Source organism: Oceanobacillus sp. GQ8, assembly GCF_059758495.1.
Genome location: NZ_JCAXEV010000005.1, coordinates 286,765 through 344,435 on the forward strand (window position 1 = coordinate 286,765; position 57,671 = coordinate 344,435).

The window sequence follows — 57,671 nt, forward strand, 5'->3', positions numbered from 1 at the left end:
ATTCATCGAGTACAATGACTGCGTTTTGAACATCCATTGTTTCTAATTCAATGTATTGCCGAGTTTTACTCGCTAACTCTTCTTTAGAAAGTTCACTAATCAGTTTTCCATCATGTAAAATACCGTAATGGGTGGCAACCTGTGAAAGTTCATCTAACAAATGACTAGATAGTAAGACTGTTATACCACGTTCTGTTACCAATCGTTGGATGATTTCGCGCATATTCACAATTCCTGATGGATCAAGCCCGTTTGTCGGCTCATCTAAAATTAGAAACTCAGGGTTTGTAATAAGTGTGGAGGCTATCGCTAAACGTTGTCGCATTCCTAATGAGAAGTACTTAGCCTTTTTCTTACCTGTATTTTCTAGGTTCATTAAACGAAGTAAATCACCAATTTCTCGTTCACTTACTCCCCCGTTAGCGGCTTGTACCTTTAAGTTCTCTTGAGCTGTTAATTCTGGATAAAGTGCCGGTGTTTCAATGGATTGGCCCATTTTTCTTCGTGCCAGTTGCAATCCTTTTTTGTCAGTTTTTCCAAACAGTTCAATGTCGCCTTCGTTGACTGTAATTAAACCCATGACTGTCCGCATGAATGTCGATTTTCCCGCGCCATTTTTTCCAATCAATCCATAAATCATACCTCGTTTAATTTCAATCGATACTTTATCGAGTGCTTTGTTTTCGCCGTATTTTTTCGTGATATTCGTAGCCTTAAAAATTGTTTCCGACATACCTATCATCCTTTCTTTGCTGAGTAACTTAATAATAAGCGGCAGGCATAAATAATTAGACAAGAAAAGTATAAAAAAAGTGTAAAGAGTGTGATGAATCAACCAAACTGGGGATTCAATTGATCACATGGCTTGTTTAATCAACCAAAAGTCGTGCTGAATCAACCATAATAGTGATTCAACTAACCAAAAGTAGTGGTGAATCAACCACGATAGCAATTTAATCAACCAAAAGCCGAGAAGAATCAACCACAATAGTGATTCAACCAACCAAAACTCATGGTGAATCAACCACGATAGCGATTAATCAACCAAATGACCGCGCCCCGATCAACCAAAGCCCCCTTTAGCGAACAGCACCAACCCACACCATACATAGTCTCCCAACAGATGGTGAATTAAAGCTATAATGCCGGTTAATTTCAGATGACCCCAAACATCTATTACTTCAATAAGCCAGTCTATGCTTCTCTTAATGGAAAAAAGCTTCTCAGTAAGATAAACTGGTTGATAGGGAAATTTATTCTGGTGTAACCGTCCGTAAGACACCTCCTTCAAAACATGAATTGAAACAGTGGTGTCTAAGTGGGAGTAAACGGACGGTAATACCCCGATTCGTTCGACTAACAATCAGTGAAGGGAGAACGACAACCTCACTGATTGAAGTTTCATTTTATAATTCGGAGGCGATTAACATAAAATTACTAGGAATACAGCTTGTCATGATAGCGGTTATATGGGTAGGTATGGCCTTCTTTTATTCCGAAATGACACCTGTGAGCAAAGGGATATTTTACTTGGTAACATCATGGTTATTACTTTTGTTGGTACTGGTTACAAAGGATTGGCTAAAAGCTAGAAAAAGATGAGGATGAGTTAACAATGCTAACATTAGAAAATTTACATAAATCCTTCGGGGACAAAATATTATTCGACTCCGTTACGAGCACCATTACAGAACGGGAAAGAATTGGGTTAATTGGAGTAAATGGAACGGGGAAATCCACCTTTTTGAAAACAATTGCTGGGTTGGAAGCTCCGGAAAAGGGCGCCATCAAACATCCAAAAGATTATCGGATTGAGTACTTAGCCCAAGATCCACCACTTAATCCTGAACTGAATGTAATGGAACAAATTTATTACGGAGATTCTGTGATTATGCAGGTAATGCGTAACTATGAGCAGGCATTGTTGAAACTGCAAGAGGAGCCGGAAAGCATTGAGGCACAAAGCAGATTAATAAAGATGCAACAAAAAATGGACGAAGCAGAGGCATGGGAAGCTAACACAGCTGCAAAGTCTGTTTTGACAAAGCTTGGAATTACCGATTTTGATAAGCAAGTAACAGAACTGTCGGGTGGCCAAAAGAAACGAGTAGCTATTGCCAAGGCGTTGATTCAGCCTGCGGACCTCTTGATTTTAGATGAACCGACAAACCACCTTGATAATGAAACAGTAGAGTGGTTGGAGAAATATTTGCAGACGTATAAAGGCTCCTTGCTACTCGTTACGCATGATAGGTATTTTTTAAATCGGGTCACCAATCGAATTTATGAGTTAGATAAAGGTAATTTGTATGTGTATGAAGGGAACTATGAAGTATTTCTTGAAAAAAAAGCGGAACGTGAAGCACTAGAGGCAAGCAATGAAGCGAAGCACCAGAACACTTTGAAACGTGAGCTTGCATGGTTAAGACGTGGAGCAAAAGCTAGATCCACAAAGCAAAAGGCTCGAATAGGGCGCGTTGAAGAAATGAAGGAAGAAACATTTGATACGAAGAAAGAACAAGTTGATTTTAAAGTAGGGTCAACCAGGCTAGGAAAGAAAGTGTTGGAGCTACATGACATCAGCAAATCATTTGGTGAAAAAAGATTAATCAATGAATTTAGCCGCTTGATTGTGCCAGGTGAGCGGTTAGGTATTATTGGCCCTAATGGTACGGGGAAATCAACGCTATTAAATATTATGGCAGGTCGTATCAAGCCAGATGGCGGTCAGGTAGAAGTTGGAGAAACGGTAAACATCGGGTACTATACACAAGGTGATGAAGAGCTTGATGGATCACAACGTATTATTGATTATATTAAGGAAGTTGCAGAGGTAATCCATACGAGCGATGGTGACGTTATTACAGCTGAACAAATGCTAGAGCGATTTCTATTTTCCCGTTCCGCACAGTGGACGTATATCCGCAAGCTATCGGGTGGGGAAAGACGCCGTCTATACCTTTTAAAGGTCTTAATGCAGGAACCAAATGTCCTCTTCCTTGATGAGCCGACAAATGACTTGGATACTCAGACGCTGGGAGTGTTGGAGGAATATTTGGATCAGTTCCCTGGTGTCGTAGTTACAGTATCGCATGATCGCTATTTTCTAGATCGTGTAGTAGATCGTTTAATTGTCTTTAAAGGCAACGGTGCGGTAGGTGAGTACTATGGTAATTATAGTGAATACCTTGAGCAGGCTCAGGCTGAACAAAGCGTCACAACACCACCAAAGACAGTAAAAGAAAAGCCAAAGCAGAAAAAGAAAAAGCTTTCCTACAATGAACAACGAGAATGGAATACCATTGAAGAGGAAATTATGGAGCTAGAGAGTCGGGTAGATGAACTAAAAGCAGGGATTGTAGATGCTGGTAGTGATTCTGAAAAAGTTCAAAAGCTCTTCCAGGAACAAGAAAAAGCAGAAGTAGCACTGGAACAGAAGATGGAGCGTTGGGAAGAGCTTTCACTCATGGTGGAAGAGTTTGAAAATAATAAGTAAGTTAGAGGCCTCCCAGGATTTTGGGAGGCTATTTTATTATAAAAATGTGGGTAGGGTACTGATCAGCCACTGAGTTAGGAAGCAAGCATCGGCTGTGAAGCAGTGAATATTGCTTGCGAGGCAGTGGGCATCGGCCGTGAAGCAGAAGATATCTCCTGCGAGGCAAGGAGCATCAGCTGAGAGGCAGGTAGTATCCCTGCGAGGTAAGAAGTATCGGCCGAGAAGCAAGGAGCATCGCCCGAGAAGCAGAAGATATCGCCTGCGAGGCAGTGGGCATCGGCCGAGAGGCAAGAAGTATCGCCCGAGAAGCAGAAGATATCGGCTGTGAGGCAGTAAGTATCGCCCGAGAAACAGAAGACAACCCCTTTGAAGCAGGGAGTTTCACCCAAAAGCCACGATTTACCGAGCGAGTGCTGCATAAATTGCTAAATACATGGTTTTAACTATATTGTCCACACTAAGCGTACTATATAAATATGGGTGGACTGATAATGAGCGAAGGCCAGCTTTATAATAAAATACTTGAGGTAAAAGAACAGCTATATAATCTACAACAGACCTACTGGGAAATGACTACCGGTTTCGATACATGGCGTTTTTGGTTTCTACTGGGAAGCATGATTATTTCACTAATCATTCTGTATTTTACTGTGGATAGAAAAAGACTCTTTGAACTTTCTTTTTTTGGCTTTACCATACATGTACTTTGGGCGAATACAGATCAGATTTTAACATCTCTCAATTATTTCAGCTATCCACATAGTTTTACTTATTTAATGACTACAGGATTTACCTCAACCACCGTTGTATTTCCAGTAGTATTTATGCTTGTATATCAATATTGTCTTAAGAAAGGGAAAAACTTTTTCCTCTATACTATCGTACTAAATCTGATATTTGCTTTTGGTATGGGGCCGTTGTATGTATACCTCGGTTTCCTAGAAATGAACAAAGGAATGAATTATGGGTTTCTTTATATAATTGACCTTGTTACCGTTTTTGTTGCATTTACTTTCATGAAATTATTTAAGATGATGAAACAGGATTGGAAGGCGAAGCAATGAGGAAAGGCGATTTTTATCGGCATAGTTTCTTATATTGGGTATAAACTAAACCTATTATTATAAATAGGTGGTTTTAGAAATGAGTGAAGAACAACTATATAAGAAGATTTATGATGTGAAGGAACATTTAGCAAAGTTACACAGAGACTTTTGGAATGATTTTTCAGATTTAGAAACATGGTATTTTTGGTTTAACCTTCTGTCGATTTTCTTGCCATTACTAATTCTTTATTTTTTGCTTGATCGTAAACGAATCTTTGAAATTTCATTTTACGGGTTTACAGCGCATGTCCTCTGGGCCAATTTAGATAATATCTTGTCTTCCCAAAATTATTTGTTGCACCCTCACAGTCTATCCTACTTGCTTCCAGTAGGCTTCTCCGTTACTACTGTTATATTTCCAGTGGCCTTCATGCTGGTTTACCAATATTGTACAAAACATAACAAAAATATCTTGATCTATTTCGTTGGAGCATCTGTCGTCTTTGCTTTTGGGTTCGGAGGTTTTTCCGTTTTGGTAGGACTGTTGGAAATGCATAAAGGAATGAATTTGTTCTATCTGTTTCTTATTGATATTGTAATTGCCTTCCTCGCGTATGGATTTACTAAGTTATTTATCATGGTTAAGCATGATAAGAGAGCAGATTAAAAAGCAAAAGCAGGCTATAATTTCTACAGCCTGCTCTTTTCATTATTCTGTTAGTCCTTCTATCTCAATGCTTTCTACAATACCTGTGCCATTATCACGGATATTTGCATCAAAGGAAACATTATCACCAGGTTGCATGAAAATGGCGAGTGGGGATTTCCCTGAACTAACATTATAAATAGTGTTATCATCTTTGATTAAAAATTGTACTACTTGCCCATTGTTTTGATTGCTCACAAGAACTCTTTCTACTTCCCCGCTCCGTTCTTCCAAAGCAGATTCTCCTGTAGAGGAAACATTGCTTGGATCTTGCGCGAGTGCAAGGCGATATGCTTCCAGTGTTTGTCGAGCCGTATCACCAAACACCACAAAGTCAGAATCAGAAGCCTTGATATAGGCATAGTGCTTGAATAAACCGTTTGGATCCAGAACATTTACAACCCATGTTGGATCCCCATCAATGTTGTATAGTACAGGCATTGATCCAGTCCAATTCTTCTCTGGGAATTCTTTGTTCACTATTTCTTTTGCCCCTTTACTGTCCATAATTCCATTGTTTTTATCACCATTGTAGTAGGTGAGCTCTCCTGTACGAGCATTAATTAAGGTGTAACCTAAAGCGGAATCAATATTCTCTTTTGGTGAGGACATGTCAGTAAAGTAATGCATTTCTCCATTCTCATCAAAAATCGGCGTGACATTACTTTCGGTTCCAGAGCCGTTTGGTATTTTTACATCTCGTTTACCAAAAATGGAGTTTAACCAGCCATGTACATACTTACCAAAGTACTCGTTTTCATCAGAAGCCATTTCAGAGCTGACAGAGCCATCTATAAAATCAGGCGCCTCATTTGTCTTGTATAAAGTGACATCACTTGTTACCGGGTCGACAATGGCAACATTTAGTTTCTCTACATTTGGTCTGTTTGTAAGACCGATTGGTTTATAAAGCGTTTGGACATACCATGGTTTTCCATCTTCGTCCACTTCTAACTGTGGTTCCCCACTTTGAATATAGTTAGGATATGCACCGTAAATAGTACGCTTAACATTATGATTAAAAAAGCTTGAATTCGTGTATTTCATTTTACTCTCTACAAACTGTGGTTGGGCGTTAACATCTGTCGCGGAAATGGTGAAATACCCTTCCGTTTCTTTGCCTCGGAAGTAACGCCAAAAGTCGGTAAACTCGACAGGAGCAACAAACACAATATCATCGTTGACTTTTTGCACTTGCAGTTTTCCTAAGTCGTAGAATTGTGTATTTGGAACAACACTCATTGCTTTTTGCACCTTGTTTCTAGCAAATTCAGGGGATACTACAATTGGCGTAGCGTCCTTATCCAATGGTTTTGCTTCTGGTATTTCCTCTTTAGGGATAGACTCATAAGAATCATCCAATCCAAAAATACCTAGTACAAAGAAAGTAGGTATAGCTAGGATTGCTAGTAGAACAATGACCCCAGAGACAGTGTCTAGCTGCTTGCTAGACTTTGTAAATGGCTGACTTGTCGTTAAAGCATAGAGTCCAACCATACCTGCAATTCCGATAACGATGTTAGATATAGTCATATTTGGAATGGTCATCGGCAGCATAATAACGTATATTGCAATCGCTCCAATAATAAATAGCACGATAAAGATTAGCAGAACTGCTTTCAATGTGGTCTTGCGATGTTTTTTATTGTTGATAACAAAAAACAGTGAAATAATTAGATACAATATAAATGAGAGTATCGTGGTGCTTAAAATACCTGTCATGATTTCAACTCCTATGTGTTTTCTCTATACGGAATGTAATACGTTGGGAATGTAAAAAAGTTTCATTCCGAGACAATTTCGTTTGAAAACATAAGGTTGTATATTAGACTGAGGTCAATACAGATAAAAAAAGAGGGAAATAAATGAAACAGATATATAGCGATATTATTCAGTTTCGCGGAAGTCATTATGATTTCGGCTATAAGCAGGGACTAGAATTAAAGGACTCGCACACATTGCAAAACAGAAAAAAACAGTGGAAAATTCGCCGGCCACGTTTCACCATTTCGGTGGAGGAAGTGAAACAGATCATAGTGCCGTTTGCACCTGCTATCTGGGAAGAACTTCGTGGATTACAGGATGCACTAGAATGGAAAATGGAGGATGTATTACAGGAGTTTGGGGGATATCGCTTGGAATATACGAAAAGTGGTTGCTCCATTTTTACTGGATCTGACTACATGGTGAGAAATTATGATTATCATCCTAAAACCTATGAAGGAAGATATACGATATTCCAACCGAGTGACCAAGGCTATGCAGTCATCGGTCCGTCTCAGCGGATTACAGGACGGATGGATGGAATGAACGAAAAAGGACTTGCGATGGGCTATAATTTTATGCATCGTAAAAAGCCAGGCGACGGTTTTATTTGTAATATGATAGGTAGAATTCTCTTGGAAACCTGTGCTGATGTGGATGAAGCTATATCCTTATTAAAAGAAATACCACACCGCCATTCCTTCAGTTATGTATTATTAGATAAAAGCGGAGAAACGTACGTGGTAGAGGCAACGCCAAGGGCAGTAGAAGTACGTCAATCAAATATATGTACAAATCATTTTGAAATCCAGAAGGACGAAAACCGCCATCATTTAGATGATTCGTATAAACGTTATGCCTCCATCGAAAGTCAAAGGGAAAATGTCCTTGATCCATATAAAGCTTTTCGCATGTTAAATGATACAGACAAAGGTGTATTTTCAACAAAGTATAAGCAATGGGCAGGAACCATTCATACATCCGTTTATTTCCCTCAGGCCGGGAAAGTATGGTTCGCTCTAGGCGGTGATCGGGAGCCTATGATATTTAATTTTCAGAAGTGGCTACAAGGGGAGAAGATCCAAGCAAAACGGATACTGGGAGAAGTGGACACAGAATTGCCGTTCGTTCATATGGAGAAAAACGTCCGTTAGCCTTATATGAAGGGAAAAAACGACGTAGGGTATACTAAAAGTGACGATCTACCATTTCTATTCAATAACTTACAAAAAAGATGTTTAATTTGTGCAACTTTAAGGAAACATAATTTAAGACTTTATTTTTGTAAAAATGCAGTTATAATAGACTCAGAATGGATTACTATGTAGGAGGTTGCGGAATGAAGTTATTTCAGGTTAGAAAGGGACAGTTCGTATTCTATAATAACGAGCTACATAAAGTATATACGGTAAAACCTATGTTTAAGAAGTCTGTCCATTTATATCGTCTAAAGGATATGAAACAAATCTTGACGAAAGCAAGTGAGATTACGCTATACAGACCACAGCATAATGATACCTTTATTTTTTATGGAAAACGTTATACTGTAGATAAAGACCGTAAGCCAGAGCCAGGTGATTATATTTTAATTACCAAGCCTGCACCAGACTTCCTTGATCACTATTCATTGAACGAAATTGAAAAAGTGGACAGTGTTGAAGATGGTAACGTTGTTACAACAAGAGATAATGGCGTAAAGCATAGTGAATATGTTGTGATGGTACCTGGAAGATCAGAAGCAAGCCAGGAAATTGCATACTACGATAAAAATCTTGTACCGGAAGCACAACAGCTGGAGGATGAATCAATCAGTTATCTGGCTGAAAGTGATAACTCGCTTAACCCGGTAGTGGGTGACATTTATATTGATGTTAGAAATAGCACAAAGGCAATGATTGTCGCAATGACAGAAGATGAAGTAGTGTTTGGCCATGGCGTACGTGTTCATGTTGCAGAGCTGCTTGATGAAAACAACTATACACTTATCTATCGCTTTGAAGAAGACTTATAAAATTTGTAATTAAAGAACCGCATGAAGCTAGGCATATTCGCCTTCACTTCATGCGGTTCTTTTTCTATTTATGTTATGAGCGATGCCGCCTTATATCCTAAAATATTTAACGGATCCTTAGAGTTAGAAAATGGTGGTGCGTAGCCTATTTCAAGCTCTTGTAAATCATAGACAGTCAGTTTTCCTTTAATAGCTGTTGCAAGGACCGCTAATCGCTTATCAGCTCCAGCGTAGCCTACTACCTGTCCGCTGTAGACTAACCCGGTCTTTGCATCAAATAGTATTTTAATCCATAACCTATCTGAACCAGGGTAATAGCCAACATTTGAATTGGTCTGCAATACAGCCTCTTTAAACGTATAACCTTCCTGCTTTAATGTCGTGCTCGTATGACCTGTCGATCCAACAGTAAGGTCGAACACCTTTAAAATCCCCGTGCCCATGGTTCCTTGATATGCAATTTTCTTGTTTGTTAAGTGGCTGGCAATAATAAATGCTTGCCGGTGTGCGGGCCACGCAAGTGCAACGTTTCGTTCTACTCCTGTGATGCTATCAGGCGTTTCGACGACATCTCCTAGTGCATAAATGTCTGGATCTGATGTTTGCATAAATTGGTTAACAGCGATTGCTCCCGTGTTACCGATTTTTAAACCCGATTGAACTGCAAGCTGTGTGTTTGGTCGCACACCAATGGATAAGATAGTCATGTCTGCATCCACTGTTTTACCGCTAGCTAGATGTAGTTTTTTACCCTCATTAGAAAAAGAGGAAAGCCCATCATGGAGTTTCAGAGAAACATTATTGTCAGTTATATGGTCAGCAACATGGTCTGCCATGTCTTTATCTACTAATTTTGCTACCTGTTCTCCTCGGTCTATGAGCGTACAGTGAAGCCCTCTAGATTGCAGGTTTTCCACCATTTCCAAACCGATAAATCCAGCACCGATAACTGCCGCTGTGGCCGGTCGGTGTTTTTCAATGAATTGATCAATAGCATCCATATCTGGGATGGTATGCAAAGTAAATGTCCGTGCTTCGGCCATGCCATCAATTTGAGGACATAAAGCGTAGGCACCAGGAGAGAGAATAAGCTTATCGTATGGCAAAGTTTCCTCTTGCGTGGCACTGTCTTGCTTTTGGAACGTAATCTGCTTTTGCTCACGGAGGACACGCGTTACTTCTGTTTCTGTATGCACGTGAAGGTTGAAGTTCTCTTCAAACTCCTCGGCTGGATAAAGAATGTCATCACGGCTTTCAAGTATCCCACCAAGGTAATAAGGCATTCCACAGTTAGAAAAGGATACATAGCTTCCTTTTTCGAAAAGATGGATTTCGGCTTCTTTGTCGGTCCTTCTTATTTGTGCAGCTACTGTCGCGCCACCACCTACTCCTCCGACAATTACTATTTTTTTCTTCAACGTCATTCCTCCTGATTAAATTATTCCAAAAGAATTTAAGACGACAATGATGATCGTCAAAGGAACGAGCCAACGAATTAGCTGGAACCATAATTGGTACATACCTGATGGTAAATTGTTTCCGTAGAAGAACTCATTCCTGACTAGATGCTTATCCATCTTAAAACTAATAAATAATGCTATGAAGAGACAGCCTCCCGGCAACATAATATTACTTACAAGAAAGTCTGATGCGTCAAAGATAGTTAAACCAAATAGTTTAAACTCTGACAGATTACTTGATGACAAAGCTGCAGGGATACCAGCAATAAAAATAAATATGCCAGCAATAGAAGCAACCTTTTTTCGTGAACGCTGTTTTTTCTCGGTGAAAGCAGAAGTTATTATTTCCAACATACTAAAGGATGATGTCAGTACCGCAAATAAAAACAGTAGCAAAAACAAACTCAAGAATACCTCACCAAAAGGCATTTGGGAAAATGCTTCCGGAAGCACGATAAATAATAATCCAGGTCCTTCAGATGGCTCAAGTCCAAAAGCGAACACCACTGGGAAGATCGCTAGTCCAGCCAACAGAGACACGAATATATTCATAATGGATACCATACCTGCTGACATTGGGAGACTTACATCCTTTTTTAAGTAAGAGCTGTATGTAACCATGACTGATATACCTACGGCAAGGGAGAAAAAGGATTGACCAAGTGCGTAAAGAATGCTACTTGCAGTTAGTTCGGAAAAGTCTGGTTGCAAAAAGAAGGTGATTCCTTCCATTGCACCTTCAAATGTTAGTGCACGAATTACTAAGATAATAAAGAAAACGAAAAGAAGTGGCATTAATACTTTACTTGATTTCTCTATTCCATTTTTAATACCAAATGATATGACAATCACATTGATCAGGAGGAAAAGTGCCAGTCCGAGTATTGTTAGAAATGGACTGCCAGTTATCGTTCCAAACAGTGCTGCATAGTCTGCATTTTCCTTTATAATCATTCCTGGTATGGACATCAAGCTATAAAGGAGCACCCAGCCACCGACCACACTGTAGAAGGATAAAAGCAGGAAAGCTCCAGCAACGCCCCATTTTCCTATGAATGACCATCTTGAGCGTGGTGCAAGTGTCTTGTAGGCCGAGACAGCTTCTTTTTGTGCCCCACGGCCAATTACAAACTCAGCAATTAGGATAGGGAGCCCGATTATAATGGTAAAAGCGATAAAGACGAGGAAAAAGGCTCCTCCTCCGTTCATTCCTGTCATGTAAGGGAATTTCCAGATGGCCCCAAGACCGACTGCTGCCCCTGTTGAAGATAAAATGAATCCAAGTTTTGTAGACCATTGTTCCGTTTTATTACCCATCGTACGCCTCTCTTTCAAACATCTAAGTTGTAAATTTTTTTAAGTTAGGGATATATAATATGTTGAACTAATGCTGTTCAATAACAGGAACAGCCACGTCTAGTTTCAACGCCCAGTGAATAGCAAGATTTGCCTCATCATAACGGGCGCTTGCACATTTGCTCAGTATATCAGTTGCTGTGCTTATTTAACAATTAAAGCTTTGTTCGGATGGACCATAGTTCTGGGAAGAAATAATGATCCAAGACTTTTTTCAAATACCCGACACCAGAAGAGCCACCTGTACCAGTCTTATGCCCAATAATCCGCTCTACTGTCTTCATATGTCTGAAGCGCCATTGCTGAAACCAATCTTCAATATCAACGAGTTTTTCTGCTAGCTGGTAAAGCTCCCAATTATTATCGACATCTTGATAGACAGCCAACCATGCTGCTTCCACGGAATCATCTTTTTCATATGTTTCGGAAAAATCCCGGTTAAGTATTTCAGGATTAATCTCAAAGCCAGCTCGAGATAGGGCTTGAATGGACACATCATAAAGGCCTGGTGCATGGTAGGCTTTTTCCATTATAGTATGCACTTTAGGATCTTTTTCATATATTTTTAAAATGAAAGGTGTTTTATAGCCGAGCACAAATTCTACAAGCCGATATTGGTAAGATTGGAAGCCGGATGCATTTCCCAATTGATCGCGAAACTCCATGTATTCAGCTGGGGTAAGGGTTGAAAGGACATCCCATGCTTGAATAATTTGTGCTTGCGTTCTAGATACACGTGATAGCATCTTAAAAGAAGCTTGTAATTCACCTTTCTGTATTGCTGCAATCGCAGCCTGTGTTTCATGGATAATTAATTTGAGCCAAAGCTCGCTCACTTGGTGAATTACAATAAAAAGCATTTCATCATGGTGATCGGACAACCGTTTTTGACTATCTAGCAGGGTATCGAGTTGTAAATAATCACCATATGTCATTTTTTCCTTGAAATCGGTATGAATACCTTTTTCTGATTTAAATGTATCGTGGGTCTGGTTGTCCTTCATTATCTGTTTCGCTCCTCTGTATCTAATGGTCTGATGACAGCTCTTACTGGACTGCCATCTGCACCGTGGATGGCTAGTGGCAGTGCGATCAGTTCATATACACCGGCTTCAACATGATCCAGCATGATATTTTCTAAAATGTTAATTCCATGGTTGTACAATGCATGGTGTGTAGCAAGCTCCTTACTGTCCGTCTGATCGACTGATGGGATATCGACACCCAGCAGGGTAACGCCTTTTTCTTGCAAATAGGCTGCTACACTTGGTGCAATAGTGGGCATGTTGTCAGGAAATTTTTTGGGATTGTTAGGAAGGGACGTTTTCAGTAAAACTCTTGTCTTGCCCTTAAAATCCGCCTTCTTCAACACATCCATATTGATTTCATCGTGATGACTCACGTCTACAACAACTGCTTCTCCGATGTAGCGCTCCAAATCAAGCATGTCGATGGTCTTTCCTTTTGAATCATAATGAAAAGGAGCGTCTACATGTGTACCGGTATGCAAACTAGCTGTCATTTGGCCGATATTGACAGAACCAGTCTCTTCCATGGAATAGGTTAGGCTATAACGAAAAGGTGTATCACCAGGCCAGTGTGCCATATCATTGGTAAGAGGTTGCGAAATATCAATCCAGTTTGCCATTATGCAATCACTCCTCGTTTGTTCTCATAGTCTTTATAGCTTTTTTTATCCATAATTTTTATGAGGCGGGAAACCATTTCCCATACTTCCTCAAATGTATTATAAAGCGCAACAGGTGCAAGGCGAATGCCATTTGGATTACGAAAATCTGGTACAACGCCGTCAGCTTTTAGTGCTTTACATATTCGGGCTGCTTCTGGGTGAATTAAAAACACATGACCGCCACGTGTCGTTTCATCCTCAGGGTTGGCAATTGTGAACCCGTAAGAAGATAGTTCAGATTTAATTAGGTCCATCAAATATCCGGTTAATCGGAGTGATTTATCCCTGATCCTGTCTATCCCTGCTTCTTGAAACATTTCCAGTGAACCGATCAGCGGAGCGATACTTAGCACATGTGGTGTTCCAATTTGATAGGCACCTGCAGTGTCGGCTGATGATAGCGTATGTTCCATATCAAACTGCTTATCCTTTGCAGAGCTGAACCATCCTGCGAGTCCCGGTTTTTTTCCGAAATGCCTTCTATTTACGTAGAGGCCACCAACACTTCCTGGGCCACCATTTAGATGCTTATATTTACACCAGAATGCAAAATCAACACCCCACTCAGATAAATGATGTGGAATGGAACCAATGGAATGACAGAGGTCAAAACCAATCATAATGCCACGCTGATGTGCCTCTTTAGTTAAGGTCTGAATATCAAGGAGCTGCCCGCTTCTATACAAAACACTTGGCAAAATAATTAAGGCAATGTCTTCTGTCATCGCTGCTACTATGTCTGTTGTTTCCAACGTGTTCCCATTTTTGCTTTTCACTTGAACGAGATGTTCCTCGGGATCCAACCCTTTCAACTCCAACTGGCTTTTAATGGCATAAATATCAGAAGGAAAATTCAATTCATCTGCCAGGATCTTCGTCCGCTTTCCCTCAGGGTTGAAAAAGGTAGCAGCCAATTGATGAAGGTTGGTGGTAGTCGATCCTGTCACGATCACCTCATCTGCCTCTGCACCAATTAGTGGTGCTGAAAGCTTTCCTAATTTCTCAGATAAGTAATACCAAGGATTTGCTCCTTCCGTCCATCCATCAATAGCATGTTCTTTCCAAGAAGCCATGAGTGCTAAAACGCTTTGCTCTGCTCGCTTTGATAAAAGACCAAGTGAATTCCCGTCAAAATAAATCGTGTCATTTCTTAAATAGAACTCTTTGCGAAAACTGTTTAATTCATCCTGCTGGTCTAACTCTTTAGCATACGAATTTTTTGTGTTCAATCAGACCGCCTCTTCCTGTAAAAGTATTGTGTCTACTATTCTAACAAAAGCCGTCACTATATTTCATGATTTTTTTAAACATTACGCACAAATCGTTTAGCCCTTTTAGAGATTTGTAGCCTCAAGGCATTACGGCCAAGGTTTTTGGCCATCTGAACGGTTAGCTCTTATTATGGATTACCAAATAATGGACTGTTAAAGGAAATACGTCATATGAAAGTTTTTTAGAAATAAAATATATAGTAGCAGACAAAAATGGTAGCGGCATCTGGAAAAATGGCTAGGGACGAGGTACACGCTTTAAGTGCTAAGTGCTTGATCGTGTCCCTTCAAGGACTATCATTGCTGTTCGAAATTGTTATAGGGAGTGTTGCTTAATGGTAAAGGTAAAGCTGGAGGCGGAGAAATTACGTAATTTTATTAACGGTGAATGGCAGGACGTTGCTCGCACAACGGCTGTTATAAATCCTGCTACGGGAGAAGAAATTGTCCAAGTGCCGTTATCATCTGGGGAGCAGGTAGATAAAGCCGTATTTGCAGCGAAGAATGCCCAAAAGGAGTGGGCCCTTGTTCCGGCACCGCAACGCGCGGAGGTATTGTACCGTGTTGGTTATTTAATGAAAGAGAGAAAAGAGCGACTTTCACAGCTTTTAACAAGCGAAAATGGAAAAGTAATTGAAGAAGCACGCGGGGAAGTGCAAGAAGGAATTGATATGGCGTTCTACATGGCTGGAGAGGGGAGAAGGCTGTTTGGCCAGACAACTCCTGCAGAGTTGAAGGATAAGTTTGCGATGAGCCAACGTGTGCCAGTCGGTGTAATTGGGATTATTACACCATGGAATTTCCCAATTGCTATTGCTGCATGGAAATCATTCCCAGCAATCGTTTCAGGAAATGCCGTGGTCTGGAAGCCAGCGACAGAAACGCCAATCATGGCCTATGAACTAGCCAAAATTTTCGAAGAGGCCGGGCTACCAAAAGGTGTACTTAATGTCGTATTTGGTTCAGGGAATGAGGTAGGCAATGCACTTGTTAATCATGAAAAAGTTCAGGTGATTTCCTTTACAGGATCTAACGATGTCGGAAGGGAGATTGCTGCCGCTTGTGGCCGGCAATTAAAAAAGGTATCGCTTGAAATGGGTGGGAAAAACGCAATTATCGTAATGGATGATGCAGATATTGACCTGGCAGTAGAGGGGATATTATGGAGTGCATATGGAACAAGTGGGCAACGGTGCACCGCGTGCAGCAGGGTAATCATTCATGAGCAAGTAAAAGCCACTTTAGAAACTCGCCTGCTTGCGAAGATGGAAGAGTTAACCATTGGGAATGGGCTAGATGAAACGATAAAAGTTGGGCCCATCATTAATGAGAGGGGACTTGCAAAAATAGAAGAATATATTCAAATCGGAAAAAAAGAAGGAGCCAAATTACTCGCAGGTGGGCATGTATTAACAGAAGGAGACAAACAAGGTGGGAACTATTTTGTACCTACTCTGTTTACTGATGTTTCTTCAACTATGCGGATTGCGCAAGAGGAGATCTTTGGACCAGTTGTTTCCCTCATTCCAGTAAAAAGCTTTGAGGAGGCAATTGAGGTCAATAATAGTGTTTCTTTTGGCCTTTCAAGTTCAATTTTTACAAATGATGTGAACCGGGTTTTCCGAGCACAACGCGATCTTGACACAGGAATCGTATATGTGAATGCTGGTACAACTGGGGCGGAAATTCACCTGCCTTTCGGTGGAACGAAGGGAACAGGGAATGGCCATCGCGATTCAGGAGTTCAGGCACTCGATGTTTTTACAGAATGGAAAGCGATCTACGTCGATTATAGTGGGAAACTCCAGCGGGCACAGATCGATATCGACGACTAAAGAACAATTCCAAAAGGAGTGATGGTATGAAGATAGGAGTTCTAGGAGCAGGGTTGATGGGAAAAGAAGCCGCTCGTGATCTTGCAACAAGTGACGGTGTAAGTAGGGTTGGCCTAGCAGACATTAATCTATCACTGGCCCAGGAAGCATGTAATCAGATTGGCTCAACCAAGCTAAACGCGTTTCGGGTGGACGCTAGTGACGAGGACGACCTAGCTGCATACATGCGCCAATATGATGTCGTGATCAATGCGCTATTTTACTCTTTTAATGAAAAGGTAGCCAAAACGGCCATCAAAGTAGGGGTAAATGCTGTTGATCTAGGTGGGCATATTGGAAACATGACAAATGCACTGTTGGCATTGAAGGAGGAGGCAGTGGGTGCAGGTGTGACGATTATTCCGGATCTTGGGGTTGCGCCAGGTATGATCAATATTCTGTCAGGCTATGGTGCTAGCAAACTTGATAAGCTAAATAACATAAAACTATACGTGGGTGGGATTCCAGTGAAACCTGATCCTCCCCTCGAATACAATCATGTCTTTTCCATGGAAGGTGTTTTCGATCACTATACAGACCCATCTCTCATCATTCGTAATGGATTAAAGCAGGAAATTCCTTCATTAACAGAAGTGGAAAACATTTATTTTGACCGATTTGGTCCATTGGAGGCTTTTCATACATCTGGTGGGACATCGACCCTATCCTTGACCTATCCACACCTAAACACATTGGAATACAAAACCATTCGCTATCCAGGACATGCGGAAAAATTTAAATTGCTGGTAGATTTAAATCTAACGAAAAAAGATTATAAGGTAGACGTTCGGGGAAACGAGATTAACCCAAGAGACGTTCTACTAAAAGTTTTGGAGCCTATCGTAGAACTAGGTAATAAAGAAGATGCCGTCCTGTTAAGAGTAATTGTTTCCGGAGAGAAGGCTGGGAAAAAGACGATCTTTCATTATGAAATGGCAACCTTTAAAAAAGAGAATGTTACTGCAATGGCCAGAGCTACTGCAAATACAATCTCCGTGGTGGCCCAAATGATTGGCAATAAAACAATTACCAAGCCTGGTGTATATCCACCCGAACAGATTGTGCCAGGAAAGAAATACATGCAAGAAATGAAAAAACGCGGCGTAGTCATTACAGAAAACGAAAACAACGGATAATCTAATAACCTAGCAAAGGCGCGGTGGGCCATGCGAGACGGGTGCGATCGTCTGTGAGTGTGCGTATATCGGCTGGGAATGTAGTTGCATTGGCTGAGAGCGTACAAGTATCGCCCGAGCACATGGCGGTATCGGCTGAGAAAGTGGAAGTATCACCCGATAGCAAGTCAGCATCGCCCGTGAAAGCATAAATATCGCCCGAGAGCACCACTGCACCGGACAATCACCGTTACGCGCACGCAACTCAATCCGGCTCAAACTCTGCCCACAATAATTTTCAGCTAATAAAAAAGCCTGTGCTATTTTGCACAGGCTTTAATTTGGTTATTTTGCTGCTTTTTGTAGTTTGTTAATCATTTTCAGGGCACGTCCTGTACCGATTGCCACAGATTCAAGTGGGTTTGGTGCAAGGTGTACGGGAACGATTAGTTCACTTGATAACCATTCCTGCATGCCTCTTAGCAATGCTCCTCCACCAGTAAGCACAATACCGTGATCAACAATATCCCCACTTAGTTCAGGAGGACAGTTTTCAAGCGTAGCGCGAATGGTTTCTAGTATTGAATCTAGTGATTCTTTTAAAGCATAATGAATTTCAGTAGACGTAATCATCACTGTTTTTGGAAGTCCTGATACCATGTCTCGGCCACGGATTTCCATTGTTTCTTCTGTGTGATTTGGATGAGCATAGCCGATTTCCATTTTAACATTTTCTGCTGTGCGCTCACCAATTAAGATATTATATTTCTTGCGGATATGGTGAATAATCTCTTCATCCATTTTATCTCCGCCAGTACGCACTGAGTTACATGATACAACCCCGCCGAATGAAATAATTCCTACTTCTGAAGTACCGCCCCCGATGTCAACGACAACATTGGCTACAGGTTCGTCTACAGGTAAGTCGGAACCGATTGCTGCAGCTACAGGTTCTTCTATTAAGTGTACCTGTTTTGCACCATAGCTTGTAACAGCATTATGGATCGCACGACGTTCAACTGTTGTACTACCTGATGGCGTACATACGACAACAATTGGCTTTCTCATGGACATGCCAATTTTCTTACTTACTTTTTTCAAAAATTCTTTTAGCATTTGAGCCGTTACATCATAATCCGCAATAACTCCATCCTTTAATGGGCGAATTGGAATGATATTTTGCGGTGTTTTACCAACCATTTGTTTTGCTTCGGTTCCTACCGCTACCACTTGCTTCGTATTAACATCAATTGCAACAACAGATGGCTCATTTAATACAATTCCTTTTGTCTTTGAATATATCAGTATATTTGCGGTACCTAGATCAATACCGATTTCTGCAGTAGATAACATATAATATCCTCCAATGATGACAATTTTCTCATACAGTCATTCTATTAAATAGTATACTTTCTGGGGGTAGTAATACAATGCACATATTTTGGCAATAGATTCTACCTAGGTTGTGGCAAAAATAACCCATACTCCCGGGTGAAATCAAGTAACATTTTCGTTACAAGTTATTGGTTTCTGTAACAAACAATTGCTGTTTTGAAGGTTGTCAATAGTGCTTTCGATGTAAAAATTTCCATTGCGCTGAACTTTTTCCTCTTTACCCGTTTTTAGGTCAAGTGACACCTCTTTTATTTACAAGGGTTTCTGGAATGAACCGCATAAAAAGTGAGTCTACGTATCTACTTTGGCAAAGAATTCCACTAATATTACAGAAAACCCATGCTATGATAATTTTGCAAAACAAAACAAGCCAAAAGGAGAGTGTAGCAAGATGTTTAAGAAAGTAAGCATGGTTACAGCACTATCAGCTGCTTTATTATTTGGAGGAGCTTTTCAAAATTCTGTTGATGCACAAGCCAAGGATGTAAATCAGAATCATATATATAAAATCTACTATTCTATTAATGGGAATGGTGGAAAACTTTCTGATGATAACATCAATGAACTTGTAAATAAATATCTTACTAAGTTCCAACTTAACTGGAAAGACTTCAACTGGGACAAAATTCAAGTTGAACAAAAAGAAAATACAGAATCAGCTCAACCAACAGAAAAAGTAAAACAACCTGAAAAACAAGAAGAGCAAACAGCTAATGAAGAAAAGGCAGACGAGCCAAAAGAAGAAGTAGTAGAGAAAGAAGAACCAAAACAAGAGCAACCGAAACAAGAGCAGCCTGAACAAGAGACTCCTGTTAAAGAAGAACAACCAAAACAAGAACAACCTGAGCAAGACGAACCAAAACAAGAAGAAAATACAGAAGCACCAGCACCACAACAACCAGTAGCTGAAGAAACTGAACAAACAACTGAACAAAATCAATCTTCAGAACTAAGCCAATTTGAACAAGAAGTTGTAGAATTAACGAACCAAGAAAGAGCTAAACAAGGCCTTTCACCGTTAAAAATTGATACAGAACTAAGTAAAGTTGCAAGAGAAAAATCACGCGACATGGCATCAAATGGATACTTTGCTCATAACAGTCCTTCATACGGATCTCCATTTGATATGATGAAACAATTCGGTATTAGCTACAGCACTGCTGGTGAAAACATTGCTAAAGGGCAACGTACACCAGAAGAAGTAGTAAATGCTTGGATGAACAGTGAAGGTCACCGTGCTAACATCATGAATGCTAACTTCACTCATATCGGTGTTGGATATGTTGAACAAGGTAATCACTGGACACAACAATTTATTGGAAAATAATATTTCTAAAAAGAGGCTAACTTTGGTTAGCCTCTTTTTTTGCGCTTATAAACTTTCAATCAATCCTAGCAGAGTGCCAATCAACCAAATAAGCGATTCAATCGACCACAATGAAGCGTCAATCAATCACATAAGCAATTCAATCGACCACACAAAACTATCCTACACAAACAATGAAGAATCATAGTTCTAATAACGTTTTTGTTTATAATTCCATGTGTTTAAGGGAAAAACAGAAGGGAATGTATTTATAGATTACGAACAGGAGGTTTATTATGGTACAGGGAGCAGCGAACTGGAATACGGGGATGACCCAAGAGTGGTTGCAAGAATATGTGGATGATTGGGTATCTTTCTACAGGAAGCATACTGCAGAGGGAAAAGTCGCTTCATACATACCTGCATTAAAAGAAGCGAATCAGGATCACCTCGGAATTTCTATTATTGGTATGCATGGGATGACGATACGCTCCGGCGATGTAGATGTTCGGTTTACCATACAAAGTATTTCCAAAGTACTTAGCTTCATCGTAGCATGTATGCAAAGAGGGGTTTCCTATATGCTGGATAAGGTGGATGTAGAGCCAACAGGCGAGGCATTTAATTCCATCATGCACTTAGAAATGAAACCATTAAAAAAACCATTTAACCCACTCGTCAACGCAGGTGCCATTACGGTATCTTCCATGCTAGATGGTGAAACATCAGAGGAAAAGCTGCAGCCGCTGCTTTCCTTATTGGAAGAAATAATCGGACATCGTCCACCCATCAACCATGAAGTATATGAATCAGAACGAGAGTCCTCCATGAGGAACAGAGCGATTGGCTACTATCTTTTGGAAACAGGTTTTTTGGACTCGGATATCGAAGTTACACTTGATACCTATTTCAAACAGTGTTCCATTGAAGTTACGATTGATGATTTAGCCAGAATTGGCCTTATCCTGGCAAACGATGGAAAAGATCCTGATTCAGATCAGGAAATTATACCGAGGCAGGTTGCTCGGTTGGCGAAAGCGCTAATGTTAACATGTGGCATGTATGATGCCTCTGGGAAATTCGCAGCCTATGTCGGCATACCTGCAAAAAGTGGGGTCTCAGGCGGGATTATTGCAGTGTCCCCACCTCGAGTTAGAAATGAACCGCTTCCGTTTATGGATGGTTGTGGGATGGCGGTTTACGGTCCGGCGCTGGATAGCAAGGGAAATAGTACAGCAGGAATCAGGCTGCTGCGACATATTGCAACACAATGGGATTTGAGTATATTCTAGAAACAGATGAAGAGAGGGTGGTGGAGTAAATGTGTGGACGATATACCTTATTGGCAGATGAACTTGAGGTCTTAAGGGCTTTCGATTTGGAACAGGACGGGATAGATAACTTTGGACAAAGCTATAATATTGCACCTGGTCAGAATGTGCTCGCTATTATTCATGATGGAAATAAAAAGCGCGCAGGCTATATGCGTTGGGGGTTGGTGCCATCCTGGGCAACAGACGAAAAGATTGGCTATAAAATGATTAATGCACGGAGTGAAACCGCGCACGAAAAACCTAGCTTTAAAAAGCTGATGTCGCAAAAGCGATGTTTAATTATTGCCGATAGCTTCTTTGAATGGCAAAAGAGTGAAGAGGGAAAACAGCCAAAACGAATTCAACTGGCAGATCGCAAGCTCTTCGCATTTGCAGGGCTTTGGAACAAATGGGAACAGGAAGATAAAGATCTTTTCACCTGCACCATTTTAACGAAAGAGGCAAACCCTTTTATGCAGGACATCCATCATCGTATGCCAATTATTTTGCCAAAAGAAAAAGAGAATGATTGGATTCAACCGCAAATAGAGAAGCCTGACATGATGCATGCATTTCTTCAAAGAATAGATATAGACGACCTTCACGCATACAATGTTTCCTCTTATGTGAATACCGCTAAGAATAATGACGCCACATGTATTGCACCACTTATATAGGTTAAAATTACCTATTAAAAGAGGACCATGATAATTACATGGTTCAGTACAAGAGAATGAAGCACTGAACGATCTTCTTTAATTCGAAAAATGCTCAGATAATTAAGAATCCAAGCGTTTTCATTCTTAACTATTGAAAGAAAAAGACGTCTATACCAAGCAATTAACTCACTTAAATGGCAAACTTACCACTCACCATTATTACCGATTTTACCTCTTACATCCTCCAATGTTTTTTCTGCATCATTTAGACTTTTTACGCCTCCTTGAAAATCAGTATTCATATTCTTTTTCTTTGCCACCCAATCGTACAGTAGACCAAAGATTATAAAACCGCCAAATATGATTAGCAATATTATCCATAATTGCACACGATCACCTCCCATTTTCAATGCAAGAATAATCCTACAAAAATTTTTATCATTACTGTTATATATTCATGTTTAACAAAAAATTTCGTAATAATAATTTATGTGCTTACAATCCTGATGTCATAAGTATAGACTATCAACAAAAAATAGCATACCAATCACAATGTAATTTGGTATGCTATTTAGTTTTACTATCCTACTCGAGCTTTTCTTTCTTTATCTTGAAGTTTTTCTTCTTTGGCTACTTTTAGGAATCGTTTTGTTTCATATACCACTACTCCTGATAAACCAACCAAGCCAATGATGTTCGGTGCGGCCATTAGAGCATTCATAATGTCTGAGATTCCGAATACAACACTAAGTTCTTCAAGAGCGCCATACATGACAGCAGCAACGAATACAACGCGATAGTAAGGGACAGCCTTATCGCTAAATAGATAAGAAAAGCACTTTTCCCCGTAGTAAGACCAACCTACCAAGGTAGAAAATGCGAATAATACAATCCCAATTGTGACGATGTATCCGCCTGTATCGCCTAGAAATGCCGCAAATGAAGCTGAGGTAAGCTCTCCGCCTTCAAGTCCGCCACCATACATGTCTGCCATAACGATCGTAATCCCTGTAATGGAACAAACAATGATTGTATCAATGAAAACCTGGGTCATGGAAACAAGTGCCTGTCTTCCAGGTAAATCTGTTTTAGCAGCAGCAGCAGCGATTGGTGCGGAGCCAAGCCCGGCTTCGTTAGAGAACACTCCGCGTGCCACTCCGTACCGAATTACTGTTCCAAGTATACCACCACCGATGGCACTTCCTGTAAATGCATCATTAAATATTATTCCGACAGCTTGTGGGACAAGATCAAAATTTAAAATCATAATAATAAGTCCACCTAAAACGTAAAAGGCTGCCATAATCGGGACGAAGAAAGAAGTAACTCTCCCAATACTTTTAATACCACCCAAGATAACCAAGCCAACTAGTACAGTAAGTAAAATTCCGGTTACCCATGTAGGTACATTAAAAGAATCTGACATTGCTTTAGAAACAGAATTGGACTGAACCATGTTACCAATCCCAAAGGCAGCACATGAACCAAAGATTGCGAACAGAACGCCGAGCCATTTTGCCTTTAGCCCTTTTTCCAGGTAGTACATGGGCCCACCTGAAATTTCTCCCTTGCTGTTAACTTGACGGTACTTTACAGCGAGAATAGCCTCTGAATACTTTGTTGCCATTCCTAAAAGGGCTGTAACCCACATCCATAACACGGCACCTGGGCCACCTAACACAACTGCTGTTGCTACCCCAACAATATTACCGGTCCCAATCGTTGCGGCCATGGCAGTTGTTAAGGCCTGATAATGGCTGATATCCCCTTTGGATTTCTTGTCCTGACGTGCTGGACTAAAAGCTAGCTTCAATGCATAGGGTAATGTACGAAATTGTAAAAAACCTAGGCGTAATGTTAAGTACAATCCGGCACCCACGATCAATATTAGCATTGGTGGTCCCCATACTATGTCACTTATGGAGCTAATTATTTCTTCCATCCAAACCCCTCCCCTGTTATTTTACTATATTAAATATTAAGAAAATTTAAGTCAAGCGTTTTTTTAGTGTAATTTCTTACAGAACACCTAATCCATTGCTTCCGGCTTACTAAGTTGCTTATAATAAAGATGTTATCGGATGAGCTCTTAAAATATAAAAGTTTGGAAAAGCTAGAAAGAGCTATGGATTCTATACAGAAAAAGGAGAGAAATAAACATGGGCAATCGTAAGCTTGTAGTAGGTGTATTAATTGGAGCAATAGTTGGGGGTGCAGTTACTTTATTCGACAGAGAGACTCGAAACTACTCGCGAATGAAGTTATCTAAAATGAAATACAGTTCGCAATCTGTTCTAAAAAACCCTTCTGAGGCAGTTAGAAATATAAGGAAGACTTTTGATACATTTAATCAAAACTTTACATCTGGGGTGGAAAGCACCATTACTGCATTAGAACAAGTAGAAACAACTTTAGAAAAATATACAAATAGAAATGGATCAAACAGAATAGAATAGGGATGACAGATCGTATAGGAGTGTGTCCACGTGAGCAAAGTATTAAACTTTGTTAAACAATTATATGCCAAGCTTGAAGAAGTAGATGTGTTTGGTCTGGCTGCTCAACTTGCATATTTTTTCCTGTTATCATTATTCCCTTTTCTTTTGTTCCTTTTGACATTGGTTGGCTATTTGCCATTTGATGATATAGCCATACTTGATATGATCAGAACCTATGCACCAGCTCAAATTGTGGACCTTATCAGTACGAATGTCAGTAACTTGCTGGAACAACAAAACGGTGGGTTATTGTCATTTGGATTTATTGCAACACTTTGGGCAGCTTCCAATGGTGTAAATGCTATCATGCGAGGCTTTAATATTGCGTATGGAGTGGAAGAGAATCGTTCTTTTATTGTTTCACGCCTCATCGCCATCGTTCTTACCGTAGCGATGGTGTTGGTGATCTCAATCGCATTTCTCCTCCCCATCTTTGGACGGATGATCGGTATTTACTTATTTTCGTTTGTTGGCCTATCTGAAGGCTTCCTGCTCGTGTGGCAAGGACTTCGTTGGGTGTTATCCTCCATCGTCATTTTTATTGTGCTGGTCGCATTGTACAAGCTTGCGCCAAATCTCCGTGTTTATTTAAAGAATACGGTATGGGGTGCACTGTTTGCTACCATTTTATGGCAGCTAGCATCACTGGGGTTCTCATATTATGTCAGTACAGCCGGCAATTACTCAGCCACATATGGAAGTTTAGGAACCGTAATTGTCCTTATGATTTGGTTTTATCTTTCGGGCATTATTATTATGGCGGGTGGCATAATGAATGCTGTCATAAGAAAGAATAAGCTGGAGTCTTAAAAGACAATAGCTAACATAACTTCTAAAATAAATAAACATTACCAATCAGCGAGGCTTTATCAGTCTCGCTGATTTTTCATTGTGCACGGACTTTAGGGGATTGTGCGGGGTAAAATTCTATCCCTAAGCCAAACTATAGGGAAAAGCAAAAAGCGAAGTAAATAAATTTTGAAATTATTTAGATAAGCTGTTACAATCATAGTGTCATTTTAAATATAACAATAGGGGTGAAAGGTATTGAAGAAGTTTTTGTTATTGGTTTCATTAGTTGCTATTGTAGCGTTCTTTAGTGCGTGTGGTAATGGGGGAGAAGAAAGTAACAGTGATAAGGAATCTAGTGGGACAGATGAAAGATGGGAAGCGATCCAGGAGTCTGGTGAAATCGTTGTGGGCACATCTGGAACACTACTGGCTGCTTCTTATTACGAGGGTGAAGAGGAAAGTAAAGACCAGCTGACAGGCTATGATGTAGAAGTGATGCGCGAGGTTGCCGAGCGTCTAGATTTGGATATCTCATTTGAAATCATGGGAATTGACGGTATGCTTCCAGCGGTGAAAAGTGGGCGCATTGATGTTGCGGCTAACGACGTTGAAGCTACAGATAAAAGAAAAAAAGAATTTAATTTTAGTGCACCATATAAATATTCTTACTCCACGATGGTTGTAAGAAAAGAAGATAATTCTGGTATTGAGTCCCTGGAAGATCTTGATGGGAAAATTGCTGGTGGGGGAGCAACCACTATTTACAGCCAGATTGCCGAGCACTATGGTGCAGAAATAAAAACATATGGCAATGCGCCAAATGAAGCGTACTTACGTGATGTTGACAACGGCAGAACAGATGTTATTGTAAATGATTACTATTTATCTAAATTTGGTGTTGCAGGTTTTCCTGACTTCGATATTCATTTACATCCAGACTTAAAATTCCATCCAACAGAACAGGCGGTTGTGATACCAAAGGGTGCCGATAAGCTAACTGAAGAAATAAACAAGGCGCTTGAAGCTATGCGTGAGGATGGTACGCTTACAAAGCTAGCGGAAGAATTTTATAATGAAGACGCATCACAAAAACCAGAAGAAGAAATTCAAGAACTTGAAGGAATTGACCTCTAAGGGGAGGCTATTATGAATTTAGGTGCTTTTAACTTTGGTGGATTATTTAATCCGGTACTTGCATGGGAAAGCCTTCCCTTTGTATTAGGTGGCTTACCAGTAACCATGCTCATTGCTATTGTAAGCATGGGCATGGGGCTTATCCTAGGGCTTTTCCTTGCATTAGCCAGAGGCTCGAACCGAATTATATTGCGTTGGCCTGCAAGAATCTATATTTCCTTTATGCGTGGCACACCTATCCTAGTATTTTTGTTTATACTATACTTTGGTTTACCGGTGGTTGGAATTAAATTTACAGCAATTGTTGCAGCTTGTTTAGGCTTTGGTTTAAATAGTGCTGCCTACATAGCAGAAATTGATCGCTCGTCAATCAATAGCATTGATCGTGGTCAATGGGAATCAGCAAAGGCTTTAAATATGAGCTATTTGAAGACATTGCGTAAAGTTATTCTTCCACAGGCAACACGAATTGCGATTCCGCCCCTTACAAATGTATTTATGGATATTGTAAAGGCAACTTCTCTAGCAGCCGTCATTACAGTGCCGGAGCTGTTTCAAAAGGCACAACTTGTGACTGGTAGGGAATTCGATGCGATGACGTTGTATATTCTCGTTGCATTAATCTACTGGCCGGTGTGTATCGTTATTTCCTTTTTCCAAGATCGCTTGGAAGATCGTTATAGCCGGTTTTTATAAAAAATGGATGTATGTGAAGAGTGAATGTTTTCTTCAAAAAAATACTTAACGTTAAAAGGGCTGAGTGACCATACGTATCTACTACGTAATGGTCGCTCGGCCTCTTTGATTAAAGGAACAATCAGCAGAGTGATCCTTTAGCATGAATAAAGAGTTATCGCTTACGTAAAGCTAAATAAAGACATGATGTGCTAGCTTACCGAAATTTGTTTCTCGCGTTTAAAATAAATCGAAGCAAGAATGAAAACGAGCATGATCCCAATCATGTAGAAGAAGGATAGTGTTGGGAAAAACTCGACATACAAACCACCTAAAAATGGACCACTAATGCTTCCAAGACTGAAAGCAATCCCGATCATGAGGTTACCTGCAGGCAGTAAATTACCCGGCAACAGGTCTGTCATATACGAAATACCTAAAGAGAACAGGGATCCTACGAACATCCCCGCTAAAGTAAATAGAATGAAGAGCGCAGTAACCGATGTCTCGAGATATGCTGCCATCAAAAAGCAGGCAATTCCACCGACAAGTACATATAATAATATGCTTCTTCTGCCGAGTCTGTCGCTAAGTATCCCAAGCGGAAGCTGTGTAATGAGACTCCCGATTGCAAAGCAAGGTATAAGTAGTGAGAGTATACCTACATCGTGACCAATCCTTAATCCATAAATTGGGAAGATACTATGTAATGTTGCTTCAAGGAAGCCATATCCAAAACTAGGAAGTAATGCAACCCAGGCAATTTTCCCTGTTTGAATAAAACGTTTAGTGGAACTTGAGCCACTTCCAGAATCATAATCCTCTGCTGGCCACATGTTTCTTACGAATAGCATAAGGGACCAAACTATAATGCTTAAGCCTGCGGATACAAAGAAAGGAAGTGTTTCATGGATAGAAAGCAGCCTTGTCATTAACGGACCGAGCGCAAAGCCTAAGCCGAAAAACATACCATAGTAAGCAATATTGCGACCACGAGTTTCTTTAGTTGCTGTTGTGGTAATCCATGTTTGGGTACCAAAATGAAGCATTTGGTCTCCGATTCCTACCATCATCCGTAGCACAAACCAAAACCATAAAGACTGCCATAATGGAAACAATGCTAAGGAAGCAAATACAAGAAATCCACCTATGATGATTATCGGTTTAAATCCTAATTTTCGCATTGGTTTCTCCATGAACGGGGAGGCAATTAAGACACCAACATACAAACCAGTTGCATGAAGTCCATTGATGGAGGAAGAGATTTGGTTTTGCTCTAGAATAATAGCTAAGAGGGGAAGCAACATTCCTTGAGAAAAGCCTGAAATAGTTACAAGTGAAATTAATATCCAAAATCGTGTTTTAGCTGATACCATGTTGTTCTCCTTCTGTTGGGTTCTCTTTATTCAATTTAATGTCTTTATTTGCAATCGTCAATCATTTAGATTGTAAGATGTTAGGAAAAATCTGTTTTAGGAAATAGTATAGAAAAAGGAGGAGTTTAAGATGGATTTTTATCTTAAAGAAAATGGCATGAGAGCAGAATTACCGTATGGAGAAATTGATATTTCTGGGAATGAAGATTATGGCTATCGTCCTTTCCAATTAATGGTTGCCTCCATAGCTGGTTGTAGTGCATCTGTCTTTCGCAAAATTCTAGAGAAGCAACGTACGGAGATCGCGGATCTACAGGTTCATGCAGAAGTTGAGAGGAACTCGGAAGAAGCCAATCGTATAGAGAAAATAACCCTGAAATACACGGTGAAAGGACGACGTCTTGATCCTGAAAAGTTATATAAAAATATGGAAATAGCTCGTAAAAATTGTTCCATGATAAGGTCAGTCGAAGGGAGTATTATGATAGAGGAGCACATCGATACGGTTGAATTAAGCTAACAATAGAAGATACGAGGTATAAAATTTTTATGTCCGAAAAAACTAGAGGAAAAAGAAGGGACATAAAAATATGAAAAAATGCAATGTTGGTTTTCTATTATTAACTGTACTCGCGTTAACGCTTCTCTTTCCTGTAAGTGGATATAGTAAAGAAAAGAAGGAAGACTTTGAAACACCAAGTCATGTCTTAACCATTTCAAAAGAAAATACATTTCCTAATGCCACAGAGGATCAGGAAGTTATTGAGCCTAGCGAGCTAACACAGGAATTAATGGATGGGTTAAAAATAAAAATTGAGAATCCTGATCTAATTAAAATGCTGAACGAATCTACTATTAACCCATCACCCATTGCTCTAGGATATCGTGGGATGGTCTTTATCGGGAGATGGCCATTAAATTATGAGTCTCTAGAGACAACCATTAACTGGGAATACCAGCAGATAAACAAAAATGAACTCAACAATTTAGGTGGAGAAACAGAGCAGAAGATGAACTATGTACAGCAAGAAGAGAAGGAAGTAAAAGGTGCGTTAACAAATAAAATTGCGAACCCTGATGATATTAAGAGCATGATGTTAATTAAGTCGAAAGAAAAAACAAAACTTCCATTGGCTTACCATACTGTTATCGGTAAAAACACGAAGAAAGATAATTCCTATGCAGTTCCAACTGATAAGCATGCAACTCTAGACTCCTATGCCCCTGCTGTCAATGAGAAGGGACAGGTTACCTTTGGAGAGGTATATATTCAATTAAAAGGCTCTAAAAAGTCCCTCGTGGTAAAAAATGTAACAAAGCAAGGGATAGGCGCATGGATTCCGATCCAAGATCATGTTTCCTTCTCCTATAATGTGAAATAAACGGCTTGTTAGTACGTTTGCTCCAGCCCCGTGCATTATTTGCGGGGTTTTTAGTACTGATAAAGAGACGCACAGGAACTCAAAGTGACGCGGCAAGGACCCGAAGAGGCGCAGCGATCGTTGGGAATGGCGCATCGGGTCCATGAGTGCCGTACCAACATCCAAAGTGCCGCACCACCCCCCCAAAGAAGCGCCGGAAAAACGAACGCGCCATCAATACCAATCCGAGATCACGTTTTATTATCTGGCCCTTCCAGTTAAGGGATGTAGCCCACTCATAAATAGAACCCCAAAATCCATTAAAACGTCTTGACAAATAACACTTCATTGCTTTATCATAATAAAGTATTAAAGCGAATGAATGATTTGGTAATAGAGAAAGGGGAAGAAAAACATGGAATGGGTTGTTATTGTATCTGTTCTCGTAATGACTATCTTAAGTTTATTACGTGTTAATGTCATAATAGCTATTATTGCTGCCTCACTTACTGCAGGATTGATGGCAGGTTTATCTACTGTAGACTCAACTGAATTGCTAGTTAATGGAATGGGCGGAGGAGCCAATACTGCATTAAGCTACATCTTACTTGGAGCATTTGCTGTTGCAATTAGCTATACAGGTATTACTACCATATTAGTTAATTTTCTTATACGTGTGTTAACTGGTAAGAAGACAATGATGCTACTGGTTATTGCAGGTGTCGCGTCCTTATCACAGAATTTAGTCCCGGTGCATATTGCATTTATACCAATTTTAATTCCACCGTTACTGAAATTATTTGATAACATGCGGATGGATCGTCGTGCAGTAGCTACAGCTCTTACTTTCGGATTAAAGGCACCCTATATTATGATCCCGGCAGGCTTTGGATTAATTTTTCACGAAACGATTGTGACGGGTATGACAGAAAATGGCGCGAATATCACAGTTAGTGAGTCAGCGCTATCCATGCTAATACCTGGCTCGGGAATGATAGTTGGACTGCTTATTGCTATTTTCGTTTCTTATCGCAAGGATCGAGATATGCCAGAAGGAGCAGGCGGTATAGAAGCATCAGCCATTATTGAGCAGAAAGCAGTGTCATTTAATCGTAAGCATGTCATGACTTTAATTGCTATAGCAGCAGCTTTAGCAGTACAGCTTATTACCGAAAGCCTTGTAATAGGTGCACTAACTGGCTTAGTACTTATGTTTCTTTTATTGGCAGTACCTTTTAAAAACGGAGATAGAGTCATGTCAGAAGGGATTGCCATGATGGGTACAATCGCAATTGTGATGCTTGTTGCGTCAGGTTATGGGAACATCCTTACTGAAACAGGAGCAGTGCAAGCTTTAGTTGAATCCTCGTCAGGGTTTTTAGATAGTAGTAACCAAGCACTCATTGCTTTTATCTTGCTCTTAGTGGGGTTACTTGTAACCTTAGGTATCGGGTCCTCCTTTGGAACGATTCCAATCCTGGCAGCTCTATATGTGCCTATTTGTATGGCAGCTGGTTTTTCACCAATGGCTACTGCAGCACTAATTGGAACAGCAGGTGCACTAGGTGATGCAGGTTCTCCTGCTTCTGACAGCACGCTCGGCCCAACCTCTGGGTTGAATGCTGACGGAAAGCATAATCACATTTGGGACACCGTTGTTCCTACATTCTTACATTATAATATTCCTTTATTCTTGTTTGGATGGGTAGCAGCAATTATTTTATAAGAGCGGGACTTTTTAAGAAATTGCACATTGTAAGGGTTTCTCTCACGCATAATTAAATAGAAAGGGGAGAAAGTAAGGTAAAAACAGGTGGGTTGTTATGAAGAAGTTGATAATGTTATCCATGGTTGTTTTCCTTAGCTTTCCTCTTTTCCAAATGTCTACTGTACAGGCTGCAGGGTATGGCTGGGGGTATAAAAAGAACTCCAACCATGAGCTTCCGTATATAGGTAAGTACGAAAGTATGCTTGAGGAATACGGAGCCTATTATGCAGATAAAACCGGACAAAAAAATATCTACCTAACCTTTGATAATGGGTACGAAGAAGGCTACACAGATGACATACTGGAGGTACTGAAGAATAAAGATATCCCTGCTACATTCTTTGTGACGGGGCACTATGTAGAGAGTGAACCAGATCTGGTAAAACGGATGGTGGATGAGGGCCATATTATTGGGAATCATTCTTACCATCATCCAGATTTTTCAATCATCACCAAAGATGCGATTAAAGAAGAATTAGAAGAGCTAGAAAAAGCAGTTGCCGAAGTTTCCGATCAAGATGAACTAAAATACTTACGCCCACCTAGAGGGATTTTTAATGAACAAACATTAAAATGGTCTTATGAACTGGGGTATATACACGTGTTCTGGTCTTTAGCCTTTATTGATTGGGAAACAAATAAACAAAAGGGCTGGGAGTATGCGTTTAATCAGATTATGGACCAAGTACATCCAGGAGCAATAGTATTGCTTCATACCGTATCCTCTGATAATGCTCAGGCCTTAGAAAAGCTTATAACAGAGCTAAAAAAGGAAGGGTACTCCTTCAAGAGTTTAGATGATCTCGTTTTAAAAGATAAGCTCCCAGATCCCGTTTACGGGTATGAGTGAACTAGAAAAGACTGAGGGGTAGTCCTTCAGTCTTTTTCCTTAGCTAAAAAAATAGGTGTTTCTTCCATCTTCTTTTGCCTTATATAATGCAATATCTACCTGTTTTAATATTTCCTTCGCTGTAATTCCTTTATTTGAAGCTATGGCAATACCAATACTTGTTGTTATCCTGATTTGTTTGCTATTTACATGAACAGGGATTTGCATCTTTTCATAGATAAGATTAGCAAGATTGATGGCAGGTTGTTTAACGTCTGCTGGCAATTCAAGCAAAATGATAAACTCATCCCCTCCATATCTTGCCACAGTGCCCGTAGTACTAACACAGTGGGAAAGCTTTGTCGCAAAGTCTTTAATCACCGTATCCCCTGCATCATGCCCCAACTTGTCGTTGATATCCTTAAAGTGGTCAATATCGAGCATTAGAAGTGCAAAATGCCTTTGCCTGTGTATAAGATTTTCCAGTGCATATTCTAGTCGCGCATCAAAGTGCCTTCTATTTGGCAAATCGGTAAGTGGGTCATGTAACGCGATATATTTAAGCTTTTCTTCATACTGTTTTTGTAGGGTGACGTCTTTAAAGATAGCAAAAACACCGGTCGTTACGCCTTCCATTATAATAGGAGTGAACTTCACGATAATTTTCATTTCCTCACCAGACTTAGCATAGACAGTTAATTGTGATTCCTTCGCTTTTCGCTTTAATGCTGCCTCAAACCCTTTAATTGCCGTAGGTATTTCACGAGGAATTACATATTTGTAAAAGTTCTCTCCAATCAAATCTTCTTCTGTATAGCCTGTTATGGTTTCTACAGCAAGGTTCTTAGAAATGATACGACCATTTGTATCAATGGAAAGCACTGCATCAAGGTTGTATTCAAACAGCGATTGGTACCGTTGTTGGTTTTGGAAGAGCAGATTGCTTGATGTTTGTACCTCTTCTTGGGCCTTTTTTTGAATCGTAACATCCTTTACAACGGCTGCAAGGTGCGTACAAAGACCAGATTCATCATGCAGGGGCGTCACACGTGTTTCGGAATAAAAACGTTCCCCATTAGGAGCAAGGAAAGAGTCTTCATACGTAATAGACGTACCTATATCAATCGCTCTTTGATACTCTTGGTTAAGGTATACGGCCATCTCTTTCGGAAGTACGGCCTCAAGGGTTTTTCCTATAGTTCGTTCTCCAAGACCGGTATGGGTACTTGCTGAATGATTCATAAACTCATATTGAAAAACAGGGCCAGGCAATACGTTCATCACAAACACCATGTCCCGAATGCCTTCCATCAGTACTCGGTCATAAGAAATAGAAGGATAGTGATTCATGGGCATCGTATCTCCATATTCATGCATTTAACAAACGGTAAGCCTATTCTGTTTTTCATATCTAATTTATTATAATTCATAGTCTTTGAGTACCTCATTTTTATAGCCTCATTTCAAATACTGTCTTCATATTGATTAAACTTGGCTGTTACCCAAATAGGCACAAGGGTTTCCTGTGAAAAAGTCGGTATCAGGTAACTCCTCGTTTTCATCTTTTAACCTAGTTAGTTCCGCCATAAGCACGTGCAGTTTATCTTCTTCTCCTGTACGAAACTGTATCCCGTAAATAACATAAGATTGCTTTGTCTCTTGTTGCCATACAGGGGAGCCGGTCAGGCAATAGGCTTCACCCATAATAGAAAAAGAAAATTCAAATGCTATATCGGATGGTACAGGCAAGATAACGGATGTGATAATTCGGATCCCTTTTGAACTGATATCCTTTATTAATATCTTTGCTGAGCCTAGTTCAATCTCTTGTTTATCATATTCCGAGATAATTAATTTTCCTTTGAGCCAGTGGTTGAACTGGTACCTTGCACTTTCCCTTCTGTCCTTTAGCGGCATGTCTTGTTTTTGGCTTTCCTTTGGGATGAGGTAGCCATCCTGTAACAATTCTTCAAAGTCTGGTAAAGGGACAGGCTTGGAAAAGTAGTAGCCCTGGATAAGATCACAATTTCTTTCTTTCAAAAATTCATATTGTGCTTTTTCTTCCACACCCTCTGCCACTATTTGCATACCAATTTCCTTAGCTAAGTGCATGACAGCAGAAACGATAGCGGCATCCTTTTTGTTTGCAGAAGTAATATTTTGGATGAAAATCTGATCGATTTTAATAATATCTGCTTCAAATTCATGTAGGTAATTTAAAGAGGCATAGCCTGTACCAAAATCATCTATGGCTATTTTTATGCCGAGTTTACGAAGCTCCTCTAGCGTCTTGAGTACACCTATCTCGTTCTTTAATAAGGAGCTCTCTGTTATTTCTATCTCGAGCATGGAAGCAGGAATTCTATATAGAGCTAGCTGTCCTTCAACCAACTCAACAAGACCTCGCTTTAATAAACGAATGGGCGAAAGGTTAATCGATATTGGGATGACAGGATACCCTGCTTCTCTCCAACGCCATAGCTGGGCACATGTTTTTCGAATTACCCAATCACTAATGTGGTGAATGAGATGGTTTTCTTCAGCCAGCGGGATAAATTCATTCGGAGGGACCATCCCCCAGTCACGGTGATTCCATCTTATAAGCGCTTCTGCACCTTTTATTTTTCCAGTAGCAGCTTCTACTTGAGGCTGGTAGTACAATTCGAATTCTTCATTTACAATTGCTCTTCGCATATCTTTTTCCAATAAGAACTTTTTGTAAGAAGAAATATCCCTTGAGAAAGAATAGAATTGATAGTTGTTACTACCTTGTTGCTTGGCATGATAAAGGGCGGAATAAGCATTTTCCAATAACCTTAACTTACTTGTACCATCTTCAGGATAAAAGCTGATCCCCACACTTGTGGTTATATGTAGTTCATAATCCTTTACCATTAAAGCTTTTCCAATCGATTGTATGGTCTGCTGTGCAAGATCAAATACTTCTTCTTTTCCATTATAATGGTGAACAATCATAACAAAATCATTGTTGTTTAATCTTGCAAGATAGCCAGTTGATGGTACGATCTCTCTGAGGCGTTCAGCTAGCTGGTGTATAACCATATCTCCAACTTGATAACCAAGCGAGTGGTTAATTACATTGAATCTGTCAAGGTCTAGATGGAGAATGGCAAATGGTTGATCTTCGATAATAAGCTTGTCCACTGTTTCATGTAAGCTTTGTTGATTGGGGAGATCGGTTATCTCATCATGTGTGGAGATATAACGCAGGTGATCTTGCATCTGCTTCTCCTCCGTAATGTCCACTAAAACACCGAATAAATGCGTGATTCTTCCGTCTTCATTAACCCATGGGATTGTTTGGTCATAAACCCATTTGATAGAATGGTCTCCGCAAATGATCTTATATTTATGTTTAATAGGGTTCCCTTTCATAAGCTGGTCCTGTTTTTTATATACCTTATCCTGAAAGTCAGGATGAATGATATTTTCCCAAACAGCGGGGTCCTCATATATTTTTTCTAGTGGGATCTGAAGTAAGTCAACAAGCTGCTCAGAGGCAAGGGTGACTTTGTTTGTATTAAATTCTTTCATCCATATACCGCCGTCAAGGTTATTAAACATATGGACCATACTATTCAGTGTATTACGAAGCTCTACCTCCAGATTTTTCTCTTCCGTGTAATCCATCACCACACCAATTAATTTCCATGGAGCATTATTCTGCCACAAAACCTCTGCTTGCACCCTTAAGTAACGGAGCTTGTCTTCATCTCTTTCATGATAGATTCTATAATCCACTTTATAGGATTTTCCTTCTGTTAATGCAAGCTTATATATGGAACTGATTTTATCACGATCATCAGGATGGATATAACGCAATAATAGTTTGTTCATTGTCACGTCTTCCGATTTCGGCAGCCCAAAAATTTCATAAAAGGACGGGGAACAGAAAAGATCATCGTCAGGTATTAGATATTCCCAGCTTCCTACAGAAGCCACTTTTTGCGCAGCGATAAGGTGTGTTTTGTGTTTCTTCAATTCTTCGGCTAGTTCCTTGATCTCACTTGTATCCTCAATAATAATATAAACACCATTTATCTTATCAGACCCCCAAATGGGCACAAAGGTGAGACAAGCATGAATAATTTCTCTTTTAGAATATTCCTCAATTGCTATTTCGTGTCTTTCTGAAACACCATGTAGTGCTTTTTGAAAGGCATCAACAAGCGTGCTTTTATAGGACTTTGGAATCAAGTCCATAAGATTCACTTCATCCATTGAAGGAATGCCAAGAAACTTCCCAATACTATCTTTGTTTTTTGATAGAATTTCCCCTTGTGGTGAAAAGGCAATAATTAAATCAGGATGATGCATAGCAAGGGAAGCGTAATAATTAAGTAATTCCTGTTTTATGTTCGCATTTTCTTTGTTGGACGATTCTGTGTTGGGTGGAACGGAAAACAATTTCCCCAAAGAACCTTCTTTATCAAAAGATGTCATATGCTAACCCCATTTTCGGAAGTTTATAATAAGAATTTAACAATTAAGAACAGTATAATATACCCAAAAATAAATTGAAATAGCTAACAATATGGAAATTAGTAGTGCAAATCTTAAAGCGTTTAAATTTTTATAAAATTTTGATATGATAGATAAAATTAGGTGAGGAGGGGATTTGATGGAAAAACAGGATTTAATTGCTCCACAGTCATATAACATCGTGATGGAAGTGGAACGCTTTGCAAAAGAGACAGGCAGGAAGGCTCTGATTTGGGAAAATGAAAATGGTGACCGAAAAGAACTCACCTATAATAAGTTAATAGAAAATGCAAATAAAATTGGTAACGCTTTCCTGGAAAATGGTCTAAAAAAAGGTGACAAGCTACTTGTCATGATCCCCAAGGTAATAGACGCGTATGAAGTGTACCTTGCAGCATTAAAGACTGGTATCATAATCATTCCTTGTTCAGAAATGTTGAAGGTTAATGACTTACAGTACAGGGTCACACATGCCGAGGTAAGTGGAATAGTAAGCTACCATCCATTCGTCGAACAATACGAGGGGATCGAGCAATTATCATCACTAAAACGTTTTGTAGTAGGGGAGCAAGCTGACAATTGGATGTATTTAGATGAATTAAAAAAGGAAGCATCTGCTACGCTTGAGATTGCCAAAACTTCACGTGATGATATTGCGTTTTTACCATATACTTCTGGGACAACAGGGAATCCCAAAGGGGTTGTCCACACGCATGGTTGGGGTTTTGCTCATTTAAAAACTGCTTCTGAAAACTGGCTTTGCATTAAAGAGGGTGACAAAGTATGGGCTACGGCTGGACCAGGTTGGCAGAAGTGGACCTGGAGTCCTTTTCTATCGGTGTTGGGATCAGGAGCTACAGGCTTTGTTTATCACGGTAAATTTAATGCGAAGAAATATCTGCAACTCCTGGAGGATAATGAGATTAACGTTCTGTGCTGTACACCAACAGAGTACCGGATGATGGCAAAACTCAATAATCTTGATACGTATCAACTACCAGCTTTGCATAGTGCAGTTTCCGCTGGTGAACCGTTAAATGTAGAGGTTATCGATACATTTAAGAAGCATTTTAATATCATAGTAAGAGATGGCTACGGACAAACAGAAAATACATTATTACTTGGAGTAATGAAAGGGATGGAAGTAAAACCAGGGTCTATGGGTAAGCCAACACCAGGGAATGATGTAGAAATCATAGATGAGTCGGGTGCTCCACTAGGTGTGAACAAGGTAGGCGATATTGCAGTGAAACTGGATTGCCCTGCATTATTCCGTGAATATTATAAAGATAGTGAACGCACAAAAATGACACAGCGCGGAGAATATTATGTAACAGGAGATCAAGCTTCCAAGGATGAAGATGGCTATTTTTGGTTTGAGGGTAGAAGTGATGATATTATTATAAGTTCCGGTTATACGATCGGGCCTTTTGAAGTAGAGGATGCTCTCGTGAAGCACTATGCTGTACAAGAATGTGCAGTGGTCGCAAGTCCGCATGAGGACCGTGGAAGTATTGTAAAAGCCTTTGTCGTCTTGAGAGAGGACGTTCAGCCAGATGAAGCATTAATAAAAGAGCTTCAAGACCATGTAAAAGAAACGACAGCCCCTTATAAATATCCAAGGGAAATAGAGTTTATTAAAGAGCTGCCAAAAACTACGTCTGGTAAGATTAGACGAATTGAACTGCGTAATAAAGAAAAGGAAAAGGTGTAAAAACCGGCTAATATAGTTGTAATTTGCAGGACGGGTTCTAGTTTTTAGATCCGTCCTATTTTTGTTGTATATATTTGAGGCGGGGTGCAAATTAACTAGTTGAGTGGTTTAATTTACAAGAGGTGCGGTTAAGCGATAACCTGGAGAGGTTCAATTAACCGGCTGACCGGTCCAATCGACCAATAGGCAGCTCCAATCGGCCACACGGCAGTTCCAATCAACTGCATGAGCGTCTCAATTAACCATACAAAGCCTCCAAATCGTTCCCATGCGCCTCCCCCTAAAAATTTTAAACAAAAGACTTGAAAGTCAAAATAGGTCAGAGTATAATATGAATCAAAGGTCAAATATAGTCAAAGTCAAATTTGATTAACATTTGATTTAAATAGTCAAGGAGGAATGGAAAATGCTTTGTCAAAACTGTGGTGAAAACCAAGCAAATATAAATGTCGCAATGAAAATGAATAATGAAATGTCTGAATTGCACCTTTGTAACGATTGCTTTCAAGAAATCCAAGGACAAATGATGAATTCTAATGATTTCTTCTCTAATTCACCTTTTGGAAATGCAGAGCAAGCATTTTCTCAGAATTTTTCTCAAGGTAATAGTAAAGCAGGTACAAAAACAAAAGAGAAAAAGAATAATCGTGGCAATGGCTTAATTGACCAATTGGCGAAAAACGTGACCCACGCTGCAAGAGCAGGTCTAATCGACCCTGTTATTGGACGAGATAATGAAGTAAAACGTGTCATTGAGACTTTAAATAGAAGAAATAAAAACAACCCAGTATTAATCGGGGAACCAGGTGTCGGGAAAACTGCCATTGCTGAAGGGCTGGCATTGAAAATTAGTGAAGGAAATGTTCCAGCTAAGCTAATGAATAAAGAGATTTATATGCTAGATGTTGCATCTCTTGTAGCTAACACTGGAATACGTGGTCAGTTTGAAGAGCGAATGAAAAAACTTATTCAAGAAGTTCAAGAGCGCCAGGATGTTATTCTATTTGTTGATGAAATCCACCAAATTGTAGGTGCAGGAACAGCTGAAAGCTCGCAAATGGATGCAGGAAATATCCTTAAGCCTGCACTAGCAAGAGGAGAACTTCAACTAATTGGTGCAACAACCTTAAAAGAATACCGTCAAATTGAAAAGGATGCTGCATTGGAACGTCGCTTACAACCGATTATTGTGAAAGAGCCATCTGCTGAAGAGGCAGTCCAAATTCTTCACGGGATCAAGGATCGCTATGAGGCATATCATGAGGTCCGTTATTCTGATGAAGCCATTCAGGCGTTTGTAACGTTATCAAACCGTTATATCCAAGATCGTTTTCTACCAGATAAAGCGATTGACCTAATGGATGAAGTCGGGTCAAGGCTAAACCTTGCGAATGCGGAGAAAGACTCTAATTCGATTAATCAGCGCTTGGAAGAAATAATTAAAGAAAAAGAAGAAGCTGCTGAGAGAGAAGACTATGAAAAAGCAGCGAACTTACGCTATCAAGAAATTCAACTACAGAAGCAATTAGAAAAAGCAAAAGATGAAGAACAGGTAATAGATGTAGATTTATCTGATATTCAACTGATTGTAGAAGAAAAGACAGGTATTCCTGTTACAAAGCTTGCAGCAGATGAACAAATGAAATTGAAAAACATGGGAGAAAATCTCCGAGCTAAAGTTATTGGACAGGACGAGGCCGTCAACAAAGTAGCGAAAGCAATTCGCCGCAGTCGTGCTGGCCTGAAATCCAAATATCGTCCAATCGGCTCCTTCCTTTTTGTTGGACCGACTGGTGTCGGGAAAACCGAATTAACAAAATCACTAGCTGAGGAACTGTTTGGATCTAAAGAATCGCTTATTCGCCTTGATATGAGTGAATATATGGAAAAACACGCAGTCTCCAAAATTATCGGTTCACCTCCTGGTTATGTTGGTCATGAGGAAGCTGGTCAGCTAACAGAGCGTATTAGAAGAAATCCTTATTCCATTCTTCTTCTTGATGAGATTGAAAAGGCTCATCCAGATGTGCAGAACATGTTCCTGCAAATTATGGAGGACGGGCATCTAACAGACTCTCAAGGCCGAACAGTCAGCTTTAAGGAAACCGTCATTATTATGACAAGTAATGCTGGTACAGGAGTAAAAGAAGTAAACGTCGGATTTAATAGTGCACAGCATGATGCAGTTTCTACTTTAGAAAACCTTGGTGCATATTTTAAACCAGAGTTTCTTAACCGTTTTGACTCCATCATCCAGTTCAATGAATTGGAAGAAGCGCATCTGTTAACTATTGTCGACTTAATGATCAATGATCTGCAAAAAAATATGGAAGAAAATCATATAACTATTTCGATTTCTGATGAAGCTAAACGTCAACTTGCTAACCTGGGTTATGATCGTCGCTTTGGTGCACGACCGTTACGTCGGGTTATCCAAGATAAGATTGAAGATCAACTAACAGATTTAATCTTAGAAGAGGTTACTATTGAACACGTTGAAGTAACTGTTAAAGAAGAGGATATCGTTGTAGAAAAAGCTTAAAGAATTAGGCGCTGGACAAAAAATGTTCAGCGTCTTTTTTATTAGATACTAACTCGTAGTCCAACCTTTCCCCCTCTTCCCCACTGATTGTTAGTTGAACGAATCGGGGTGCTAGCGTCCGTTTACTCCCACTTAAATATTACTGTTTCTCTTCATGTTTTGAAGTGGAAGTCTTACGGACGCACCGGGATAAATACTTCCCAATTGTTGAAAACTAACCCTATTACGAAACAGAGGGTGTCTACATGTGTTGTCATAAACGTCTAATTACCATTTTACTTCTTTTTGCTTATTTCATACTCCTTTCGCTACCTGTCTCGGCTGAAGTTAAACCTGGATTATTAAAGGTGCACTTTCTTGATGTAGGGCAAGGGGATAGCATTCTAATGAATACACCGTCAGGAAAAAACATTTTAATTGATGGAGGGCCTCCGGGTTCTGGGAAAAAAATAATTGCTTATTTGAAGGAAAAACAAATAGATAGGATAGACTTATTGATTACAACCCATCCAGATATTGATCATATAGGTGGCCTGCCTCAAGTATTAAAAAAGGTGAAGGTAAAGCAGGTAGTTGATTCTGGGAAACTCCATACAACTCGGACGTATGCAAAGTACATCCAGCAAATTATAAAGCATGACATACCTGTTAGGCTGGCTGAAAAAAATGAATTATTAAGGATAGACCCACTGCTAACGATACGGATATTGAATACGTATGGGAATTCGAAGAACAACAACCAATCATCGATTGCGTTAAAAGTGACATACGATGACATTGATCTTCTATTAATGAGTGATGTTGAAATGAAACAGGAAAAAGAATTTTTGAAATCGTATGATGTCAATGCGGAAATTATTAAAGTAGCACATCATGGATCAAATACAAGTTCCTCACTTGATTTTTTAAAGGCCGTATCCCCTGAGACAGCAATTTTGACATATAGTATTGAAAATGATTACGGGCATCCAGTTGATCGGGTTATCCGTAATTTGTACAAAGTAAAATCAGATATTTACTCCACCGCTGTCTTTGGTGACTTAGAAATTAGGTCGGATGGAAAAAGTTATTTGGTGCTCCCAAGTAGAGATCCCCTATCAAATATTAGAAAAGAAGCAGGATAGTTATTTACAATTTAATACAAAAGTGATATCATAATGATACAAAACAGTGGGGATGGTGTAGTCTTATGATGAAAGAGAAAAATGCTTGGATGATGAATGGTTTTTTAGGTATTGTTCTTATTGCTGCATTGCTAGCAGGTACAGTGTTCAGCTTTGTTGAGCAACAATTTATGATCGGTGGTTTATGTCTTATTGTTGCGGTAACATTAGGTAGTGGTATTACACTTGTACAACCGAATCAATCAGCGGTAGTAATTTTTCTCGGGAAATACATGGGGAGTATTCGTAGAGAAGGGATTGTCATTACGGTACCTTTTTCGGTTAGGAAAACCATTTCATTACGTGTACGAAACTTTAACAGTAAACGTTTAAAGGTAAATGACGTAAATGGGAACCCAATAGAAATCGCTGCAGTTATCGTGTTTAAAGTTGTAGATGCTGCAAAGGCAGTGTTTGATGTGGATCGCTACGAACAGTTTGTAGAAATCCAAAGTGAAACAGCAATTCGCGCTGTTGCTACAAAGTATCCATATGATACATTTAAGGATGTTGAGCTTACCTTAAGAGGAAATGCTGAAGAAGTATCATCTCAATTGACGTCAGAATTACAGGATCGCTTGACCGTAGCTGGAGTAGAAGTAATTGAAGCAAGACTTACACATTTGGCTTATTCCACAGAAATCGCCCAGGCGATGTTGCAAAGACAGCAGGCAAGCGCAATCATTGCTGCACGCAAACAAATTGTAGAAGGTGCAGTTGGAATGGTGCAGGATGCAATTTTGCAGCTTGAAAAAGATGGCGGAATGGAATTAGATGATGAAAGACGCGTTTCCATGGCAAATAATCTTCTCGTATCTATTGTTTCAGACCATGGCACCCAGCCGGTAATTAATACTGGATCGTTGTATCAATAAATTCTTTAAGTAAAAGAGGGTTTCTATGCCTAAGAAGAAGAACTTTCCGCTTCGAATTGATCCCAAGCTTTATGACATACTGCAGTCATGGGCAAAGGATGAATTCCGCAGTGTTAATAGTCACGTCGAGTTTTTGCTTCGGGAAGCAGCAAAAAAATCCGGAAGATTACCAAAAAGTGAAGATAAAAAAATAGGTGAAGATTAGAACCTGTACATGGATTGTACAGGTTCTTTTTTTGCATTTGGAGCTCCTGTAAAGGGGATCGAGAACACTGTGAAGTGAACCGTGATCATAGCAAAGTGAATCGTCATCCCTAAAAAGTGAAACCAAAGCAGAGCAAAGTGAATCGTCAGCGCCCAAAAGTGAAACCAAAGCAGAGCAAAGTGAATCGTCTGCACCCAAAAGTGAAACCAAGTAAAGCAAAGTGAATCATCAGCCCGAAAAGTGACACCAAGCAGAGCAAAGTGAATCATCAGCCCCCAAAAGTGAAACCACACCACTCCAAAGTGACGCCATAGCTCCCCAAAATGGAACCTTCATCCTACAAATTTAACCGAGCCTTTCCGCCATTCGGTCGCAAGTTCGCAAAATTAACTTAAACTAATCAAATACCTCTTGACTTTTATGTTCTTTAGTTATATGGTTAGTTACATAAGTAATTAACCAAATAACAAAGGTGATGAGATGAAAAATAACTTAGATGAAACGAAACCCATTTTTCTTCAGATTAAAGAACAGCTGGAAGACTCTATTTTAAGTGATTCCATTAAGGCTGGGGAGCGGGTTCCTTCAACAAATGAATTTGCATCCTATTACCAGATCAATCCAGCTACAGCAGCCAAAGGGATTAATGAGCTGGTAATGGAAGAAATACTCTATAAGCGAAGAGGTGTAGGGATGTTTGTTACAGAGGACGCCAAAGAAATTTTAATAAAAAAGCGTAAGCAGACGTTTTACAATCACTATATTCAACCATTGCGACAGGAGGCAGCTAAGCTGCACATCAGTAAAGAAGAACTGCTTGAGATGATTCAAAAGGGGGATGAGACAGATGAAGATTGAAGTGAAAAACCTAACGAAAAAGTATAAGGATAAGCTGGCATTAAACGACATTTCATTCACATTAGAAGGTCCTAAGCTTTACGGACTTTTGGGAAGAAATGGGGCAGGAAAGACGACTTTTATGGATATTCTTGCTGGTAATATCCGTGCAAGCAAGGGAGAAATTTTAATAGACGGAGAAGTTCCCTTTGATAATCAGAAGCTAACGGAATCCGTTTGCCTCATTAAAGAAGGGCAAAACTTCAAAAGAGACTTAACGGTGAAAAATGTGCTTAAAATTTATTCCTACTTTTACCCCAAATGGGATCAAAATCTGGCTGATGAATTAATAGAGTTTTACGATCTAAATAAAAATGCCAGGGTAAAGTCATTATCCAAAGGGATGGAATCCTCACTTGGTATTATTGTGGGGCTCGCAAGCAAAGCGCCAATTACGGTATTTGATGAGCCTTATATTGGCCTTGATGCAGCCGCCAGAAAAAAATTCTATGAACTTCTTTTAGAAGAATTCGAGACAGATAAACGAATGATTATTTTATCCACACATTTAATTGATGAGGTTAGTCTCATGTTTGAAGAGGTGTTGATTATACAAAAAGGCTCCCTTGTGATGCAGGAAGAAGCAGAGTACTTACGGAACAATACATGTGCGGTTACTGGAACAAGAGATGAAGTCAAAACATTTATCCAAGGAAAAGAAGTGCTCGAAACGAAGGAACTGGCCGGTGTAATGACAGCATATGTTTATGGAAATGCAGCGGATGCTAAATCGCAAGGGCTTCGTGTAGAGAGTATACCAATTCAAGAATTGATGATCTATCTAACCGAAGGAAAGAAGGGAGCATAACAATGGGGAGACAATTTAAAGGACTATTATATTTCTTTAGCTCGAATGTACGTCATTCCTTACTGATTTTTTGGACCATTTTAATGAGTATTCTTGTAGTAACCTTAACTATTTCCTATTTTCTATTGAACGTGGAAGGTGAAATGGCCTTTTCTCTTACAGCACCAATGTATGTTTATTGCGGTATCATGGGTTTTATAACAGTAAAGGAAATGGTGCCTTTCTCAATTAAGATGGGGGCTACTAGAAAAAATTTATATGTAGTAATAGCTATCTTCTTTTTACTATTATCTTTATTTAAAGCTATTGCTGGCACGATCATTCAGGTCCTTGTTACCAACATGAATGAGGAAATAGGGTTAAACAACTTTGATTTTCTTCACCTAGCTCAATTTATAGACGATACGTGGTATACACGCGTAGTAATTGACACAGCTGTCATGTTTTTCTTTTTAACACTTATGTTTCTACTTGGTTTATTGTTTTATCGGTTTGGCTTTGCAGGTGCAGGTTCAGTTCTAGGAATTCTGCTTGTAGGGTTGCTGCTCTCTATTGCAAAAGGATGGGCTTGGGACTTTATTACAAATATAGTGGAATCATTTGGCATGACGTTCTTTTTACAAATGACCATTATGAGTATCGTGTTTTATGTATTATCCTTCTTCCTTGTAAGACGTATCACAATTTAAAAACCAGAATGTTTAAGCCGAACAACTCTCTGTTCGGCTTAAAGTTTCATTTATCCATTCTGTTTCCGACGAAAGCTATAAACCGACAAAGCCACAAGGAGCATGCTTAAGGCCAGAGAAGTAAAGGCAGTGCCGAGTAGCTTGTCAGAAATCGTACCCGTCCGTAACAACTCATGAATGTAGGTGGATAAATGACCTGGACTCCATGTGAGAACATGACCAGTCACCTGTGTTAACAGACTAAGAAGCATAACCGAAACAATGGTTAAAAACACGACAATCCCAGGTCTCGAGACAAATGTATTAAAGAGAATAGCCAGACTGATAACGAGTAAAAACCAAAGGCCGTAGAAGAAAACTCCTTTCGCCCATATCATAAAAGGCAAGCTACCATACAAAATGTTTGTGTAATACCATCCTGCAAACAAACCAATAGTGGAAGAAGCCCCAACTAACACAATTAACGATGCCCATTTAGTTGTAATGTAATTTGTATAGGAAACAGGCTTTACTAGAATGAGTTCTGATACGCCACTAGCTTTTTCGCCCGCAATCGTATTCATAGCTAAAAATGCTACTAATAAAACGCCTAAGGTACTATATTGGCTTAAGCTCATCATGATGATTTCCGCTGGGGCATAATCAGGAAGCTCGATAACGGTTCCATCTGGAAACCCACCTGCGGATTGGATGATCTCTGGAAGGTAATAAGTTGATATGGGATCCATAACGGCAAGTATTATAAATACGATTGGTACCCAAATCCATTTTTTATTTCGCCAGCTCTCCAGCATCTCTTTCCGAAACATCGTAAACCATTGCATCATTGCTTCACCACCTTCATAAAAATATCTTCCATTTCAGCTTTATTTAATGAGAAACCAATGAGCGGCCAATCCTCTTGACCAGCCTTTTCTAAAAGGGTTTTTCGCAATAGGGTTAAATCATCTGCTATAACAGCTATACTTGTTTGGTTTACTTTTACTTCCGTCACAAAAGGGATTTTATGAATCCTTTCTTCATATTGCTGCACATCCTGGCTATTTTGAAACTCAAGTTCAATCACGTCTGTTTGGTATTTTTTCCTCAATTCCTGCATGGTACCGGACTCAATAAGCTTGCCTTTATGAAGGAGTAGCATCTCATCACTAATCGCATCAGCATCACTTAAAATATGTGTGGAAAAGAGAATAGTCATTGACTCTTTCAACTCTTTCATGAGTGTCATTACATCTCTTCTACCGAGCGGATCGAGTGATGATACTGGCTCATCTAAGATTAGGACCTTTGGTTGGTGAATCAAGGCCTGAGCTAATCCAAGTCTTTGTTTCATCCCCCCAGAATAGCCACTAATCCGCTTGTTTTTTGCCTCTTCTATACCAACTTTTTTCAACACCTTATCAGCAGTTTTTGTAGCCTCGACTTTTGAAAGAAGGGATAACTGGCCACTATAAATAAGAAATTCCCTCCCCGTCATCCAATTGTAGAAGACGGGGTATTGTGGCAGGTAACCAATGTATTTCCGAGAGTCAACATGGTTCACGATATTATCTAAACTTACGTCCCCATTAGTGGGGGATAGGAGACCTGAAAGCATCCGCAAAATGGTTGTTTTACCAGCTCCGTTAGGGCCAATCAACGCAATACATTTTCCTTCTGGCAGCGAAAAGCTGACATCGTCCACAGCGGTGTGTGTGCCATATTTTTTGGTAACATGGGTAGCAGATAAAACCGTCATTTAATTATTTCTCCTTCCAAAGATAAAATAGGCGATTGGACCAATTGTATTGAGAACAACTACAATTAAAATCCACATTCCCTTTCGACCGTTCACATTATCTGTCTTAATTAAATCAACAAGTGCAATAACCATTAATATGGCTTGAATAATAAGAAATGGTGCAATAATTGCCCAGTCGATATTTTCGAAAAGCTCTTTCATGGTCAAATGCTCCTTTCATTACATAGATAATAGTAAAGGAATACCTGCAGCTAAGAGGATGATGCCAAACAGTATAATCCATACGAGTGGTCGCGCCATATTCACTGTCCAGCCGATGCCAAATCGCTTTTCAAGAAACAAGGCAGGGTCATTCTTATTAAAATAGAATTGGCCAAGCTTCCAATAACGATCATCATCTCTATCCACATAGCTACTGTTATTAAGGGCTTCTTTCCTGACACGACTGCCACCTTGACCTGTAGTGATGGAGAGAAGTAGTGCAGCAATAATCATCCCACCGGTTAATACAAGAGGAGCCCCAACTAGCAGATCCGATTTGATAGGCTGATAAAAGGAGTATTGAATAAAGGAAAACAAAAGCGTTAAACCATAACTCGTTATCACGATAAAGGCGGACCATCTTCTTCTGAAAACTCGATTTTGTTCAGCAGAAGACTCAGGGTTATCTGCATCAATCTGTTGCTTTGCTTTTGTAATGATTATATTGACAAACAAAAAGAGACAAGCAAGGAAAACTTGCATGATTGGCATCAATAGGATGACTTTATAAGATGTGTCTGCCGTGTTCGTTATATTACCGGAAAAGTCATATTGCATGGGAATCGTGTCAGGCAACGTGTCGTAATAAATGAAAGATAAGGCAGCGGTAATAAATGCGATTATAAAAGATGGGATGAACCATAGATTGCTAACGGAAAGCTTTTGCCGGCGAAAACGCAGATCAATAGAAAGTTGTTGCTTTTTATTTCTAACCCATCCTTCTTCTGCTTTCCGCTGCTTTACTTGCCTGTGGAAATGCAAGTATAAGAAAAAGCTGATCATCATGTAACCAAGTATGATGGCGCCAAGTAGTATGCTAAGTGTGGTCTCATTGTTACTTGTAGTACCAAATCCAATAAATATAATCGTAACGATCAAACTAACAAAGCCAACAGTGATGGCATACTTCTTACGGTATTGTTTCATTTCATTGGTATGATAGATTTCCTCTGGTATGGAAACACCAAAGCTTTCTGTTTTTCTCGTCAAATATGGGATAAACATCATGATAATAAAAACTGGAGCGATCGTAAAAAAGAATAATAATAGAATAAATGTCATGTTTTTTCACCTTCCTCTTTAAATTCGTTAAATAGCTCCTGGCATTGCTTTAAAAACTCCTCTTCGGAAACCTGACGGCAAATGGATTCTGCAACGAAGGGACGAAGCTTTTTCTGTACTTGTTCCATGTAAGAAACATCTGCTTTTTCGACCCCATCCGGATGAATGACTACTCCTTTTTGTCTATGAATAAGGATAAAGCCTTCTTGCTTTAAATGCTGATATGCTTTGTTTACAGTGTGCAGATTGATGCCAATATCTGCTGCCATTGCTCTTACTGAGGGGAGCGGATCACCAGGCGAAAGGTTTTTCTTGGCTATCCCCTCAATGATTTGATGGATTAATTGAGTATAAATAGGTTCATCTGATTCAAAATCAAGGCGAATAAACATGTAGATAACCCTTTCTGTCTTTTTATGTTCTAACTGTTATACACATAATATAACAGATAAACTTAAAGTGCAATATAAAAAGCGTATGAGATAAACTCACATTCGCTCGTCTTTTAAAAAATATGTCTTTTTTCTTATTCTTGGACCTTCAAAAATTCAACTGACTCGTCATTGCTTCTTAGTTAACGTAAAAAAAAGAACTGATATCTAAAATCAGCTCTTTTCTTATAACTGTTCGTATTGGTCTAACAAAGTTTCGAGGATCTTCTGAATCGACTCTTGTTTCTTTTCTGGTAAAGCTTGGATTCTGTTTAGAGATTCCTTCATTTTGGGATGCGAACGTAAATAGTCGACATTTTGGTATAGGTCTTGGTCGAGACCAGCTTTATTCTGTCCATAGACTCGTTGGAAGTCTTTTAGCATTTCTTGCTCATACGCAAAGCTACCTGTGAGATGGTCCAGTGAGAGCTCAAATAACGAAGCAATTTTAAGTAATGAGGCGATATCTGGCACCGCAGTCCGGTTCTCCCATTTTGTTACAACAGATCGGGAAATGGCTAGTTTGTCGGCTAAATCTTGTTGAGTCCAGCCATTTTGCATTCTAAAATGTTTTATATTTACTGCGAGTTTTTCTAATTTCATTTGCACCACTAACTTTCTAATCTGTAGCTTTTTGTATCTTTCATACTATCATGACGGAAAGAAACAGAAGGGGAATCGTTTGTTCTTATATAGAACATATAGTAAAATGTTCTTATATTGAACTTATAAGAGGTGAATAAAATGGTGAGTTGTATGATTCTTAGGCATCCTACGATATCTAACTTAACGAAGTGCAAGATGTTGCGTTTCCTTTTCTATAAAGTTAATTTTGAGATCCATGTGGTGAAACAAGACACGGTTGTTATCTATGTATGGAATATCCAGCAAACGGAGCTTTGGCAAGCAGCCTTGATGGTTGCAGTGACGGATATAGAAGTTGGCTATGGAAAAGGATTTAGTAAACATGAAGCAAGAAAAAAAGCAGACCATGTGTTAAGTAAATGGGGTCACATTCCAGTATCTACAAGAGAAGAAGACGGATATTCTGGTAGCTTTGGTACCTAAAAAACATAAAATAAAAAAAGAATCAAAGCGGTTAGCTTCGATTCCCTCTTTGTGACAGCTGCTGATAAACTCGATCTGCTTGCTTAAATTCTTTCTGATAGAGAACTTCTTGTGTCTTTGATAGGAATTTCTCATGCTGCTGCATTTGTTTGCCGTTGTGCTTCATTAGAACACCTCCATGTATCCATTAGGATCACCAAGAGAGAGGAATCTATACATCTTTTCTAAGATTAACCAACTTCCTCTTCAGTATGCTGCTGTTCGGTGTTTGCAAAAGTTTGGTAAGAAACGTAATGATCCTTCGAGATTAAGAACAAATCATATACCTCTTCTTGCTTATTTATCTCTTGATATACTTCTGGATAGGTGCTATTTGCAATCGTTACATATGGTAGCTTTACTACTGCTTTAAGCGATCTGCTGTTTGTTTTTCTTACTTTCATAAACACGCCATTCATATTATGAGTCAGAAAAAGCTCATCAAAGAATTGCTCCTTTGCACGTTTATTATAGCCTTTTCCAAAATAGGGCTGGCCAATCCATGTTGCGAGAAACCCATACCCATCCTGTATATCAAATAGACTTATCGTACCGATCGGGTGGTAATATTCATCTAGAATTGTACGAGAAATCAGTTCTCTATTATCCTCAGCTTCCATTGTCTGTTTTGTAATGAAGAGAAACTCCTCACTTGAATAGGCTTTATGTCTAACATAGGGGAAGACCTCTGGATGTTTAATCAGTTCATATAATACAGGCGCCTCTTGTAGGTCACGCATTTTAAGCATAAAAAATACCCTCCTTATGGACAGGTGGGTATTCTAAATAACCATAAGGGAATTTAGTAAGTTGACCCACCCACGAATTTTTAGTTAACGTTCAACAAAAATTCGGGGTGGGAATCGAACCCACTAGAACCAGCATTGCTGGTGGCGCACCATTTGCCTTCCCTATTTAATTTCTACGTTCTAACTTGTATTTCATCTCTTTTAGTTTATGAATTTGATGTTTGATAGCATTATTTTACACATTTTTATTTAGAAAGGGAATACCCTTTTTTGTAAAATTTCCCGACAATTTTTTACAATAAATTGATAAACAAAATATATGTGGGAGGTTTCAGTAATGCCGACAGCCACAGCAACATAAACTTGGCTTTCTGTGGGCTTCCGGCTCGTGTTGTTCCTATTCGGGTCTACGTATTTTGCCAGGGCTAGTGGAATATAAACTCCATCTAATTACATGGCTTAACAGGACTTCTAGGAGAGGTCTATTCTTCAATGGAACTTATTGCTTTTTTTAGATGCGGATAGTTAAATTGGAAACCATGGTCCTGGGCTTTTTTAGGGAGGACATATTGGCCTTTTGTGACGAGCTGCCCCATTTCTCCGATAAGTAAATGAATCATACTAGATGGTACAGGCAACCAGTAGGGCCTATGCATCACAGAAGCTAGTATACGCATAAAATCTTTATTGCGTTTTGGATGTGGCGCCGTAGCATTTACCGGACCTTCTATCTTTGAATCATTTAGGCAAAATTGAATTAACCGCACTACATCATGTATATGAATCCAGGAGAGCCATTGTTCCCCTGTTCCGATTTTTCCGCCAGCAAATAATTTAACTGGTAGGCGCATGAGAGGAAAGGCTCCTTCGCTCCCAAGAATTACACCAAATCGCAAAAATACGGTACGGATACCGAGTTGATTCTCAGCTTGATTAGCCACTGCTTCCCACTCAAGAGCTACTTCCGCAAGAAAATCGTTCCCAGCGTCATTCGTTGCTTCTGTAAAAATCTTATCCTCAGAACTGCCAAAATATCCAACAGCAGATCCACTAATAAACACATCTGGTTTATTGTCCATTTTTTTAATCATTTCAACGAGTGACTGGGTTATGTTGATACGGCTTTCTAAAATAGACTGCTTTTTACTTTTTGTCCAATAGCCAAAAAGGGACTCGCCTGCAAGGTTAATAACCGCATTGATATGCGGTAATGTGGTTGGATCGTGTTCATAGCCAATAAATGTTGCTAACTCCGAGTCCTGTTTATTCTCAGGGGAGCGGGTAAGTATGTACGTATGATGTCCATTCTCATGAAGCGCTTTTGTAAGGTGTTTCCCTACAAACCCAGTTCCACCAGTTATTAAAATATTCATTTCTGACACCTACTTTTCAACAAAATTTATCCCGGTGCAACCGTCCGTAAGACTCCCACTTCAAAACATGAAGTCAAACAATAATGTTTAAGTGGGAATAAACGGACGCTAACACCCCGATTCGCTCAACTAACAATCAGTGGGGGAAGAACGAAAACCCCCCACAGATTCAAGTTTTACTTTATAGTTATATATAGGATATGCAAAATCTCAGTTAGAAAACAACGTAAGCATTGTTTGTTGGTAAAAAAATGTTTTGAACATAAAACGCGAACTTTTGCTCTGTTTTTGTTAAGATAAGAAAGGAGGGGTGAAACAACTTGAAAATTACCCGAATTACTACACAGAAAAAAAGTAAAAGTCGTTACAATATTTTTATTGCTGATGGCGATACAGACAAATACGGCTTTAGTGTGGATGAAGATATTTTAATTAAGTTTGGACTTAGTAAAAATGACGAACTTGATGATGCAACGATTGAACAAATTTTAGAAAAAGATTCGCTACATAAAATATATACCCAAGCCATTAACTTTTTAAGCTACCGAATGAGAACAAAGAAGGAAATTCGTGATTTTCTAATTAAAAAAGAAGCTGAGCCAGAGGAAGTAGAAGAGATAATGGACCGATTAAATGATGAGAAACTAATCAATGATAAACAGTTTGCGGAGATGTTTGTTAGAACGAGAATAAACACTTCAAGTAAAGGACCAAATGTAATAAAAAGGGAGCTTATGGAAAAAGGGGTCGCAGCTAACATAGCTACTGAAGCGGTTTCTGTTTTCACTTATGACTTACAATATGAAAAAACCCAAAATTTACTAGAAAAAAAGAGCCAGCATAAAAAGAATGTTTCCTTTCGTAAACAGCAAGAGCAATGGCGAACACAACTCATGCAAAAAGGGTTTTCCCATGACGTCATAAACGAAGTATTGAATGGGGACACAATTGATAAAGATGAAGAAGCGGAACAGGAAGCATTAAGAAGTCAAGCTGAAAAACTAATTCGTAAATTTGAGAAGAAATACAGTGACTATGAGCTCAGGAACAAAGTAAAAGAGGGACTTTATCGTAAAGGTTTTAACTTGGATAGCATTAAGAATGTACTAGAGGAAATATCAGAGGAGTAGCCAAGCCTTTGTTTACACGAAGTGAATTTAAAGCTATGATTATGGGATGCATCAGGGAGGGATTTTTATGAGTACAAATTATAGGTATAGCGATTATTCTATTGAACAATTGCGGGCTGAAATAGGCAAATTAAAGGAAAAGGCACAAAAAGCTGAACAGCTTGGAAACATTTCTGAAGTTGCAGTTAATGAACGGAAAATGCAGGTGGCGCTTGCCTACACATTAAATCCGAAAGACTTTAAAGCGGAAAAGATCTATACATTAAAGACAGATCCGGGTTACACATTTAAAATTAATTATATCAATGGTGTTTTTGCTTGGGGGCATAGAATAAACCTCCTTAATGAAATGAATGAGCAAGAAGAAGCAATTCCCATCTCTTTATTAGGAGATGCCGTGAGGATAAATAAAAACAGCAGGTAGCTTTCCTGCTGTTTTAAATCGGTGTTTCTTCAACATATAATTTACTTTGTAGTTTTCTTTCAGAAAAGATCCAGCCTGTATACGAACTCATAACTCGCATGTTGTCATCGATTTGGACAACCGCAACAAACGGGTAATGCCCTTTTGAACGATATCGTAGATCAATGAAACGCACTTCAGTGAAATCATCAAAATCATTAATTTCCCATCGATAAACGGGTGAGAAGGATAGGAACGCTGAAACATTTTTATCCTCTTTTGCAATTTTCATGATTTCTGTATCAGGTAAAGGTAACTTTTTGAATTCGTCCACAATTTCAATGTGGCCGTTCTGCACACTACCTACGTAGAAACGATCTTTTGTCGTTACAGCGACTCGCCAATAATTTTGTTTAAGGGTAGGAGATGTTGCAATCTGTTCGACATCTGAATAATACCCTTTTATTTCCTTTACAATCTCCCTTTTATCATTATACCTCTTCATGTAGTACAAGAAGATAACTGCATAGATAGTAAGCCAGGTATAACCAGGACTTGCACCTAGTAGCCATGCTCCAATTCCAGCAACGTGAAGAGCAAAGATATAGGGATCGAACGTGTTAATAAATCCATGTGCCACCCATTTATTGGTGAATGGGCGGTATGCCTGTGTTCCATAAGCATTGAATATATCTACAAATACATGTAGAACAACAGCGAGAAACGTCCATATCCATAAATGTAGGAAGTTAACACTTGGAACAAACAGATATATGATGGTAGCGATTAAAATTCCCCACATAATCACAGCAGGGACAGAATGAGTCGCTCCCCGGTGATGTCGGATATAGGTCGCATTATCTCGCAACTTTAATACTGTATCAAAATCGGGTGCGTGAGAACCGGCAATTGTCCCTACAAGCACCGCGTTAAACAGTAAGGGGTCTTGATGCACAGCGGGATCTAATGTAGCTAAACCGCCCAGTGCTACACCCATTACTATATGGGTACCAGTATCCATAAAATAGGTCCTCCTTAAAGGTTTGGTCTTCATACAAAAATTAGGATGTATGCTGGTGCGTCGTACTGGCATGATTGTTTACTTAAAATTTAAGGCTATTTTGATTTATTTATTGTATCATACAGGATGTGAATTTATGAAAAATATACCGTTACAACATTTTAACATTTCCGATTTTCAGGAAGATCTAATAAATTGGTATCAGGAAGAAAAGCGTGACTTACCGTGGCGGAAGGATCAGGATCCATACAAAATTTGGGTCTCAGAAATTATGCTCCAGCAGACAAAGGTTGATACCGTCATCCCGTATTTCCACCGTTTTATCTCCAATTTCCCAACAGTTGAAGCTTTAGCTGCTGCAGACCAGCAGGATGTACTAAAAGCGTGGGAAGGCTTAGGATACTATTCCCGCGCTAGAAACTTACAAAACGCAGTAAGAGAAGTAGTAGCAACTTATGGTGGAGTTGTTCCTGATAATCCGGAAGAACTTGGATCATTAAAAGGAATTGGACCATACACCAAGGGAGCTATCCTCTCTATTGCTTATGATAAGCCAGAACCGGCAGTAGACGGGAATGTAATGCGGGTTTTTTCGAGACTGTTTTATATTGAGGATGATATTGCATTACCTAAAACAAGAAAACTTTTTGAAGCATATGTTCGAGAAGTTATTGATCAAGATGATCCTTCATCCTTTAATCAAGCAGTAATGGAATTAGGTGCTATTATATGCACTCCTAAATCACCTGCTTGTATGCTTTGCCCGGTCCAAGCGCATTGTCAGGCATATGCGGAAGGGGTAGAAGAAACACTTCCTGTTAAGAAAAAGGCTAAGAAACAAAGAAAGGTACCTTATGTGGCACTTTTAATTCGGACGCCACAAGAGGAATATGTTATTGAGAAGCGCTCAAGTGATGGACTGCTTGCTGACCTTTTTCAATTTCCTATGGTTCCTATTAGTGAAATTGGATATGACCATATTGAAAGCTGGTTTTATCAAGAGTATGGTATTTCGCTTAATGTAAAGAATCATGCAGGAAAATTGAAGCACGTATTTTCCCATCTCATTTGGGAGCTGGAAATATATCATGCTGAAGCTGATATAACAGCAATTGAAGATCAAAGACTAAAGCTTATCGCAAAAGAAGATGTGGCAAAATACCCTTTTCCTGTCTCTCATCAAAAAATGATGAAGTACATGGGTTGAGAATAGGGGACTGGGAGAAGTTCAGCACTTATATCCCAGTCCTTTTTTTATAGAACCTAGTCTCTTGTATGCATTTCTTTGTTTATTTCATGAAGGATGGAAAGTCCTTCTGGGTTTACATATGGTAACAGCTGCGATAATGCATGCTGAAAGTAATTTAGCTCTTCATTGTTCCATTTTGTTTTACTCATCATTGTAAGTTCTGTAAAGTCTCTTCTTGTTGAATCCATCATCATTTCTCCTCTAAATGTGATTGCTCCCTCATAAGTTATGTAGAAAGTCGCTTTTTATTCGTTAATGGAATTTATATCCAATTAATGATGGAATTGGAACATTTTAGTTCGGATAAGTTATCGTCCTCCTGGTTAAATTAGTAGTGCGGAGGTGATATTGATGGCTAAAAACCCAAACAAAACTACTTCAGGTACTAGCGTTCAGCACGTAAAACAACAAAACCAAAAAGCTTCAAATGGTCAAGGGCAATTCGGAACTGAGTTTGCTTCCGAAACTAACGCTCAAGAAGTAAGAAAACAGAATCAGCAGTCTGCTCAAGGCCAAGGGAAATTTGGTACTGAGTTTGCTTCTGAAACAAACGCTCAGGAAGTAAAAAAACAAAACCAACAATCTCAGCAAAACAAAAAGTAAATATCAACCTCACAACATTTCTAAGAGCTCCCTTTTTAAGGGAGCTCTTTTTAGTGCGTTTAGCTGTTGTGATGGTGGGGGATTGGATGAGAGCGGGAGAGTATTGTCTGCGAGTGAAGGCGCAGCATCAGCCGAGAGCACGCCAACATCGCTAGAGAGCAGAATAACATCGCCGTAGAGCCCGGCAACATCAACCGAGAGCAAAAGAATATCGCCTCAGAGCCCGGGAGCATCAGCCAAGAGCACGCCA

General features: G+C 39.5%; 59 protein-coding genes (1 of these 59 running past the window's edge). 34 read left to right on the forward strand and 25 right to left on the reverse strand.

What is annotated here, in order from left to right; genetic code table 11:
* A protein-coding gene (locus AC6CHS_RS16710) for an ATP-binding cassette domain-containing protein (RefSeq protein WP_498237853.1) crosses the window boundary here: on the reverse strand, positions 1-733 show its 5' portion. It extends 185 nt beyond the left edge of the window; 733 of the gene's 918 nt are visible here — the first part of the coding sequence; its start codon is at positions 731-733; the stop codon falls past the left edge of the window.
* Positions 734-1,299: 566 nt separating this feature from the next.
* Here AC6CHS_RS16710 and AC6CHS_RS16715 point away from each other — a divergent pair.
* From AC6CHS_RS16715 to AC6CHS_RS16735, 5 genes are all read left to right on the forward strand, one after another.
* A complete protein-coding gene (locus AC6CHS_RS16715; protein ID WP_498237855.1) occupies positions 1,300-1,602 on the forward strand; it encodes a hypothetical protein in 303 nt (100 codons plus the stop codon).
* A gap of 13 nt (positions 1,603-1,615) precedes the next feature.
* Positions 1,616-3,496 (forward strand): ABC-F family ATP-binding cassette domain-containing protein, encoded by a 1,881-nt coding sequence (locus AC6CHS_RS16720; RefSeq protein WP_498237857.1) that lies wholly within the window; start codon positions 1,616-1,618, stop codon positions 3,494-3,496.
* Positions 3,497-3,765: 269 nt separating this feature from the next.
* Complete coding sequence (locus AC6CHS_RS16725) at positions 3,766-3,939, forward strand: hypothetical protein (protein WP_498237859.1); 174 nt, start codon at positions 3,766-3,768, stop codon at positions 3,937-3,939.
* Positions 3,940-3,987: 48 nt separating this feature from the next.
* A complete protein-coding gene (locus AC6CHS_RS16730) occupies positions 3,988-4,560 on the forward strand; it encodes a hypothetical protein (RefSeq protein WP_498237861.1) in 573 nt (190 codons plus the stop codon).
* Between the two features lie 79 nt (positions 4,561-4,639).
* The gene (locus tag AC6CHS_RS16735; protein WP_498237862.1) at positions 4,640-5,209 is read left to right on the forward strand and encodes a hypothetical protein; all 570 of its coding nucleotides are present in this window, start codon (positions 4,640-4,642) and stop codon (positions 5,207-5,209) included.
* A 42-nt stretch (positions 5,210-5,251) separates the two neighbouring features.
* On the opposite strand, the gene AC6CHS_RS16740 is transcribed toward AC6CHS_RS16735, so the two are convergent.
* Positions 5,252-6,970 (reverse strand): DNA-binding protein, encoded by a 1,719-nt coding sequence (locus AC6CHS_RS16740; RefSeq protein ID WP_498237864.1) that lies wholly within the window; start codon positions 6,968-6,970, stop codon positions 5,252-5,254.
* Between the two features lie 143 nt (positions 6,971-7,113).
* Here AC6CHS_RS16740 and AC6CHS_RS16745 point away from each other — a divergent pair, with 143 nt between their 5' ends.
* Both AC6CHS_RS16745 and AC6CHS_RS16750 read left to right on the forward strand, forming a co-directional pair.
* Complete coding sequence (locus AC6CHS_RS16745) at positions 7,114-8,166, forward strand: C45 family autoproteolytic acyltransferase/hydrolase (protein ID WP_498237865.1); 1,053 nt, start codon at positions 7,114-7,116, stop codon at positions 8,164-8,166.
* A gap of 185 nt (positions 8,167-8,351) precedes the next feature.
* On the forward strand, positions 8,352-9,023 hold the full coding sequence (locus AC6CHS_RS16750) for a hypothetical protein (RefSeq protein WP_498237867.1): 672 nt from the start codon (positions 8,352-8,354) through the stop codon (positions 9,021-9,023).
* Positions 9,024-9,091: 68 nt separating this feature from the next.
* Here AC6CHS_RS16750 and AC6CHS_RS16755 read toward each other — a convergent pair whose 3' ends face one another.
* The 5 genes from AC6CHS_RS16755 to kynU form a co-directional block, all read right to left on the reverse strand.
* Positions 9,092-10,441, reverse strand: a complete 1,350-nt coding sequence (locus AC6CHS_RS16755) for a CoA-disulfide reductase (protein ID WP_498237869.1) — start codon at positions 10,439-10,441, stop codon at positions 9,092-9,094.
* Between the two features lie 15 nt (positions 10,442-10,456).
* Complete coding sequence (locus tag AC6CHS_RS16760) at positions 10,457-11,800, reverse strand: sodium-dependent transporter (RefSeq protein WP_498237870.1); 1,344 nt, start codon at positions 11,798-11,800, stop codon at positions 10,457-10,459.
* 194 nt (positions 11,801-11,994) lie between these two features.
* Positions 11,995-12,843, reverse strand: a complete 849-nt coding sequence (kynA, locus tag AC6CHS_RS16765; protein ID WP_498237872.1) for a tryptophan 2,3-dioxygenase — start codon at positions 12,841-12,843, stop codon at positions 11,995-11,997.
* The gene (kynB, locus tag AC6CHS_RS16770; protein WP_498237874.1) at positions 12,843-13,487 is read right to left on the reverse strand and encodes an arylformamidase; all 645 of its coding nucleotides are present in this window, start codon (positions 13,485-13,487) and stop codon (positions 12,843-12,845) included. The genes kynA and kynB overlap by 1 nt, the downstream gene beginning before the upstream one ends.
* Positions 13,487-14,758 carry a kynureninase gene (kynU, locus tag AC6CHS_RS16775; RefSeq protein WP_498237876.1) on the reverse strand — a complete coding sequence of 424 codons (1,272 nt, stop codon included), beginning with the start codon at positions 14,756-14,758 and terminating at the stop codon, positions 13,487-13,489. The genes kynB and kynU overlap by 1 nt, the downstream gene beginning before the upstream one ends.
* 377 nt (positions 14,759-15,135) lie before the next feature.
* Here kynU and AC6CHS_RS16780 point away from each other — a divergent pair, with 377 nt between their 5' ends.
* Genes AC6CHS_RS16780 through AC6CHS_RS16790 form a run of 3 tightly spaced genes read left to right on the forward strand, consistent with a single transcriptional unit; the run spans position 15,136 to position 18,001 of the window.
* Positions 15,136-16,635, forward strand: coding sequence for an aldehyde dehydrogenase family protein (locus tag AC6CHS_RS16780; RefSeq protein ID WP_498237878.1), 1,500 nt, complete (start codon positions 15,136-15,138; stop codon positions 16,633-16,635).
* A gap of 26 nt (positions 16,636-16,661) precedes the next feature.
* Positions 16,662-17,810: a saccharopine dehydrogenase family protein gene (locus AC6CHS_RS16785; RefSeq protein ID WP_498237880.1), complete on the forward strand. Its 1,149-nt coding sequence runs from the start codon at positions 16,662-16,664 to the stop codon at positions 17,808-17,810.
* Between the two features lie 53 nt (positions 17,811-17,863).
* The gene (locus AC6CHS_RS16790; RefSeq protein WP_498237881.1) at positions 17,864-18,001 is read left to right on the forward strand and encodes a hypothetical protein; all 138 of its coding nucleotides are present in this window, start codon (positions 17,864-17,866) and stop codon (positions 17,999-18,001) included.
* 133 nt (positions 18,002-18,134) lie between these two features.
* On the opposite strand, the gene mreBH is transcribed toward AC6CHS_RS16790, so the two are convergent.
* Positions 18,135-19,142 carry a rod-share determining protein MreBH gene (gene mreBH, locus AC6CHS_RS16795; protein WP_498237883.1) on the reverse strand — a complete coding sequence of 336 codons (1,008 nt, stop codon included), beginning with the start codon at positions 19,140-19,142 and terminating at the stop codon, positions 18,135-18,137.
* Positions 19,143-19,575: 433 nt separating this feature from the next.
* Here mreBH and AC6CHS_RS16800 point away from each other — a divergent pair, with 433 nt between their 5' ends.
* From AC6CHS_RS16800 to AC6CHS_RS16810, 3 genes are all read left to right on the forward strand, one after another.
* Positions 19,576-20,511 (forward strand): CAP domain-containing protein, encoded by a 936-nt coding sequence (locus AC6CHS_RS16800; RefSeq protein ID WP_498237885.1) that lies wholly within the window; start codon positions 19,576-19,578, stop codon positions 20,509-20,511.
* A 275-nt stretch (positions 20,512-20,786) separates the two neighbouring features.
* Positions 20,787-21,782 carry a glutaminase gene (locus AC6CHS_RS16805; RefSeq protein ID WP_498237887.1) on the forward strand — a complete coding sequence of 332 codons (996 nt, stop codon included), beginning with the start codon at positions 20,787-20,789 and terminating at the stop codon, positions 21,780-21,782.
* A 29-nt stretch (positions 21,783-21,811) separates the two neighbouring features.
* Complete coding sequence (locus AC6CHS_RS16810) at positions 21,812-22,480, forward strand: SOS response-associated peptidase (protein ID WP_498237888.1); 669 nt, start codon at positions 21,812-21,814, stop codon at positions 22,478-22,480.
* A gap of 185 nt (positions 22,481-22,665) precedes the next feature.
* Here AC6CHS_RS16810 and AC6CHS_RS16815 read toward each other — a convergent pair whose 3' ends face one another.
* On the reverse strand, positions 22,666-22,851 hold the full coding sequence (locus AC6CHS_RS16815) for a hypothetical protein (protein WP_498237890.1): 186 nt from the start codon (positions 22,849-22,851) through the stop codon (positions 22,666-22,668).
* Positions 22,852-23,042: 191 nt separating this feature from the next.
* Entirely contained in the window at positions 23,043-24,404 is a 1,362-nt protein-coding gene (locus tag AC6CHS_RS16820; protein ID WP_106895954.1) for an alanine/glycine:cation symporter family protein, read from the reverse strand.
* Positions 24,405-24,621: 217 nt separating this feature from the next.
* Here AC6CHS_RS16820 and AC6CHS_RS16825 point away from each other — a divergent pair, with 217 nt between their 5' ends.
* The 4 genes from AC6CHS_RS16825 (at position 24,622) to AC6CHS_RS16840 (ending at position 27,582) form a co-directional block, all read left to right on the forward strand.
* A complete protein-coding gene (locus tag AC6CHS_RS16825) occupies positions 24,622-24,918 on the forward strand; it encodes a YtxH domain-containing protein (RefSeq protein ID WP_498237892.1) in 297 nt (98 codons plus the stop codon).
* Between the two features lie 30 nt (positions 24,919-24,948).
* The gene (locus tag AC6CHS_RS16830; RefSeq protein WP_161464182.1) at positions 24,949-25,770 is read left to right on the forward strand and encodes a YhjD/YihY/BrkB family envelope integrity protein; all 822 of its coding nucleotides are present in this window, start codon (positions 24,949-24,951) and stop codon (positions 25,768-25,770) included.
* A 237-nt stretch (positions 25,771-26,007) separates the two neighbouring features.
* Positions 26,008-26,886, forward strand: coding sequence for a transporter substrate-binding domain-containing protein (locus AC6CHS_RS16835; protein WP_498237894.1), 879 nt, complete (start codon positions 26,008-26,010; stop codon positions 26,884-26,886).
* Between the two features lie 12 nt (positions 26,887-26,898).
* Positions 26,899-27,582, forward strand: a complete 684-nt coding sequence (locus AC6CHS_RS16840; RefSeq protein ID WP_161464180.1) for an amino acid ABC transporter permease — start codon at positions 26,899-26,901, stop codon at positions 27,580-27,582.
* Positions 27,583-27,773: 191 nt separating this feature from the next.
* Here AC6CHS_RS16840 and AC6CHS_RS16845 read toward each other — a convergent pair whose 3' ends face one another.
* Positions 27,774-28,937: an MFS transporter gene (locus AC6CHS_RS16845; protein ID WP_498237896.1), complete on the reverse strand. Its 1,164-nt coding sequence runs from the start codon at positions 28,935-28,937 to the stop codon at positions 27,774-27,776.
* 130 nt (positions 28,938-29,067) lie between these two features.
* On the opposite strand from AC6CHS_RS16845, the gene AC6CHS_RS16850 reads away from it, so the two are divergent.
* The 4 genes from AC6CHS_RS16850 (at position 29,068) to pdaA (ending at position 32,916) form a co-directional block, all read left to right on the forward strand.
* Positions 29,068-29,457 carry an OsmC family protein gene (locus tag AC6CHS_RS16850; RefSeq protein WP_498237898.1) on the forward strand — a complete coding sequence of 130 codons (390 nt, stop codon included), beginning with the start codon at positions 29,068-29,070 and terminating at the stop codon, positions 29,455-29,457.
* A 70-nt stretch (positions 29,458-29,527) separates the two neighbouring features.
* A complete protein-coding gene (locus AC6CHS_RS16855; RefSeq protein ID WP_498237900.1) occupies positions 29,528-30,319 on the forward strand; it encodes a YfkD family protein in 792 nt (263 codons plus the stop codon).
* A gap of 394 nt (positions 30,320-30,713) precedes the next feature.
* Complete coding sequence (locus tag AC6CHS_RS16860) at positions 30,714-32,024, forward strand: Na+/H+ antiporter family protein (RefSeq protein WP_498237901.1); 1,311 nt, start codon at positions 30,714-30,716, stop codon at positions 32,022-32,024.
* Between the two features lie 97 nt (positions 32,025-32,121).
* Positions 32,122-32,916 (forward strand): delta-lactam-biosynthetic de-N-acetylase, encoded by a 795-nt coding sequence (gene pdaA, locus AC6CHS_RS16865; protein ID WP_498237902.1) that lies wholly within the window; start codon positions 32,122-32,124, stop codon positions 32,914-32,916.
* Between the two features lie 39 nt (positions 32,917-32,955).
* Here pdaA and AC6CHS_RS16870 read toward each other — a convergent pair whose 3' ends face one another.
* On the reverse strand, positions 32,956-34,272 hold the full coding sequence (locus AC6CHS_RS16870) for a PAS domain-containing protein (RefSeq protein ID WP_498237903.1): 1,317 nt from the start codon (positions 34,270-34,272) through the stop codon (positions 32,956-32,958).
* A 108-nt stretch (positions 34,273-34,380) separates the two neighbouring features.
* On the reverse strand, positions 34,381-37,359 hold the full coding sequence (locus tag AC6CHS_RS16875; protein WP_498237904.1) for an EAL domain-containing protein: 2,979 nt from the start codon (positions 37,357-37,359) through the stop codon (positions 34,381-34,383).
* 178 nt (positions 37,360-37,537) lie between these two features.
* Between AC6CHS_RS16875 and mbcS the strand changes: the two genes are divergently transcribed.
* The 5 genes from mbcS to AC6CHS_RS16900 all read left to right on the forward strand — a co-directional run bounded on the left by mbcS (position 37,538) and on the right by AC6CHS_RS16900 (position 43,897).
* Positions 37,538-39,112, forward strand: coding sequence for an acyl-CoA synthetase MbcS (mbcS, locus tag AC6CHS_RS16880; RefSeq protein ID WP_498237905.1), 1,575 nt, complete (start codon positions 37,538-37,540; stop codon positions 39,110-39,112).
* Between the two features lie 406 nt (positions 39,113-39,518).
* Positions 39,519-41,654: an ATP-dependent Clp protease ATP-binding subunit gene (locus AC6CHS_RS16885; protein WP_498237906.1), complete on the forward strand. Its 2,136-nt coding sequence runs from the start codon at positions 39,519-39,521 to the stop codon at positions 41,652-41,654.
* Positions 41,655-41,899: 245 nt separating this feature from the next.
* On the forward strand, positions 41,900-42,778 hold the full coding sequence (locus tag AC6CHS_RS16890; protein WP_498237907.1) for a ComEC/Rec2 family competence protein: 879 nt from the start codon (positions 41,900-41,902) through the stop codon (positions 42,776-42,778).
* 68 nt (positions 42,779-42,846) lie between these two features.
* Positions 42,847-43,692 (forward strand): SPFH domain-containing protein, encoded by an 846-nt coding sequence (locus tag AC6CHS_RS16895; RefSeq protein WP_498237945.1) that lies wholly within the window; start codon positions 42,847-42,849, stop codon positions 43,690-43,692.
* Positions 43,693-43,717: 25 nt separating this feature from the next.
* The gene (locus tag AC6CHS_RS16900) at positions 43,718-43,897 is read left to right on the forward strand and encodes a type II toxin-antitoxin system antitoxin (protein WP_036577444.1); all 180 of its coding nucleotides are present in this window, start codon (positions 43,718-43,720) and stop codon (positions 43,895-43,897) included.
* On the opposite strand, the gene AC6CHS_RS16905 is transcribed toward AC6CHS_RS16900, so the two are convergent.
* The gene (locus AC6CHS_RS16905; protein ID WP_498237908.1) at positions 43,894-44,190 is read right to left on the reverse strand and encodes a hypothetical protein; all 297 of its coding nucleotides are present in this window, start codon (positions 44,188-44,190) and stop codon (positions 43,894-43,896) included. The two genes, AC6CHS_RS16900 and AC6CHS_RS16905, sit on opposite strands and share 4 nt — an antisense overlap.
* A gap of 187 nt (positions 44,191-44,377) precedes the next feature.
* Between AC6CHS_RS16905 and AC6CHS_RS16910 the strand changes: the two genes are divergently transcribed.
* From AC6CHS_RS16910 to AC6CHS_RS16920, 3 genes are read left to right on the forward strand one after another with little or no spacing between them, the layout of a single operon-like run.
* Complete coding sequence (locus tag AC6CHS_RS16910; protein WP_036577446.1) at positions 44,378-44,755, forward strand: GntR family transcriptional regulator; 378 nt, start codon at positions 44,378-44,380, stop codon at positions 44,753-44,755.
* Positions 44,745-45,602 carry an ABC transporter ATP-binding protein gene (locus AC6CHS_RS16915; protein ID WP_498237909.1) on the forward strand — a complete coding sequence of 286 codons (858 nt, stop codon included), beginning with the start codon at positions 44,745-44,747 and terminating at the stop codon, positions 45,600-45,602. The genes AC6CHS_RS16910 and AC6CHS_RS16915 overlap by 11 nt, the downstream gene beginning before the upstream one ends.
* A gap of 2 nt (positions 45,603-45,604) precedes the next feature.
* Positions 45,605-46,291 (forward strand): hypothetical protein, encoded by a 687-nt coding sequence (locus AC6CHS_RS16920; RefSeq protein WP_498237910.1) that lies wholly within the window; start codon positions 45,605-45,607, stop codon positions 46,289-46,291.
* A gap of 50 nt (positions 46,292-46,341) precedes the next feature.
* On the opposite strand, the gene AC6CHS_RS16925 is transcribed toward AC6CHS_RS16920, so the two are convergent.
* The 6 genes from AC6CHS_RS16925 to AC6CHS_RS16950 all read right to left on the reverse strand — a co-directional run bounded on the left by AC6CHS_RS16925 (position 46,342) and on the right by AC6CHS_RS16950 (position 50,389).
* Positions 46,342-47,118 carry an ABC transporter permease gene (locus tag AC6CHS_RS16925; protein ID WP_498237911.1) on the reverse strand — a complete coding sequence of 259 codons (777 nt, stop codon included), beginning with the start codon at positions 47,116-47,118 and terminating at the stop codon, positions 46,342-46,344.
* The gene (locus AC6CHS_RS16930; RefSeq protein WP_498237912.1) at positions 47,115-48,029 is read right to left on the reverse strand and encodes an ABC transporter ATP-binding protein; all 915 of its coding nucleotides are present in this window, start codon (positions 48,027-48,029) and stop codon (positions 47,115-47,117) included. The genes AC6CHS_RS16925 and AC6CHS_RS16930 overlap by 4 nt, the downstream gene beginning before the upstream one ends.
* Positions 48,030-48,233, reverse strand: a complete 204-nt coding sequence (locus tag AC6CHS_RS16935) for a PLD nuclease N-terminal domain-containing protein (RefSeq protein ID WP_498237913.1) — start codon at positions 48,231-48,233, stop codon at positions 48,030-48,032.
* Between the two features lie 18 nt (positions 48,234-48,251).
* The gene (locus tag AC6CHS_RS16940) at positions 48,252-49,355 is read right to left on the reverse strand and encodes a DUF1648 domain-containing protein (RefSeq protein WP_498237914.1); all 1,104 of its coding nucleotides are present in this window, start codon (positions 49,353-49,355) and stop codon (positions 48,252-48,254) included.
* Positions 49,352-49,747, reverse strand: coding sequence for a GntR family transcriptional regulator (locus tag AC6CHS_RS16945; RefSeq protein WP_498237915.1), 396 nt, complete (start codon positions 49,745-49,747; stop codon positions 49,352-49,354). Before AC6CHS_RS16945 ends, AC6CHS_RS16940 begins: the two co-directional genes overlap by 4 nt.
* 225 nt (positions 49,748-49,972) lie before the next feature.
* On the reverse strand, positions 49,973-50,389 hold the full coding sequence (locus AC6CHS_RS16950; protein WP_498237916.1) for a helix-turn-helix domain-containing protein: 417 nt from the start codon (positions 50,387-50,389) through the stop codon (positions 49,973-49,975).
* A 141-nt stretch (positions 50,390-50,530) separates the two neighbouring features.
* Here AC6CHS_RS16950 and AC6CHS_RS16955 point away from each other — a divergent pair, with 141 nt between their 5' ends.
* Complete coding sequence (locus AC6CHS_RS16955; RefSeq protein ID WP_498237917.1) at positions 50,531-50,854, forward strand: hypothetical protein; 324 nt, start codon at positions 50,531-50,533, stop codon at positions 50,852-50,854.
* 31 nt (positions 50,855-50,885) lie between these two features.
* Here AC6CHS_RS16955 and AC6CHS_RS16960 read toward each other — a convergent pair whose 3' ends face one another.
* The 3 genes from AC6CHS_RS16960 to AC6CHS_RS16970 form a co-directional block, all read right to left on the reverse strand.
* Positions 50,886-51,020 (reverse strand): YfhE family protein, encoded by a 135-nt coding sequence (locus AC6CHS_RS16960; protein ID WP_498237918.1) that lies wholly within the window; start codon positions 51,018-51,020, stop codon positions 50,886-50,888.
* 64 nt (positions 51,021-51,084) lie between these two features.
* Positions 51,085-51,642 (reverse strand): GNAT family N-acetyltransferase, encoded by a 558-nt coding sequence (locus AC6CHS_RS16965; RefSeq protein ID WP_498237919.1) that lies wholly within the window; start codon positions 51,640-51,642, stop codon positions 51,085-51,087.
* Positions 51,643-52,124: 482 nt separating this feature from the next.
* Positions 52,125-53,015, reverse strand: a complete 891-nt coding sequence (locus tag AC6CHS_RS16970) for a TIGR01777 family oxidoreductase (RefSeq protein WP_498237920.1) — start codon at positions 53,013-53,015, stop codon at positions 52,125-52,127.
* A gap of 320 nt (positions 53,016-53,335) precedes the next feature.
* Between AC6CHS_RS16970 and recX the strand changes: the two genes are divergently transcribed.
* Positions 53,336-54,145, forward strand: coding sequence for a recombination regulator RecX (gene recX, locus AC6CHS_RS16975; RefSeq protein WP_498237921.1), 810 nt, complete (start codon positions 53,336-53,338; stop codon positions 54,143-54,145).
* 67 nt (positions 54,146-54,212) lie between these two features.
* Entirely contained in the window at positions 54,213-54,569 is a 357-nt protein-coding gene (locus AC6CHS_RS16980; protein WP_498237922.1) for a YfhH family protein, read from the forward strand.
* Positions 54,570-54,582: 13 nt separating this feature from the next.
* Here the strand turns inward: AC6CHS_RS16980 and AC6CHS_RS16985 are convergent, their stop codons facing one another.
* Positions 54,583-55,569 (reverse strand): metal-dependent hydrolase, encoded by a 987-nt coding sequence (locus tag AC6CHS_RS16985; protein WP_498237923.1) that lies wholly within the window; start codon positions 55,567-55,569, stop codon positions 54,583-54,585.
* 136 nt (positions 55,570-55,705) lie between these two features.
* Here AC6CHS_RS16985 and mutY point away from each other — a divergent pair, with 136 nt between their 5' ends.
* Entirely contained in the window at positions 55,706-56,776 is a 1,071-nt protein-coding gene (gene mutY, locus AC6CHS_RS16990) for an A/G-specific adenine glycosylase (RefSeq protein ID WP_498237924.1), read from the forward strand.
* Between the two features lie 56 nt (positions 56,777-56,832).
* Here mutY and yfhS read toward each other — a convergent pair whose 3' ends face one another.
* Positions 56,833-57,006: a mother cell protein YfhS gene (gene yfhS, locus AC6CHS_RS16995; protein WP_182858846.1), complete on the reverse strand. Its 174-nt coding sequence runs from the start codon at positions 57,004-57,006 to the stop codon at positions 56,833-56,835.
* Positions 57,007-57,169: 163 nt separating this feature from the next.
* On the opposite strand from yfhS, the gene AC6CHS_RS17000 reads away from it, so the two are divergent.
* Complete coding sequence (locus AC6CHS_RS17000; protein ID WP_498237925.1) at positions 57,170-57,421, forward strand: gamma-type small acid-soluble spore protein; 252 nt, start codon at positions 57,170-57,172, stop codon at positions 57,419-57,421.
* Positions 57,422-57,671 lie beyond the last annotated feature (250 nt).

What these genes read in the sequence shown, in the direction of transcription:
- kynA (WP_498237872.1), bottom strand. Translation starts at nt 12,843, where the DNA reads ATGAAGGACAACCAGACCCACGATACATTTAAATCAGAAAAAGGTATT.
- AC6CHS_RS16900 (WP_036577444.1), top strand. Translation starts at nt 43,718, where the DNA reads ATGCCTAAGAAGAAGAACTTTCCGCTTCGAATTGATCCCAAGCTTTAT.
- AC6CHS_RS16955 (WP_498237917.1), top strand. Translation starts at nt 50,531, where the DNA reads ATGGTGAGTTGTATGATTCTTAGGCATCCTACGATATCTAACTTAACG.
- AC6CHS_RS16825 (WP_498237892.1), top strand. Translation starts at nt 24,622, where the DNA reads ATGGGCAATCGTAAGCTTGTAGTAGGTGTATTAATTGGAGCAATAGTT.
- AC6CHS_RS16885 (WP_498237906.1), top strand. Translation starts at nt 39,519, where the DNA reads ATGCTTTGTCAAAACTGTGGTGAAAACCAAGCAAATATAAATGTCGCA.
- AC6CHS_RS16730 (WP_498237861.1), top strand. Translation starts at nt 3,988, where the DNA reads ATGAGCGAAGGCCAGCTTTATAATAAAATACTTGAGGTAAAAGAACAG.
- AC6CHS_RS16860 (WP_498237901.1), top strand. Translation starts at nt 30,714, where the DNA reads ATGGAATGGGTTGTTATTGTATCTGTTCTCGTAATGACTATCTTAAGT.
- kynB (WP_498237874.1), bottom strand. Translation starts at nt 13,487, where the DNA reads ATGGCAAACTGGATTGATATTTCGCAACCTCTTACCAATGATATGGCA.
- pdaA (WP_498237902.1), top strand. Translation starts at nt 32,122, where the DNA reads ATGAAGAAGTTGATAATGTTATCCATGGTTGTTTTCCTTAGCTTTCCT.
- AC6CHS_RS16960 (WP_498237918.1), bottom strand. Translation starts at nt 51,020, where the DNA reads ATGAAGCACAACGGCAAACAAATGCAGCAGCATGAGAAATTCCTATCA.
- AC6CHS_RS16915 (WP_498237909.1), top strand. Translation starts at nt 44,745, where the DNA reads ATGAAGATTGAAGTGAAAAACCTAACGAAAAAGTATAAGGATAAGCTG.
- AC6CHS_RS16720 (WP_498237857.1), top strand. Translation starts at nt 1,616, where the DNA reads ATGCTAACATTAGAAAATTTACATAAATCCTTCGGGGACAAAATATTA.
- AC6CHS_RS16760 (WP_498237870.1), bottom strand. Translation starts at nt 11,800, where the DNA reads ATGGGTAATAAAACGGAACAATGGTCTACAAAACTTGGATTCATTTTA.
- AC6CHS_RS16785 (WP_498237880.1), top strand. Translation starts at nt 16,662, where the DNA reads ATGAAGATAGGAGTTCTAGGAGCAGGGTTGATGGGAAAAGAAGCCGCT.
- AC6CHS_RS16945 (WP_498237915.1), bottom strand. Translation starts at nt 49,747, where the DNA reads ATGTTTATTCGCCTTGATTTTGAATCAGATGAACCTATTTATACTCAA.
- AC6CHS_RS16940 (WP_498237914.1), bottom strand. Translation starts at nt 49,355, where the DNA reads ATGACATTTATTCTATTATTATTCTTTTTTACGATCGCTCCAGTTTTT.
- AC6CHS_RS16855 (WP_498237900.1), top strand. Translation starts at nt 29,528, where the DNA reads ATGAAAAAATGCAATGTTGGTTTTCTATTATTAACTGTACTCGCGTTA.
- AC6CHS_RS16895 (WP_498237945.1), top strand. Translation starts at nt 42,847, where the DNA reads ATGAAAGAGAAAAATGCTTGGATGATGAATGGTTTTTTAGGTATTGTT.
- AC6CHS_RS16910 (WP_036577446.1), top strand. Translation starts at nt 44,378, where the DNA reads ATGAAAAATAACTTAGATGAAACGAAACCCATTTTTCTTCAGATTAAA.
- AC6CHS_RS16935 (WP_498237913.1), bottom strand. Translation starts at nt 48,233, where the DNA reads ATGAAAGAGCTTTTCGAAAATATCGACTGGGCAATTATTGCACCATTT.
- AC6CHS_RS16735 (WP_498237862.1), top strand. Translation starts at nt 4,640, where the DNA reads ATGAGTGAAGAACAACTATATAAGAAGATTTATGATGTGAAGGAACAT.
- AC6CHS_RS16870 (WP_498237903.1), bottom strand. Translation starts at nt 34,272, where the DNA reads ATGCATGAATATGGAGATACGATGCCCATGAATCACTATCCTTCTATT.
- AC6CHS_RS16875 (WP_498237904.1), bottom strand. Translation starts at nt 37,359, where the DNA reads ATGACATCTTTTGATAAAGAAGGTTCTTTGGGGAAATTGTTTTCCGTT.
- mreBH (WP_498237883.1), bottom strand. Translation starts at nt 19,142, where the DNA reads ATGTTATCTACTGCAGAAATCGGTATTGATCTAGGTACCGCAAATATA.
- AC6CHS_RS16985 (WP_498237923.1), bottom strand. Translation starts at nt 55,569, where the DNA reads ATGGATACTGGTACCCATATAGTAATGGGTGTAGCACTGGGCGGTTTA.
- AC6CHS_RS17000 (WP_498237925.1), top strand. Translation starts at nt 57,170, where the DNA reads ATGGCTAAAAACCCAAACAAAACTACTTCAGGTACTAGCGTTCAGCAC.
- AC6CHS_RS16750 (WP_498237867.1), top strand. Translation starts at nt 8,352, where the DNA reads ATGAAGTTATTTCAGGTTAGAAAGGGACAGTTCGTATTCTATAATAAC.
- AC6CHS_RS16965 (WP_498237919.1), bottom strand. Translation starts at nt 51,642, where the DNA reads ATGCTTAAAATGCGTGACCTACAAGAGGCGCCTGTATTATATGAACTG.
- AC6CHS_RS16740 (WP_498237864.1), bottom strand. Translation starts at nt 6,970, where the DNA reads ATGACAGGTATTTTAAGCACCACGATACTCTCATTTATATTGTATCTA.
- yfhS (WP_182858846.1), bottom strand. Translation starts at nt 57,006, where the DNA reads ATGGATTCAACAAGAAGAGACTTTACAGAACTTACAATGATGAGTAAA.
- AC6CHS_RS16820 (WP_106895954.1), bottom strand. Translation starts at nt 24,404, where the DNA reads ATGGAAGAAATAATTAGCTCCATAAGTGACATAGTATGGGGACCACCA.
- AC6CHS_RS16850 (WP_498237898.1), top strand. Translation starts at nt 29,068, where the DNA reads ATGGATTTTTATCTTAAAGAAAATGGCATGAGAGCAGAATTACCGTAT.
- AC6CHS_RS16980 (WP_498237922.1), top strand. Translation starts at nt 54,213, where the DNA reads ATGAGTACAAATTATAGGTATAGCGATTATTCTATTGAACAATTGCGG.
- AC6CHS_RS16890 (WP_498237907.1), top strand. Translation starts at nt 41,900, where the DNA reads ATGTGTTGTCATAAACGTCTAATTACCATTTTACTTCTTTTTGCTTAT.
- AC6CHS_RS16925 (WP_498237911.1), bottom strand. Translation starts at nt 47,118, where the DNA reads ATGATGCAATGGTTTACGATGTTTCGGAAAGAGATGCTGGAGAGCTGG.
- AC6CHS_RS16800 (WP_498237885.1), top strand. Translation starts at nt 19,576, where the DNA reads ATGTTTAAGAAAGTAAGCATGGTTACAGCACTATCAGCTGCTTTATTA.
- AC6CHS_RS16805 (WP_498237887.1), top strand. Translation starts at nt 20,787, where the DNA reads ATGGTACAGGGAGCAGCGAACTGGAATACGGGGATGACCCAAGAGTGG.
- AC6CHS_RS16745 (WP_498237865.1), top strand. Translation starts at nt 7,114, where the DNA reads ATGAAACAGATATATAGCGATATTATTCAGTTTCGCGGAAGTCATTAT.
- mutY (WP_498237924.1), top strand. Translation starts at nt 55,706, where the DNA reads ATGAAAAATATACCGTTACAACATTTTAACATTTCCGATTTTCAGGAA.
- AC6CHS_RS16845 (WP_498237896.1), bottom strand. Translation starts at nt 28,937, where the DNA reads ATGGTATCAGCTAAAACACGATTTTGGATATTAATTTCACTTGTAACT.
- AC6CHS_RS16950 (WP_498237916.1), bottom strand. Translation starts at nt 50,389, where the DNA reads ATGAAATTAGAAAAACTCGCAGTAAATATAAAACATTTTAGAATGCAA.
- AC6CHS_RS16920 (WP_498237910.1), top strand. Translation starts at nt 45,605, where the DNA reads ATGGGGAGACAATTTAAAGGACTATTATATTTCTTTAGCTCGAATGTA.
- AC6CHS_RS16810 (WP_498237888.1), top strand. Translation starts at nt 21,812, where the DNA reads ATGTGTGGACGATATACCTTATTGGCAGATGAACTTGAGGTCTTAAGG.
- AC6CHS_RS16930 (WP_498237912.1), bottom strand. Translation starts at nt 48,029, where the DNA reads ATGACGGTTTTATCTGCTACCCATGTTACCAAAAAATATGGCACACAC.
- AC6CHS_RS16780 (WP_498237878.1), top strand. Translation starts at nt 15,136, where the DNA reads ATGGTAAAGGTAAAGCTGGAGGCGGAGAAATTACGTAATTTTATTAAC.
- AC6CHS_RS16840 (WP_161464180.1), top strand. Translation starts at nt 26,899, where the DNA reads ATGAATTTAGGTGCTTTTAACTTTGGTGGATTATTTAATCCGGTACTT.
- mbcS (WP_498237905.1), top strand. Translation starts at nt 37,538, where the DNA reads ATGGAAAAACAGGATTTAATTGCTCCACAGTCATATAACATCGTGATG.
- AC6CHS_RS16970 (WP_498237920.1), bottom strand. Translation starts at nt 53,015, where the DNA reads ATGAATATTTTAATAACTGGTGGAACTGGGTTTGTAGGGAAACACCTT.